The 56728-nt window shown below is 63.5% G+C and carries 52 protein-coding genes and 4 tRNA genes (1 of these 56 cut by a window edge); 32 read left to right on the top strand and 24 right to left on the bottom strand.

Features of this window, described 5'->3' with window-relative positions:
• Positions 1 to 114 precede the first annotated feature (114 nt).
• Positions 115 to 969 (top strand): PPK2 family polyphosphate kinase, encoded by an 855-nt coding sequence (locus HMPREF9153_RS09135; RefSeq protein ID WP_004811460.1) that lies wholly within the window; start codon positions 115 to 117, stop codon positions 967 to 969.
• A gap of 56 nt (positions 970 to 1025) precedes the next feature.
• Here HMPREF9153_RS09135 and HMPREF9153_RS09130 read toward each other — a convergent pair whose 3' ends face one another.
• The 4 genes from HMPREF9153_RS09130 to HMPREF9153_RS09115 all read right to left on the bottom strand — a co-directional run bounded on the left by HMPREF9153_RS09130 (position 1026) and on the right by HMPREF9153_RS09115 (position 2276).
• On the bottom strand, positions 1026 to 1784 hold the full coding sequence (locus HMPREF9153_RS09130) for a sirohydrochlorin chelatase (RefSeq protein WP_036979772.1): 759 nt from the start codon (positions 1782 to 1784) through the stop codon (positions 1026 to 1028).
• Between the two features lie 244 nt (positions 1785 to 2028).
• Positions 2029 to 2103 (bottom strand) — tRNA-Val (locus tag HMPREF9153_RS09125).
• A 1-nt stretch (position 2104) separates the two neighbouring features.
• Positions 2105 to 2175 (bottom strand) — tRNA-Cys (locus HMPREF9153_RS09120).
• Positions 2176 to 2203: 28 nt separating this feature from the next.
• Positions 2204 to 2276: transfer RNA gene (locus tag HMPREF9153_RS09115), tRNA-Gly, on the bottom strand.
• A gap of 499 nt (positions 2277 to 2775) precedes the next feature.
• On the opposite strand from HMPREF9153_RS09115, the gene HMPREF9153_RS09105 reads away from it, so the two are divergent.
• A tRNA-Val gene (locus HMPREF9153_RS09105) sits at positions 2776 to 2850 on the top strand.
• Positions 2851 to 3010: 160 nt separating this feature from the next.
• Positions 3011 to 4075: an NAD(P)-dependent alcohol dehydrogenase gene (locus tag HMPREF9153_RS09100; RefSeq protein ID WP_004811454.1), complete on the top strand. Its 1065-nt coding sequence runs from the start codon at positions 3011 to 3013 to the stop codon at positions 4073 to 4075.
• Here HMPREF9153_RS09100 and HMPREF9153_RS09095 read toward each other — a convergent pair.
• Both HMPREF9153_RS09095 and HMPREF9153_RS09090 read right to left on the bottom strand, forming a co-directional pair.
• Positions 4032 to 4820 carry an ABC transporter ATP-binding protein gene (locus HMPREF9153_RS09095; protein ID WP_004811452.1) on the bottom strand — a complete coding sequence of 263 codons (789 nt, stop codon included), beginning with the start codon at positions 4818 to 4820 and terminating at the stop codon, positions 4032 to 4034. The genes HMPREF9153_RS09100 and HMPREF9153_RS09095 overlap by 44 nt on opposite strands.
• A gap of 33 nt (positions 4821 to 4853) precedes the next feature.
• A complete protein-coding gene (locus HMPREF9153_RS09090; RefSeq protein WP_004811450.1) occupies positions 4854 to 5915 on the bottom strand; it encodes an FtsX-like permease family protein in 1062 nt (353 codons plus the stop codon).
• A gap of 221 nt (positions 5916 to 6136) precedes the next feature.
• Between HMPREF9153_RS09090 and HMPREF9153_RS09085 the strand changes: the two genes are divergently transcribed.
• From HMPREF9153_RS09085 to HMPREF9153_RS09010, 16 genes are all read left to right on the top strand, one after another.
• Complete coding sequence (locus tag HMPREF9153_RS09085) at positions 6137 to 7357, top strand: sensor histidine kinase (protein ID WP_036980142.1); 1221 nt, start codon at positions 6137 to 6139, stop codon at positions 7355 to 7357.
• Positions 7354 to 7986 carry a response regulator gene (locus HMPREF9153_RS09080; protein WP_004811445.1) on the top strand — a complete coding sequence of 211 codons (633 nt, stop codon included), beginning with the start codon at positions 7354 to 7356 and terminating at the stop codon, positions 7984 to 7986. The genes HMPREF9153_RS09085 and HMPREF9153_RS09080 overlap by 4 nt, the downstream gene beginning before the upstream one ends.
• A 73-nt stretch (positions 7987 to 8059) precedes the next feature.
• Positions 8060 to 10129, top strand: coding sequence for a threonine--tRNA ligase (gene thrS / locus HMPREF9153_RS09075; protein ID WP_004811443.1), 2070 nt, complete (start codon positions 8060 to 8062; stop codon positions 10127 to 10129).
• Positions 10122 to 10682: an HIT family protein gene (locus HMPREF9153_RS09070; RefSeq protein ID WP_004811441.1), complete on the top strand. Its 561-nt coding sequence runs from the start codon at positions 10122 to 10124 to the stop codon at positions 10680 to 10682. The genes thrS and HMPREF9153_RS09070 overlap by 8 nt, the downstream gene beginning before the upstream one ends.
• A complete protein-coding gene (pgsA, locus tag HMPREF9153_RS09065; protein ID WP_004811439.1) occupies positions 10675 to 11298 on the top strand; it encodes a phosphatidylinositol phosphate synthase in 624 nt (207 codons plus the stop codon). The genes HMPREF9153_RS09070 and pgsA overlap by 8 nt, the downstream gene beginning before the upstream one ends.
• A gap of 45 nt (positions 11299 to 11343) precedes the next feature.
• Entirely contained in the window at positions 11344 to 11997 is a 654-nt protein-coding gene (clsA, locus tag HMPREF9153_RS09060; protein WP_004811437.1) for a cardiolipin synthase ClsA, read from the top strand.
• Positions 11998 to 12017: 20 nt separating this feature from the next.
• The gene (locus tag HMPREF9153_RS09055) at positions 12018 to 12764 is read left to right on the top strand and encodes a DUF881 domain-containing protein (protein WP_036902417.1); all 747 of its coding nucleotides are present in this window, start codon (positions 12018 to 12020) and stop codon (positions 12762 to 12764) included.
• 42 nt (positions 12765 to 12806) lie between these two features.
• Positions 12807 to 13139, top strand: a complete 333-nt coding sequence (locus HMPREF9153_RS09050; RefSeq protein ID WP_002513635.1) for a small basic family protein — start codon at positions 12807 to 12809, stop codon at positions 13137 to 13139.
• Positions 13132 to 13884, top strand: coding sequence for a DUF881 domain-containing protein (locus tag HMPREF9153_RS09045; protein WP_004811413.1), 753 nt, complete (start codon positions 13132 to 13134; stop codon positions 13882 to 13884). The genes HMPREF9153_RS09050 and HMPREF9153_RS09045 overlap by 8 nt, the downstream gene beginning before the upstream one ends.
• Positions 13885 to 13948: 64 nt before the next feature.
• On the top strand, positions 13949 to 14341 hold the full coding sequence (locus HMPREF9153_RS09040) for a glycine cleavage system protein H (protein ID WP_171023465.1): 393 nt from the start codon (positions 13949 to 13951) through the stop codon (positions 14339 to 14341).
• Between the two features lie 8 nt (positions 14342 to 14349).
• Positions 14350 to 14931, top strand: coding sequence for a zinc-ribbon and FHA domain-containing protein (locus HMPREF9153_RS09035; protein ID WP_004811411.1), 582 nt, complete (start codon positions 14350 to 14352; stop codon positions 14929 to 14931).
• A complete protein-coding gene (gene ftsR / locus HMPREF9153_RS09030; RefSeq protein WP_004811410.1) occupies positions 14931 to 15641 on the top strand; it encodes a transcriptional regulator FtsR in 711 nt (236 codons plus the stop codon). Before HMPREF9153_RS09035 ends, ftsR begins: the two co-directional genes overlap by 1 nt.
• Positions 15642 to 15721: 80 nt before the next feature.
• Positions 15722 to 16201 (top strand): bifunctional nuclease family protein, encoded by a 480-nt coding sequence (locus HMPREF9153_RS09025; protein ID WP_004811409.1) that lies wholly within the window; start codon positions 15722 to 15724, stop codon positions 16199 to 16201.
• Positions 16202 to 16384: 183 nt separating this feature from the next.
• Positions 16385 to 16972: a MerR family transcriptional regulator gene (locus tag HMPREF9153_RS09020; protein WP_016667570.1), complete on the top strand. Its 588-nt coding sequence runs from the start codon at positions 16385 to 16387 to the stop codon at positions 16970 to 16972.
• 109 nt (positions 16973 to 17081) lie between these two features.
• Positions 17082 to 18302, top strand: coding sequence for a YhjD/YihY/BrkB family envelope integrity protein (locus HMPREF9153_RS09015; RefSeq protein ID WP_036980140.1), 1221 nt, complete (start codon positions 17082 to 17084; stop codon positions 18300 to 18302).
• A gap of 210 nt (positions 18303 to 18512) precedes the next feature.
• Positions 18513 to 19667: an MFS transporter gene (locus HMPREF9153_RS09010; protein WP_004811406.1), complete on the top strand. Its 1155-nt coding sequence runs from the start codon at positions 18513 to 18515 to the stop codon at positions 19665 to 19667.
• A 90-nt stretch (positions 19668 to 19757) separates the two neighbouring features.
• Here the strand turns inward: HMPREF9153_RS09010 and HMPREF9153_RS09005 are convergent, their stop codons facing one another.
• Positions 19758 to 20957 (bottom strand): pyrophosphate--fructose-6-phosphate 1-phosphotransferase, encoded by a 1200-nt coding sequence (locus tag HMPREF9153_RS09005; RefSeq protein WP_004811405.1) that lies wholly within the window; start codon positions 20955 to 20957, stop codon positions 19758 to 19760.
• Between the two features lie 261 nt (positions 20958 to 21218).
• Between HMPREF9153_RS09005 and HMPREF9153_RS09000 the strand changes: the two genes are divergently transcribed.
• The 3 genes from HMPREF9153_RS09000 to HMPREF9153_RS08990 are packed head-to-tail and all read left to right on the top strand — an operon-like array spanning position 21219 to position 22935.
• Entirely contained in the window at positions 21219 to 21539 is a 321-nt protein-coding gene (locus HMPREF9153_RS09000) for a hypothetical protein (protein ID WP_171023466.1), read from the top strand.
• A gap of 37 nt (positions 21540 to 21576) precedes the next feature.
• Positions 21577 to 22197, top strand: a complete 621-nt coding sequence (locus HMPREF9153_RS08995) for an L-threonylcarbamoyladenylate synthase (RefSeq protein ID WP_004811403.1) — start codon at positions 21577 to 21579, stop codon at positions 22195 to 22197.
• A 51-nt stretch (positions 22198 to 22248) separates the two neighbouring features.
• Positions 22249 to 22935: a 5'-methylthioadenosine/adenosylhomocysteine nucleosidase gene (locus HMPREF9153_RS08990; RefSeq protein ID WP_004811402.1), complete on the top strand. Its 687-nt coding sequence runs from the start codon at positions 22249 to 22251 to the stop codon at positions 22933 to 22935.
• A gap of 29 nt (positions 22936 to 22964) precedes the next feature.
• Here HMPREF9153_RS08990 and HMPREF9153_RS08985 read toward each other — a convergent pair whose 3' ends face one another.
• From HMPREF9153_RS08985 to HMPREF9153_RS08965, 5 genes are read right to left on the bottom strand one after another with little or no spacing between them, the layout of a single operon-like run.
• Positions 22965 to 23876 carry a diacylglycerol/lipid kinase family protein gene (locus HMPREF9153_RS08985; RefSeq protein WP_004811401.1) on the bottom strand — a complete coding sequence of 304 codons (912 nt, stop codon included), beginning with the start codon at positions 23874 to 23876 and terminating at the stop codon, positions 22965 to 22967.
• Between the two features lie 44 nt (positions 23877 to 23920).
• Entirely contained in the window at positions 23921 to 24571 is a 651-nt protein-coding gene (locus tag HMPREF9153_RS08980) for an IMPACT family protein (protein ID WP_004811400.1), read from the bottom strand.
• A complete protein-coding gene (locus tag HMPREF9153_RS08975) occupies positions 24568 to 26322 on the bottom strand; it encodes an FUSC family protein (protein WP_004811399.1) in 1755 nt (584 codons plus the stop codon). Before HMPREF9153_RS08975 ends, HMPREF9153_RS08980 begins: the two co-directional genes overlap by 4 nt.
• A complete protein-coding gene (locus HMPREF9153_RS08970) occupies positions 26319 to 27806 on the bottom strand; it encodes an Hsp70 family protein (protein ID WP_004811398.1) in 1488 nt (495 codons plus the stop codon). The genes HMPREF9153_RS08975 and HMPREF9153_RS08970 overlap by 4 nt, the downstream gene beginning before the upstream one ends.
• Positions 27807 to 27841: 35 nt before the next feature.
• Positions 27842 to 28861: a PAC2 family protein gene (locus HMPREF9153_RS08965; RefSeq protein WP_004811397.1), complete on the bottom strand. Its 1020-nt coding sequence runs from the start codon at positions 28859 to 28861 to the stop codon at positions 27842 to 27844.
• A gap of 387 nt (positions 28862 to 29248) precedes the next feature.
• Between HMPREF9153_RS08965 and HMPREF9153_RS08960 the strand changes: the two genes are divergently transcribed.
• A complete protein-coding gene (locus HMPREF9153_RS08960) occupies positions 29249 to 29752 on the top strand; it encodes a peptidylprolyl isomerase (RefSeq protein ID WP_036980136.1) in 504 nt (167 codons plus the stop codon).
• A gap of 9 nt (positions 29753 to 29761) precedes the next feature.
• Here the strand turns inward: HMPREF9153_RS08960 and HMPREF9153_RS08955 are convergent, their stop codons facing one another.
• Together HMPREF9153_RS08955 and HMPREF9153_RS12245 are read right to left on the bottom strand one after the other, a co-directional pair.
• Positions 29762 to 30574: an alpha/beta fold hydrolase gene (locus HMPREF9153_RS08955; RefSeq protein WP_023032674.1), complete on the bottom strand. Its 813-nt coding sequence runs from the start codon at positions 30572 to 30574 to the stop codon at positions 29762 to 29764.
• The gene (locus HMPREF9153_RS12245) at positions 30571 to 30852 is read right to left on the bottom strand and encodes an Rv1322 family protein (protein ID WP_036901816.1); all 282 of its coding nucleotides are present in this window, start codon (positions 30850 to 30852) and stop codon (positions 30571 to 30573) included. The genes HMPREF9153_RS08955 and HMPREF9153_RS12245 overlap by 4 nt, the downstream gene beginning before the upstream one ends.
• A 72-nt stretch (positions 30853 to 30924) precedes the next feature.
• Here HMPREF9153_RS12245 and nucS point away from each other — a divergent pair, with 72 nt between their 5' ends.
• A complete protein-coding gene (nucS, locus tag HMPREF9153_RS08950) occupies positions 30925 to 31683 on the top strand; it encodes an endonuclease NucS (protein WP_171023452.1) in 759 nt (252 codons plus the stop codon).
• 113 nt (positions 31684 to 31796) lie between these two features.
• Here the strand turns inward: nucS and HMPREF9153_RS08945 are convergent, their stop codons facing one another.
• Positions 31797 to 33140, bottom strand: coding sequence for a DivIVA domain-containing protein (locus HMPREF9153_RS08945; protein ID WP_004811393.1), 1344 nt, complete (start codon positions 33138 to 33140; stop codon positions 31797 to 31799).
• Positions 33141 to 33277: 137 nt separating this feature from the next.
• Positions 33278 to 33736 carry a methylmalonyl-CoA epimerase gene (gene mce, locus HMPREF9153_RS08940; protein WP_004811392.1) on the bottom strand — a complete coding sequence of 153 codons (459 nt, stop codon included), beginning with the start codon at positions 33734 to 33736 and terminating at the stop codon, positions 33278 to 33280.
• A gap of 251 nt (positions 33737 to 33987) precedes the next feature.
• On the opposite strand from mce, the gene HMPREF9153_RS12350 reads away from it, so the two are divergent.
• Both HMPREF9153_RS12350 and HMPREF9153_RS08935 read left to right on the top strand, forming a co-directional pair.
• Positions 33988 to 34140 carry a hypothetical protein gene (locus tag HMPREF9153_RS12350; protein WP_162495054.1) on the top strand — a complete coding sequence of 51 codons (153 nt, stop codon included), beginning with the start codon at positions 33988 to 33990 and terminating at the stop codon, positions 34138 to 34140.
• 2 nt (positions 34141 to 34142) lie between these two features.
• Positions 34143 to 34670 (top strand): PH domain-containing protein, encoded by a 528-nt coding sequence (locus HMPREF9153_RS08935; protein WP_004811390.1) that lies wholly within the window; start codon positions 34143 to 34145, stop codon positions 34668 to 34670.
• A gap of 89 nt (positions 34671 to 34759) precedes the next feature.
• Here HMPREF9153_RS08935 and pgm read toward each other — a convergent pair whose 3' ends face one another.
• Complete coding sequence (pgm, locus tag HMPREF9153_RS08930; protein WP_004811389.1) at positions 34760 to 36391, bottom strand: phosphoglucomutase (alpha-D-glucose-1,6-bisphosphate-dependent); 1632 nt, start codon at positions 36389 to 36391, stop codon at positions 34760 to 34762.
• A gap of 112 nt (positions 36392 to 36503) precedes the next feature.
• Between pgm and HMPREF9153_RS08925 the strand changes: the two genes are divergently transcribed.
• The 3 genes from HMPREF9153_RS08925 (at position 36504) to HMPREF9153_RS08915 (ending at position 40804) form a co-directional block, all read left to right on the top strand.
• A complete protein-coding gene (locus HMPREF9153_RS08925; protein WP_004811388.1) occupies positions 36504 to 37442 on the top strand; it encodes a tetratricopeptide repeat protein in 939 nt (312 codons plus the stop codon).
• A gap of 108 nt (positions 37443 to 37550) precedes the next feature.
• Positions 37551 to 38294 carry an HAD family hydrolase gene (locus HMPREF9153_RS08920; RefSeq protein ID WP_004811387.1) on the top strand — a complete coding sequence of 248 codons (744 nt, stop codon included), beginning with the start codon at positions 37551 to 37553 and terminating at the stop codon, positions 38292 to 38294.
• Positions 38291 to 40804, top strand: a complete 2514-nt coding sequence (locus tag HMPREF9153_RS08915; protein WP_004811386.1) for a glycoside hydrolase family 65 protein — start codon at positions 38291 to 38293, stop codon at positions 40802 to 40804. The genes HMPREF9153_RS08920 and HMPREF9153_RS08915 overlap by 4 nt, the downstream gene beginning before the upstream one ends.
• Positions 40805 to 40907: 103 nt before the next feature.
• Here HMPREF9153_RS08915 and HMPREF9153_RS08910 read toward each other — a convergent pair whose 3' ends face one another.
• The 7 genes from HMPREF9153_RS08910 to glgX all read right to left on the bottom strand — a co-directional run bounded on the left by HMPREF9153_RS08910 (position 40908) and on the right by glgX (position 53512).
• Entirely contained in the window at positions 40908 to 42989 is a 2082-nt protein-coding gene (locus tag HMPREF9153_RS08910; RefSeq protein ID WP_004811385.1) for a glucose PTS transporter subunit IIA, read from the bottom strand.
• 96 nt (positions 42990 to 43085) lie between these two features.
• Complete coding sequence (locus HMPREF9153_RS08905; protein WP_023032677.1) at positions 43086 to 43880, bottom strand: NUDIX hydrolase; 795 nt, start codon at positions 43878 to 43880, stop codon at positions 43086 to 43088.
• Positions 43881 to 43901: 21 nt separating this feature from the next.
• Positions 43902 to 45836: a 1,4-alpha-glucan branching protein GlgB gene (gene glgB, locus HMPREF9153_RS08900; RefSeq protein ID WP_004811383.1), complete on the bottom strand. Its 1935-nt coding sequence runs from the start codon at positions 45834 to 45836 to the stop codon at positions 43902 to 43904.
• An 81-nt stretch (positions 45837 to 45917) separates the two neighbouring features.
• The gene (locus tag HMPREF9153_RS08895; protein ID WP_004811382.1) at positions 45918 to 47216 is read right to left on the bottom strand and encodes a phosphotransferase; all 1299 of its coding nucleotides are present in this window, start codon (positions 47214 to 47216) and stop codon (positions 45918 to 45920) included.
• Positions 47213 to 48985 carry a maltose alpha-D-glucosyltransferase gene (treS, locus tag HMPREF9153_RS08890; RefSeq protein WP_004811381.1) on the bottom strand — a complete coding sequence of 591 codons (1773 nt, stop codon included), beginning with the start codon at positions 48983 to 48985 and terminating at the stop codon, positions 47213 to 47215. Before treS ends, HMPREF9153_RS08895 begins: the two co-directional genes overlap by 4 nt.
• A complete protein-coding gene (locus HMPREF9153_RS08885; protein ID WP_023032678.1) occupies positions 48982 to 51141 on the bottom strand; it encodes an alpha-1,4-glucan--maltose-1-phosphate maltosyltransferase in 2160 nt (719 codons plus the stop codon). The genes treS and HMPREF9153_RS08885 overlap by 4 nt, the downstream gene beginning before the upstream one ends.
• A gap of 280 nt (positions 51142 to 51421) precedes the next feature.
• Positions 51422 to 53512, bottom strand: coding sequence for a glycogen debranching protein GlgX (gene glgX / locus HMPREF9153_RS08880; RefSeq protein WP_004811379.1), 2091 nt, complete (start codon positions 53510 to 53512; stop codon positions 51422 to 51424).
• 156 nt (positions 53513 to 53668) lie between these two features.
• Here glgX and HMPREF9153_RS08875 point away from each other — a divergent pair, with 156 nt between their 5' ends.
• The 3 genes from HMPREF9153_RS08875 to HMPREF9153_RS08865 form a co-directional block, all read left to right on the top strand.
• Positions 53669 to 54814 carry a cysteine desulfurase family protein gene (locus HMPREF9153_RS08875; RefSeq protein WP_004811378.1) on the top strand — a complete coding sequence of 382 codons (1146 nt, stop codon included), beginning with the start codon at positions 53669 to 53671 and terminating at the stop codon, positions 54812 to 54814.
• A 91-nt stretch (positions 54815 to 54905) separates the two neighbouring features.
• Positions 54906 to 56006 carry a tRNA 2-thiouridine(34) synthase MnmA gene (gene mnmA, locus HMPREF9153_RS08870; protein WP_004811377.1) on the top strand — a complete coding sequence of 367 codons (1101 nt, stop codon included), beginning with the start codon at positions 54906 to 54908 and terminating at the stop codon, positions 56004 to 56006.
• A protein-coding gene (locus tag HMPREF9153_RS08865; RefSeq protein WP_004811376.1) for a methionine synthase crosses the window boundary here: on the top strand, positions 56003 to 56728 show its 5' portion. The gene runs 258 nt beyond the window's last position; 726 of the gene's 984 nt are visible here — the first part of the coding sequence; its start codon is at positions 56003 to 56005; the stop codon falls past the right edge of the window. Before mnmA ends, HMPREF9153_RS08865 begins: the two co-directional genes overlap by 4 nt.

Genomic DNA, 56728 nt, shown 5'->3' with positions numbered 1-56728 from the left:
ATCTCGCCGGTTCCGTGTTGAGTGAAACGGTAATTCGGATGTTGTCATTCCCGCGCCGAGTCCGCCGGGTCGCGGCAGGATGGAGGAGCAAGAACCGAGGAAGGACGAACTCCCATGGCCAAAGACTCCCTTCAGCTGTCCGATGTGCTGCGCTGCCCGCAGCCCCCGGTTGACATCAACAAGATCGACACCGGCGCGACTCCGGAGGCACCTGGGGACAAGGAAAGGACCCTCAAGGAGTTCGAGCCGATGGCCGAGGAACTCTCGGAGTTGCAGGAGACGCTGTTCGCCCGCGGCCGCAGCAACCCTGACGAGGCTCGCCGCGTGCTCGTCGTTCTCCAGGGGCTTGACACCGCTGGCAAGGGTGGAGTGGTCCGCCACGTCTTCGGACTGGTTGACCCGCAGGGAATTCACCACCACAGCTTCAAGGCTCCGACCGACGAGGAGCTTAAGCACGACTTCCTGTGGCGAGTGAGGAAGGCCTTGCCCGAGCCCGGAATGCTGGGCGTCTTCGATCGCTCCCACTATGAGGACGTCCTCGTGGCCAGGGTCGACAACCTCGTCGAGGAGAAGGTCTGGAAGGAGCGTTACGACCTCATCAACGAGTTCGAGCTCGGACTGGCGGCTGACGGCTGCAAGGTCGTCAAGTGCTTCCTGCACATTTCCCCGGACGCCCAGAAGGAGAGGCTGCAGGCTCGTCTTGATGACCCCGCCAAGTACTGGAAGTACAACCCCGGAGATCTCGACACCCGGTCGAAGTGGCCTGATTACATGGACGCCTACAACGACCTGCTCAGCAAGTGCAATCCGGACGTGGCTCCCTGGTACATCATCCCCTCGGATCGCAAGTGGTACCGCAACTGGGCGGTGGGACGCATCCTGCTGGAGACGATGCGTTCGATGAAGCTCACCTGGCCTCCCGCCGATTTCGACGTGGAAAAGGAGAAGGAACGCCTCAGCAACGCGTGACGAATGAGAGACCGGCCCGGACACTTGTCCGGGCCGGTGCTGAGTTGATGGGGGTACTACTCGGGGACGACCTCGTCGTCAGTCTGCCCGGAGACCAAACCCATGGCAGCCGAGCAGTACCGCTGAAAGGCGAGGGCTGCGAGGACCGGATCGTCCCCCAAAGGCGCGGAGACGACCTCGGCGCCAGCCTGAAGCGCCTTGTGAGTGTGGGCGCGGAAGGTCTCGTCGTCGCAGATCCACAGGCTTCCCACCGCAATGTGACGACGACCCTCTCGACGTAGGTGGGTGACGACCTCCTCGACGTCGGTGGTGCCGCCGCTGTTGGTGGCAATGTGAACCGGTAGGTGGTGGTGCTGGGACCACAGGCGCGTCATTTTGGAGAGCATGGCCGCGCCCCGCTGGTCTCCGCTGTCGGGGGCCGAGAGGATGAGTGCATCCAATTCCTGAGCGTGCACGCGATGGGCTGCCAGTCGCAGACGTGCATCGACGAGGTTGAGCAGAGCCGGGGCCGGGCCGGTGGGCCGGGCCACGCGGATGGCCAGGTCCGGATGATTCCGACGGATGTCCTCGGCGTGGCGAGTCAGCTGCGGTGGGCTGGAATGAAGGTGAGTGGCATTGACGGGGACCAGGACCAGCTCACTCCACGACGGCTTGATGCGAGGAGCTTTGCAACGGCCTTTCTCCGGCACGAAGCTGACCGTTGACTCGATGTGCGGGTGGAGGTGAGACATTCGCTGCCGCAATCTCTGGCCGATGAGATTCGCGGAGGCTTCGGACATCGCAGGGAGGACGAGGTCGAGTATCGGCGCAGCCATCTGAGCACTCCCTTCCCCAGCCATCAGGACAACAAGTCCGACACGTCGCGTTCACCCTATCGAAGTCGACCCGTCGAATTGGCGAAAATTTCCCTGTGAACCGGTGTGCATGCAGTCCGTCAAGATATGGGGCAAATGAACGGTGGCTGTGAGCGTTACGGATTTAAAGGGACAGATCTCTGAGGGAGGGGAGAAACGGTCGGTGTAGCAAAAAGGTCGACCGACTCATGTCGGCCGACCTTTTTGGTGGGCGATGCCAGGTTTGAACTGGCGACCTCTTCCGTGTCAGGGAAGCGCGCTACCACTGCGCCAACCGCCCGAGGTGGAGACGGGATTTGAACCCGTGTACACGGATTTGCAGTCCGTTGCCTCGCCTCTCGGCCACTCCACCATGTGGATAGGTCCGAAAGACCTCTCCGAGCGGACGACGGGACTCGAACCCGCGACCCTCACCTTGGCAAGGTGATGCTCTACCAACTGAGCCACGTCCGCATGCTTTCCAGCAGTTCTCTGAGGGGCTTTCGCTCCTTGTCGTTCCTGCCGGGCGACGAAAAAGAACTCTAGAGGATGTTTCAGCAGCGATGCAAATCGGGGCGGGATGCTCGCGCCAAAAACTTGTGATTCCCCTAGCCAGAATGGAGTTTCATTAATGTGATCCATTGGCGTGTCGCGATTCGGGATCGGTTGGACGTGCTCCACATCGGGCCCGGACGGATGTTGATCCAGGTCACGGTGTGGGGGGATCGGGCTGGGAGGGGCGTGCGACCGGGGGAAAGCGGTCGATGGGAATGGCGGTGATCGGGTTGCTGATCGAGTTCGCTGCCACCGTGCGTTGCACGATGAGGTGTCAGAACCGCGGTCACCAGACACGGGCGTGTCAGACGTCATCAGGTGGTTGGATGATCTTCGCGATCCCCGGCATTGGTGTCTGCGGATAGTGGCCCGTCGACCTGGACAAGCACCCCCGCTTCTGGCATAGTTTCTCCAGCGCGGGCGGTTGGCGCAGTGGTAGCGCACTTCGTTCACACCGAAGGGGTCGCGGGTTCGAACCCCGCATCGCCCACCACCAGGCATGGCTGCACAGGAGTCCACAGAAGACTGTGCAGCCATTGTCGTCTCCTTAAGCATCTGGTTGTGCTTCTGAGCCGCCTCACAGGCTGATTCGCAATACTCTGACAACGTCAGTGCCAGGGATCGGCACTGGGGATCACCGAGGAGGCACACTCATGCCCATCACCGTCAAGGCCCTTCAGAAGGAAGGCCCGGACAAGCCGTTCAAGGTCGTCGAGATCGAGAGGCGAGATCCTCGCCCGGACGACGTCGTCATTGCCATCAAGGCTGCAGGTATCTGTCACTCCGACATCCACACGATCCGCAACGAGTGGGGTCACGCGCATTTCCCGCTCACCGTCGGTCACGAGATCGCCGGTGTCGTCGAGGCTGTCGGTTCCGAGGTGACGAAGTACCAGCCCGGCGACCGGGTGGGTGTCGGGTGTTTGGTCAATTCCTGCGGCCACTGTGAGCAGTGCGCGGCAGGAGAGGAGCAGGCCTGTCTCAACGGGTCCGTGGGAACATACGACTCCCGTGACGTCGACGGCACCATCACCCAGGGCGGGTACAGCCAGAAGGTCGTCGTCAACGAGAGGTTCGTCTGTCGCATCCCCGACTCCTTGGGCTTCATGGCGGCAGCTCCGCTGCTGTGCGCCGGAATCACCACCTATTCGCCCATTGCCACCTGGGACGTGGGCCCTGGTGACGAGGTCGCCGTTCTGGGTCTTGGTGGCCTGGGACACATGGGCGTTCAGATCGCGGCGGCGAAGGGGGCTGAGGTCACCGTTCTGTCTCGCAGCCTGCGTAAGGCTGACCTTGCCGAGAAGCTCGGAGCCACGCGCACCCTGGCGACCAGCGACGAGAATTTCTTCCGTGACCATCGCGGTGAGTACGACTTCATCCTCAACACCATCAGCGCCCCGATCGACCTGAAGTCCTATCTCAAGTTGCTCAAGCCGCGCGGCGTGATGGCCTGTGTCGGACTGCCCCCGGAGGAGCTGGGCCTGCCGATTGGTTCCCTCATCAACGGTTCCAAGGTGCTCGCCGGATCCAACATCGGCGGTATCCCGCAGACCCAGGAGATGCTCGATTTCTGCGCGGAGCATCATCTGGGCGCCTGGGTGGAGAAGATCGGTGTCGACGAGGTCGATGCGGCCTATGACCGTGTCGTCGCCGGAGACGTGAGGTTCCGCTTCGTCATCGACACAGCGACCTTTGAGGATGCAGCCCCAGCTGAATGAGCCACGCGCCGATACGGCCACGAGCTGAGTCCGAACCGTTCCGCGACGGCGTCTCGTCGCGGGCTCCACGCGCCTGGGCGAGATGTCCATCGAGCATCTCCAGATGCTGGGAGCCGTGATCGATGAGCTCCTCGTCGTGGGTCACGAGCATCGTGGCGGTGTCATGCTCATGGGTCAGTTTGACCACGAGTTCGATGATGCGGGTGCCAGCCTGGGAATCCAGGGCACTGGTCGGCTCGTCGACGACCAATACGCTGGGGTCGTTCATGAGGGCCCGGGCGATGTTGACTCGCTGACGCTGTCCACCCGACATCTGCGCCGGCCTCTTGTGCATGTGGTTGGCCAGGTCGACGGCGTCGAGGAGTTCCTTGGCCTGCTCGCGGCGCTCGTCACGGGTGGAGCGATGCGCTCCGTCGAGTTCTCCCATCATGACGAGCTGGTCGACGGCGTCGAGGCTGGGGATGAGGTTCGACTGCTGAAAGACGATGCCGATCTTCTCCCGGCGCAGTTCGGTGGCACCGGCGTCGTCGAGTCCGGTGACGTCGATGCCGTCAATGAGGATGGTGCCGGTGTCGGGCCGGGCCAAGGTGGAAGCGACGGCCAAGAGGCTCGATTTTCCCGACCCGGACGGTCCGGTGATGACGGCGACGTGCCCGTTGTCGACGTGCATGCTGACGTTCTCCAAGGCGGTGACGCGACGGTTGCCGTCTGGACGGGTGAAGGTGACGTTGTCGAGGGTGATCATGCGAAGCTCCTGAAAACTGTGGGGACGGACAGGTCAGCGGGTCGAGCCGAGGGCCTGCTCGGGTTCTGCCCTCGACAGGGAGCGGATGGCCACAGCAGCTCCGGCAAGGCCCAGTAGACCGAGCAGGGTTCCTGGACCGAGTACCGTCCACCACGTCATGGCGAAGGGCATGGTCGAGCGGATGGCGAATCCGGTGATCGTCACGAGGACCAGGCCGGCACCGATACCGATGGCCAGCACCACACCTGCCTGTCCCAGGGCGTCACGACGCAAGGCTCGGGTCGTCGCTCCCAGCGCACGCAGCACACCGATGTCGTGCTGACGCTGGATGGTCCAGACGGTGAAGAATGCTCCGACGACGAGGGCCGAGATGCCCAGAAGGAGGCCGATGATGAGAGCCAGGGAGCCAATCTCAGGTCCGAAGGTCGGCAGCATCCGCACCGACTTCCAAGGAGAAGCCGACTCGGTTCCGGCGGCCTTGTCGACCGTCTTCCAATCGGGCTCTCCATGCACCAGCAGGGCGGTTGGCTCGGCCTTGGGCTGGCCCATGCGCGCCACGGTCGCCTGCCAGTCCGCGTAGCCCATGGCGACGACGGCCGAATGGCAGTACCAGGTGTCGTCACTGACGGACTCGACGGCGAACTTCTGGGACCCGATTTCCATCGTGTCCCCGGCTGCCAGGCTGAGGTCATCGGCGATGGTCCGGGAGATGATGACCTTTCCCCTCGCCGGGGTGCCGAGGGAGGTCGCCGCGACGTCGGACCCGAAGATGGCCACCGCGGATCCGGTGCCGTCCTTGCTGGCGCGAGTCTGGGTGACGCCCAGGGGAGTGACCTCGGACACCCCGTCAGCTGACTGCCAGGTCTTGAGTTGGTCCTCATGCACCCTGGAATCGGTCCACGTCGTCGTCGATCCCGTCTTGGCCAGCACGACCCGATCAGCCGGTACCTGCACCACCGCGACGACGCTGCGCTGGGCGAGGCCGCCTGCCAGACCGGTGAGGAAACCGACCAGTACGCAGATGAGGGCCACTACGACGGTCATGAGGGCAAACCGGCCCTTGGCGAAGGCCAGATCACGCCGGGCGAGGAACATGGGAACTCCTTGTCGTTGTCGTCGTAACCACCTTCCTGGTGAAAACCCTTGTCGGAATCAGCGCGTGGTGTGGTTGTGGGGCGACTCCAGGCGGAGGCGGACATCAACCTTTTGGATGACGCGGGGGGCCTGGCGGCACGGACATGTGGGTTGCGCACCTACACTTGGGGCCGATGAGAACGACCGCACTTGCTCGTGATGGGTTGCACCGGTGGCGCGACATGGACGCCGGTCACCGCGGACGCGCGGTGGTCATTGAGGTGGGCATGCAGATCGGCATCCAGGTGCTCTTTGCCGGTCTGGTCATCTTCACCGTCGTGATGGCCCTGGTGTTGTCCCCACCCCATTTGTGGCGAATCCTCACCTGGGAGATCCTGCTCATCCTCGTCCACACCGCCCTCATGACGACCCACGTCATGGATCGCACTCGGCGTGACAGGTGGCGGCCCGTCCTGGTGACGGTGATGGTCGCCGTCTCGATCCTGCTGGCCATCGACTTCCCTTATGCCGCCTACCTGACGATCCCGCTCTCCTTCGTCTACCTGGATCACTTGGCCCCTCTCCATGCCTGCATCGCAGTCCTCGTCGGGGCCGTGGCCATCGTCCTCGGCGTCGGACTGACGAGTGGCTGGAGCGTCGGGGGAGTCGTCGGGCCGGTAGCCGGTGCCGCAGTGGCCGTCGTCGTCGGTCTGTCCCTCAAGGCGATGCAGACTCAGGCGGCCGAGTTGGAACGCCTCAATGTCGACCTGCTCGCCGTGCAGGAGAGGCTGGCAGCCTCCCAGCGGGAAGCCGGGGTGCTGGAGGAACGTGCCAGGCTGGCACGAGAGATCCACGACACCGTCGCGCAATCCTTGTCGAGCATCGGTCTGCTGCTGTCGGCGGTTGAGCGCACGGCTCCTGCCCATCCGGCGATCGAGCAGATCCAGCTGGCCCACCGCACCTCGTCCGAGGCGTTGTCCGAGACCCGCGGGCTCATTGCGGAACTGGCTCCTCCCACCGTGGCCGATCAGGGGTTGCCGGCAGTTCTCAAGCGACTGGGTGCGACGACGTGGTCACTCGGCGGGCTCCACGTCAACGTCGACTGTCCTGACACCTCAGACCTGTCGATGGAGATCCAGACAGTCCTGCTCAGACTGTGCCAGGGAGCCATGTCCAACGTGGTCCGTCATGCCCGTGCCCGTCACGCAACGATCCGGATCTCGCGTACCGATGAATCCCACGTCCATCTGAGGGTGACCGATGACGGCGTCGGGATGGACCTCGACGCGCCAGTGCGAGACGGAGCTTTCGGGCTGCATGCCATCAGACAGCGGGTCGACGAGCTGTCTGGGGAGGTCTCACTGACCTCAGAACCGGGGGAGGGGACGATCATCGACGTCGATCTCCCGGTGCATTCCACCGCCGAGCAACCACGCCTCGTTCACCAAGGAGAACCGTCATGACCATGCGGGTCCTCATTGCCGACGATCATCCGGTGGTTCGAGCCGGAGTGACGGCCCTGCTCGGTACCGATCCGGACATCGAGATCGTCGCCACCGCATCGACCCCTGCCCAGGCCCTCGCCGCCGCAGCGACGACGGACCTCGATCTCATGCTGCTCGACCTGCAGTTCAGCAGCGATGCCAAGGCACCGTCCGGGGTGGAGGTCACCCGCAAGGTCCGGTCACAACCGAATCCCCCGGAAGTCCTCATCCTCACCAACTACGACACCGACGCCGACATTCTGGCAGCGGTCGAGGCGGGTGCCACCGGTTACCTCCTCAAGGACGCTCCCGCCGAGGAACTGCTGTCGGCGATCCATCGTGCCGCTCGCGGTGAGGGAGCTCTGGCGCCGGCCGTCGCCACTCGTCTCATGGCTCGGATGCGCTCCCCACAGACCTCCTTGACGGCCCGGGAGCTCGACGTCCTGGAAGCCTCGGCGGAGGGGCTCTCCAACGCACAGATCGCGGATTCCCTGTACGTCTCGGAGGCCACCGTCAAGACCCATCTGTCGCACATCTACACCAAGCTCGGAGTGACCTCTCGCAGCGCGGCAGTGGCTCGCGCCCGAGACATTGGTCTCATTCGCTGACCCGCAACTCGAAGCGACCCGACCCGGTACGGCATTATTGGACCATGTCCGGCATCCGTCGGGTTGCAATCGAGTGAGGAAGTCAATCGTGTCCATCAGCATCACCCTGCACCGTTCCGGTACCTCCAGGACCGAGCAGGTGGACACCACCACGACCGGTCTGGATCTCTTCGGCTCCGAGCGTGACGTCGTCGCCATGCGGGTCGACGGCATCCTTGTCGATCTGCAGCGCGAACTCCACGACGGCGCCGAGGTTGAGCCCGTCGAGGCGACGAGCGAGGACGGGCTCAACGTCATTCGGCACTCGTGCACTCACGTCATGGCACAGGCCGTCCAGCAGCTGTACCCCGAGGTGAACCTGGGTATCGGTCCGTTCATCACCGACGGTTTCTACTACGACTTCGGCAACATCGAGCCCGTCACCCCCGAGGTGCTCACCGAGCTCGAGAAGCGGATGAAGCGGATCGTCAAGGAGAACCAACGCTTCGTGCGTCGGGTCACCAGCGAGGAATCCGCCCGCGAGGAGCTGGCTGACCAGCCGTACAAGCTGGAACTCATCGGCACCAAGGGCAAGGGCGCCGATGGAGCCTCGGTCGAGGTCGGTGGCGCCGAGCTGACGATCTACGACAACGTGCGCCGCAATGGCGAGGTTGCCTGGAAGGACCTCTGCCGTGGCCCGCACGTGCCGTCAACCAAGTATCTGGCCAATGCCTTCGCCCTGACGAAGTTCTCGGCTGCCTACTGGAAGGGTGACCAGGCCAACGACCAGTTGCAGCGCATCTACGGCACCGCGTGGGCCAGCCGTGAGGATCTCGTTGCCTACCGGGAGCGGATCAAGGAGGCCGAGCGTCGGGACCATCGCAAGCTGGGAGCCGAGCTCGATCTGTTCTCCTTCCCCGAGGAGATCGGTCCGGGCCTGGTGGTCTTCCATCCCAGGGGGGCGATGCTGCGTCACCTCATCGAGGAACACGTCATCGCGCGCCACATGGAGGCGGGATTCTCCTTCGTGCATACCCCGGAGATCACCAAGGGTGGGCTGTTCCACACCTCGGGTCACCTGCCCTACTACGCCGACACCATGTTCCCGCCGATGCTCGTCGACGAGGAGCGTGACGAGGAGGGCAACGTCACCCGGGCTGGCCAGGAGTACTACCTCAAGGCCATGAACTGCCCGATGCACAACCTCATCTTCCGCTCGCGTGGTCGGTCCTACCGCGAACTGCCGTTGCGGTTCTTCGAGATGGGCCATGACTACCGCTACGAGAAGTCGGGCGTCGTGCACGGGCTGACCCGTATGCGCGGGTTTGCCCAGGATGACTCGCACACCTACTGCACCCGTGAGCAGGCCCCTGGCGAGATCGAGAAGCAGATCGAGTTCTTCCTGTCGATCCTGGCCGACTTCGGTCTGAATGACTTCTACCTCGAGCTGTCCACCCGCGAGGAGGACGGTGCGAAGAAGGAGAAGTTCATCGGCTCCGACGAGGACTGGCAGGCTGCCACCGACACCCTCGACCAGGTGTGCCGCAGCACTGGTCTGCAGTTGGTCCCCGATCCGGGCGGCGCCGCCTTCTACGGTCCGAAGGTCTCGGTCCAGGTCAAGGACGCCATTGGTCGTACCTGGCAGATGTCGACGATTCAATATGACTTCAACCAGCCTGAGCGCTTCGACCTCGAGTACGCGGCTGCTGACGGTACCCACCAGCGCCCGATCATGCTGCACTCGGCCAAGCTGGGCAGTGTTGAGAGGTTCATCGGCGTGCTCACCGAGCACTACGCCGGTGCCTTCCCGGTCTGGCTGGCCCCTGTTCAGGTGCGCCTGGTCCCGGTTGCTGAGGCCTTTGACGAGTACGTCACGACCTTTGCCGAGGTGCTGCGCTCCCGGGGCATCCGGGTCGAGATCGACCTGTCGTCCGACCGCTTTGGCAAGAAGATCCGCAATGCCTCCAAGGAGAAGGTCCCCTTCACCCTCATTGCGGGTGGGGAGGACGCCGAGGCCGGTGCGATCTCCTTCCGACTGCGTGATGGTTCCCAGGTCAACGGCATCGCCCAGGACGAGGCCGCGCGCATCATCGCAGGCTGGAACAGGGCCCGTCGCAACGACGACCCGACTGCTGAGACCTTGCGTGGAGCCGTCGATGACTGAGGACTACCGCCTCGAGTTCGCCGAGGATCTGGTCGGGGTCCCTGATCCCTTCCGAAGGTTCTGGACCCCGCACCGGATGGCGTACATCGGCGGTGAGAACAAGCCCCGGGGCGACCGCCCGGAGGACGGGTGCCCGTTCTGTGTCGCTCCGCAGCGCAGCGACGAGGACGCCCTCATCGTCCACCGTGGCGAGACCTGCTACGTCATCATGAACCTCTACCCCTACGGACCGGGGCACATGCTGGTATGCCCCTACCGTCACGTTGCCGGCTACGTCGACGCCACCGAGGTGGAGGTCGTCGAGATTGCCCACCTCACCCAGGCTGCGATCCGGACCCTTCAGGAGGTGTCCCACCCGCAGGGATTCAACGTCGGGATGAACCAGGGAGCCTCTGGTGGAGCCGGAGTGGCCGCCCATCTGCACCAGCACGTCATTCCACGCTGGACGGGAGACACGAATTTCCTTCCCATCGTGGCCGGTGTCCGTGCTGTTCCACAGCTGCTGGGAGATGGCCGTCAGATGTTGGCCGATGCGTGGGTGGCTCATGCTTGAGCATTTCCGGGCCGCCTGGGCCAAGGTCATGAACCCCATCGCCGACGCCCTGTTGCGGGCGCACGTCACCCCCGACATGGTCACCTGGGTCGGCACCGTCGGTGCCGTCGCCATGGCACTCATCTGCTTCCCACAAGGGTGGCTGTGGCAGGGGCCGTGGCTGGTCGCCCTGTTCATCTTCTCCGATTCGCTCGACGGCAACATGGCCCGCAAGATCGGGCGTCACTCCCAGTGGGGATCCTTCCTCGACTCCACCTTGGATCGATTTGGTGACGCCGCCATCTTCGCGGGGGTGGCGTTGTACTACGCCGGCCCGGGAAACAACCTGCTGTGGACCTCGATGTCCCTCGCAGCGCTGGTCTTCGGGATGACCACCTCCTATGTGCGTGCCAAGGCTGAGTCCTTGGGGCTGGAGGCCAAGGTCGGCATCGCCACCCGTGCGGATCGTCTGCTCGTCAGTTTGCTGGCCGTCGAGATCACGGGTCTGGCCAAGGCCGGGGGTTTCCCGCACTGGTGCCTGGCCGTCCTACCGATTGCGCTGTGTTACCTGACGGTGGCCGGAGCCATCACCGTGGTGCAGCGGATGGTGGCAGTGCGTCGGGCGTGTCAGTCGTGACGGGTTGGGGCACGGCGTGGGCAGGCTCTCGACTGAACGGGATGAATGGTTAGGGTGGAGGTTGTGACGCGCACCCTGCCGCCTGAGGAAGTGCCCGAGGCTAATCCGTGGGACACCGATCGATTCTGGACGGTTCCCAACATCCTGTCAGTGATCCGTCTCATCGGCGTACCTGTCTTCCTGTGGCTCGCTCTGGGCCCGCATGAGGATGGCTGGGCCGTTGCGGTGCTTGCTGTTGCCGGTATCACCGACTGGCTCGACGGCAAAATTGCCCGTTGCTGGCACCAGATCTCGCGCATCGGCCAGATGCTTGACCCCATCGCCGATCGTCTCTACATCTTCGCCACGGTCATCGCGCTGACCCTGCGCGACGTCATACCACTGTGGCTGGTCATTCTGCTCATTGCCCGGGACGTTTGCATGGCATGTCTGGTTCCGGCCCTGAGAACTCGCGGGTTCACCTCGTTGCCAGTGCACTTCGTCGGCAAGGCGGCCACCTTCTGCCTGCTGTATTCCTTCCCGTTGGTCCTGCTGGGGCATCTCGGAACAGGAGGCTGGACGGTCTGCCGGGTCCTCGGGTGGGCCTTCGCCATCTGGGGAACGGCGCTGTACTGGTGGGCCTACTTCCTCTACCTCGTCCAGACCGTTCAGATCGTTCACACCTTACCGCGGGTCGATCGCCGGGGTGAGCAGTCGTGAAGCAGCGTCCTGATGCATCGATGGACCTGCTTCGGGAGGTTCGCTCGCAAGCCTTGGACCAGGGGTATCAGGAGTACCACGACCGCAACCCCGGCAGCACAAAGCGACGTCCTGTTGGAGTTGCTGCCGTTGTCATCCTGCTCGTCACCGGGGTGCTCATCGGTATCGCGTGGCGCTCAACGGCTGCACGCGCGCCGCTGGACGCACGAGAACGCAGGAACCTGGTCGCCCACGTGCAATCGGCCCAAGCTCATGAATCAGCTCAGCATGCAGAATTGGCCAGGTTGCGCGCCTCCATGGATGCCATGAAAGGTGCCTCCGCGTCACCCATTGATGATGACGAGACAGGGCAGGACTCAGCGGTGATGCCACTGACGGGTCCAGGGGTGCGGATCTTCCTCGATGACGCCAATGCGGCGCCGGACGATGAACTTGGTGACGCTGACCTGCGCAAACTCGTTAACGCCCTGTGGCAGTCCGGAGCGGAGGCTGTGGCCGTCAATGGTCACCGAATCGGGCCCCGCACGGCGATCCGCTCGGCCGGATCGGCGATCACCGTCGACTACGTCTCGCTGTCTCGACCCTATGTCATCGAGGCGATCGGCTCCCCGCAGACGATCCCGGCGAAACTGGCTGACACACCGGGGGGTCGCTGGATGACCTACCTGAGCGACAATTCATCGATCACCTATACGGTGGCGACGAGGGATCGGGTCTCGGTGCCGGGATCGAGGGTGTCGGTGAGTCACGCGAGTCCTCACCGATGACAGTGAGACGATGAACGGCATCGGAGCACAGGAAGGACACCCATGATTGCGCTCATCGGCCTGGTGGTCGGGATCATCATCGGCATCGTGGTCAACCCGACGCTGCCACCTGGCCTTCAGCCCTACCTGCCGATCATGATTGTCGCTGCCCTTGACGCCATTTTCGGAGCGGTGCGTGCTTATCTGGCGCACACCTTCTCCGACCGTGTCTTCGTCGTCTCCTTCCTCTCCAACGTCGCCATCGCCGCCCTTATCGTCTGGGTGGGTGATCAGATCGGTGTGGGTTCGCAGTTGTCGACTGCCGTCGTCGTCGTGCTCGGCATCCGAATCTTCACCAACGCTGCCGCCATTCGGCGAGAGGTGCTCCATGCCTGAGCACCACGATCCGCGGGAGTGGACCGGAAACCACTGGCACAAGATCGGCAAGGACCTGACCTCGGTGTCGACCGGGCAGATCCTCGTCGCCATCATCTTGTGCCTGTGCTCCTTCATGATCGTGACTCAGGTGCATTCCCAGCACAATCAGGACGCCTATTCGACGATGAGCAGGGCAGATTTGGTGACGATGCTGGACACCCTCTCGGGATCCTCCCGTCAGCTGGATTCCGAGATCGCTGACCTGCGTGCCACGACGAGGGAGCTGCAGTCGGGGGCCAATTCGCGCAAGGTCGCTCAGCAGGAGGCCGAGGACCGACTGACCCGGATGAAGGTGTTGGCCGGCACCGTTCCGGTCCATGGACCGGGAATCAAGATCACCATCGACGACCCGGACGAGAAGGTGACCTCCGACATGATGCTCGACGCCGTCGAGGAGATGCGTGACGCCGGGGCTGAGGCCATGGTTCTCAACAACAAGGTCCGCATCGTTGCCGATACCTGGTTTGCCGCCAGCCCTGATGGTCTCGAGGCCAGCGGAACGACGATCAGCCGTCCCTACACCCTGGCTGTCATTGGTGAGCCCCATGCCCTCCGGGAGGGGGCACGGTTCCGTGGCGGCCTGGTCTCTCAGATGGAGTCCGACAAGGTGGGGGCCTCCGTCGAGATCACGACTTCTCAGGACCTCATCATTTCCGCGGTTGCCCATCCGCGTCCGATGACTCACGCCACACCGGTGAGATGACGCGGGCATCGAGGCGCTGAGCGCGGTAGTCTGCGAGTACGAGGATTTTTCCGTCGGCCGTGTCCTGGAGGTGGCGATGACCGAGATTCCCGATGATGTGTTGTGCACCTCGGATCACCTGTGGATCAGGCCCGGTAATGGTGACCGGGTGCGCGTCGGAGTCACGTCGGCCCTCCTTGACCAGTTCGGGCCGGTGGAGTCGTTGTCCCTTCCTGACGACGGGGAGGAGATCGTTGCGGGAGACACCTGCGGCGATCTAGAGTTCTCGTCTCGCAGCTGGGAGTTCGTTTCCCCGTTTGCCGGGGAGGTCGTCTCGGTCAATCAGTCGGTTGACACTGACCTGCTCGAGGCGGATCCATGGGGTGACGGATGGCTCTTTGACGTGAGACTGTCTGACCCTGAAGAGCTCAACGAACTGCTCGACCCGGACGAATACCTCGCGAGCATGGGGGAGTGACCCCTAAGATGACTGTTTCGGAGACCCCCGAGAGCGAGGACGCGAACATGAACAAGTGCACCATGTGCGGCCACGTCAATGAAGATGGCGCAAACTTCTGCTCCCGATGCGGGACCCGTCTCGGGGTGCCCATCGACACTCCCGGGGACAACACCGGCGTCATCCCGACCATCACCGAACCGGCGGTGGCCGAGGAAACCTCGCCCAATCTCGACCTTCCCGCCGACGTGTTGCAGGACATCGCCGGCTTGCCGGCCGAGAACGCCATGCTGGTGGTGCGACGCGGACCGAACCTCGGTGCGCAGTTCCTGCTCGATCAGGATGAGACGACGGCTGGACGTTCCACCCGATCTGACATCTTCCTCGACGACATCACGGTCTCTCGTCACCATGTGAAGTTCATCCGTCAGCCCGACGGTCGCATGATCATCGAGGACCAGGGCAGCCTCAACGGCACGTACGTCAACCGCACCCTGGTTGACGGTTCAGCCGTGCTGCGGGACGGTGACGAGGTGCAGATCGGCAAGTTCCGGATGACCTACCACACCGGTGGGATGGCATCTGGTGCCAGCGGGGCTGGTCGCGTCTGATGCCAGGATCTGTCCGCACCATCGGGCAGGTGATGAAGACTCTCAAACCGGATTTCCCCGATCTGAGTATTTCCAAAATCCGATTTCTAGAGTCTGAGGGCCTGCTGTCCCCTGAGAGGGCACCATCGGGATACCGCAAGTACTCCGACTCCGACGTCGAGAGATTGCGGTACATTCTGACGTGTCAGCGTGATCACTTTCAGCCGCTGCGTGTCATCCGAGACCATCTGGAGATGATGGACCGGGGCGAAGAGCCTCCGGTGGCTGAGGCACCGCCGCTGCCGTCCGAGAGTGAGGGGACTCCGGTCCCAAAGACTCCGGCAGGTCAGGGAATCGTCCAGACCCGTGGTCCCATCAGGATGAATCGGCGTGAGCTCATCAGGGCCTCGGGTATCACTGAGGCTTTACTCATGGAACTCGAGCGTCACCAGCTGGTGCGTCCCAAGAGAGGGGTTTCCTACTTCGGGCAGGAAGCTCTCGTCATCTGCGTCGCGGCTCGACGGCTTTCTGCCTATGGGATGGACTCGCGTCACATGCGCGCCATCCGTCAGGCAGCTGAGCACGAGGCCGGCCTCATTGAGCAGACTCTCATTCCGCACGCTCGTCATCCCGAGCAGGCGTCCAAGATTGCGGCCGAGACGACCAAGGTGATGATGCACGCCCATACGGCGATGGTCTACGACATGTTGGAACACTGGTCGGCCAACTGAGTTCGGCCAACTGGGCTGCCTTGCCAGGTGAACGCTGTCACGCCGAAGGATCGACTCCAAGGCCGCGCTAGGCTGGCAGCATGGTCTTGCTCGAGGTTGCCGAGATTCGGACCGAGCCGGTGTCCGGGGCAGCGGTGCTGCTGTTGCGCGAGGTCGATGGTCGTCGCCATCTTGCTTTGTGGATCGCAGAGCCGGAGAGATTGGCCATCACCGACGCCCTCAATGAGGAGGAGCCGATCCGGCCCTACACCCATGACCTGCTCGCACGCGTCGTCGCGGTGCTGTGCGAGGAAGAGCCGCAATGCGTCATCACCAAGGTCGAGGACGGCGTCTGGTTCGGCGAGTTGGTCCTGGGGGCCATGAGGATTGATGCTCGGCCCTCGGATCTGGTCGCCCTGGCACTGCGTCTTCCGGTACCGATCTGGTGTACCGAGGAGGTCATCTCCTCGGCCGGAATACTCCTCGATGCCGGCCCGGAGGACGCGGTGGAAGAGTTCCGGCAGTTCCTGGACCAGGTCAGTCCGGACGACTTCGGACCTGGACCCTCGACCTCTGGTTGACCTTGAGTCAACAGCAAAACACCTTGTCAAGCCTATATTCGCAACTGGGATGTGAGGACGGTGTGAAGCCATCGGCGTGGCTTCGACGGCGATCAGGACTGGCGCCGTAGCGTCGAGGGCGTTCGACGGGGCAGCCGTGCTCCGCCGTTGAGACGATGAACAGAACTGGTGAAGGGTGACGAGATGGCAACGACCGGTGAGCAGCCGAGTGTTGAAACTCCCCTCGACGGCCCCGCGCGTCGTGGCCAGGATGCCCTCTTCGAGGGTGACTTCGCTCCGATGCCCGAGGACATCGGATTCCGGGGGCCTGTCGCGTCCGGCGCAGCCGGCATCACCTACCGCCAGCTCGACTACTGGGCGCGAACCGGGTTGGTCCGTCCGGAGATCCGAGCTGCTCGCGGCTCCGGTAGCCAGCGTCTTTACTCCTTCCGCGACATCCTCATGCTCAAGGTCGTCAAGCGCCTGCTCAACGCTGGCGTCTCCCTGCAGCAGATCCGGGTTGCCATCGACCATTTGCGCAGCAATGGCGTCGAGGATCTCTCCCGGGTCACCCTCATGAGTGACGGGGTCTCCGTCTACGAGTGCACCAACGACAATGAGGTCATCGACCTGCTGCGCGGTGGCCAGGGAATGTTTGCCATCGCCTTGGGAGGAGTGTGGCGAGACGTTCAGGGAAGCCTTGCGGAACTGCCGAGTGAGCGTCTCAACCCGATTGACGAGGAAGAGCTCGACGAGTTCACTGCCAGAAGAATTGCCAAGCACGCCTCCTGAACTGGCGGTGAATTGACGGGAAATCGTCCCCGTCATTCCTGATGTGTATGCTCGTTGAGCGTGCGCCTGGGGTGTTCTCCATGCAATGATTCACGATGAGGAGGCCCCTGTGAAGGACACGATTGCCGCCATCATGAAGCGGCCAGGTATCGCCCATCTGCTGCGAGCCCACACCCGATTCACCCGACGTCTCGGCAACCATTTCGCCGCGTCCATCACCTACTTCACGGTGCTGGCGATCGTCCCGGTCATCGCATTCGCCTTTGCCGTGCTGGGATTGATTCTGAGCCGGTTGAGCCCCTACCTGCTCAATCAGGTGGTGGATTCGGTCGTGAGTCTGGCCACTCAGCAGGATGACAAGGAACAAATTCGCGGCATTATTGAGAATGCGATGAAGGTCGGCGGATCGGTCTGGGCGTTCATCGTCTCCATCCTCACCGCTTTTTGGGCCGGAATCGGCTGGGTCGGAAACATCCGCAAGGGAATCCAGGCGGAATGGGCCCCAGACTTTGACATGGTGGCCGACGACCGCGGATTCGTGCGCGCCAAGCTTTCCGACATGTTGGCATTCCTGGGATTGCTGCTGGTGAGCCTGCTGACGATTATCACCTCCCAGGTCGGCTCCTCGATGGCCGGGCTGTTGGCCAGGTGGACTGGCCTCGACACCGTTCCTGGCCATGGCCTGCTGCTGACCCTGGCCGGCCTGCTGGCCTCGGCGATTGCCGGTTGGTTGCTCTTCATCTTCCTGTACACCGTCATGCCGCGTGGCAAGCCGGTGTGGCGTCCGATCCTCAAGGGATCGCTGGCCGCAGGTTTTGCCCTGGCCCTCCTACAGGTGGGTGCTGGCTATCTTGTGCAGGCCTTCAGCTCCAACAAAGCTGTGCAGGCCTTTGGGTCTGTCATTATCATCATGCTGGTCTTCGATCTCATCGCTCGATTGAGTCTCTTCATCGCCTCATGGATCGCGACGGCGAACCAGCCGGCTGTCGACAAGGAGTGGAACGACTGCGACGAACCTCTGCTCGGTCGTGACGACTGCCGTACCGTTGACGGGCACTGGGAGGCCGCGTTAGCGGATCGCGCCCGCAAGCACTCGGACGAGGACGGAGCGGAAGTCGTCGGTGTCGCCTCACAGGCCAATGGGGGAGAGGAGGACGCCAGCCAGCAGGAGGCGGAAGACGCATCGGCCGACGCACCTGCTGCTTCTCGTGCCTTGCCTCCCGCGCACGCCGAGCCTCGTCGTTGGCCGGTTGTCGGAGCGAGTATCGTCAGTGCTGTCGGGGGCATGGCGGTTGGCGCCATACTCGGTCGACGCCGCGAGGACCAATGACCCACTGATGATGCTGCGTGGTGGCAGGTCAGTTCGAGACGGCGTGATTCAGCTGCGGGCTGGCGTTTGCCCCATATGTGATTGGCCCCGTGGCCATTGGGCCCTGACGGACCCAGAAAGGGAATCGCAATTCTGCAAGGGTCGTCGTCGCGGAGAGCTCATTGTGCCTTGGCTGCCAGTCTTCTGGGCACGCTGTTCCCCGGAGTCGTCATGTTCACGTTGCCTCCGCTGTTCACCTCGTGGTGGAGGAGCTCTACCAGAGCTTCAGATGCATCATTGGGCTGGGTGACGACGTGTGCGGTTCTTGCGTCGGGGCTGTTGACATACGTCGCCGGGATCGTTCGTCAACAGTTGGGCACTCGCTGGATGTATGTCGTGGCGACGGTCCTCATGATGGTGTCTTTGGCGGTCGTCGTGGTGGACTCACGGTCGCTACCGGTTGCTTACACGTGGGCGCTGTTGTCTGGAGCATCCTCGGCCTTCACGTATTCCCCCTCATTGACTGCGGTCCAAGAATGGTTTCCGCGACGGTTGGGGCTGGTTACCGGATTGGTCAACGCCAGTTTCGCCCTTCCCGCTGCCGCGGCGGCCCCTGTCGTCGCGGCAATGCTGAAACATTGGGGGTTCACAGACACGGTCTTGACGCTGATGATTGGCGTCGCCGTCACACAGGTCCTGGTGATTTTTCTTTCCACCCCGCACTGGCTCGAGGAGGAGCGTAGGGCAGGGTTAGCGGCATCGCGGGAAGAGATTTCAGCACCGTCTGCAACCACCGCGCAAGCCGTTCGGACGCCCGCGTTCTGGCAGGTATGGGCGATCTGGTTCGCTGGTGGTGGGGCAGCCATCACGATGATGACTTTCGCTGCCACCTATTCCGCGCATCTCAATGATATTGGGGTGCGAGTGAGCGCGGTGGCGGCGGTTACCGCGTTCGTCTCCGGAAATGGGCTGATACGAGTGATCAACGCGATGGTGCTCGATCGTGTCGGACCGACGGTCATCGGAGCCGTGACTTCCTTGACCCTTGCCATGGGGTACGTGCTGTTGGGTTTCGTCACCAGCGGTTGGGCACTCATCGTGGTGGCTTTCCTGGCAGGAGTCGCTTTGGGGACAATCTTCACGATCTCGCCCTTGTTACTGACACCCCTCTTCGGTCTCAAACACTTTGGGCCCATCTTTGGGCTGGCCTTCACCGCCTACGGTGTTTTTGGTGCCTTTGCTGGCCCTATGCTCAGCTCATATCTGGCTCAGCAACTGGGATATGCCCTGGTATTCATCTACCTTGCCGTGTTGATGGTCTGGGCTTTCTTGTCCGTACTCGCCGTCGATCGCTCAAAACGGAGAATGACAGCGCATTGGGTTTAACAGGGTTCCACGTACCACAATGGCCCCTCCGCTCTCAGTCAGTCCACCGGGACCGATTCGTGCGGAAGGGCCACTGGCGGGCCAGAACTGTCAGGCCTGCCCGATCTCGCTGAGCATGTCGGTGAACCACGGCTGTGTGACATCAAAGGGCTTGCCACCCTTGATGCGGTCGAAGGCGATGTTGGTCAGCTCGTCGCCGTTCTCCTCGTCCTGACCGATGACGCCAGCCCTGCCAGCGAGGGCGCAGTCGACGGCCAGATCGGTGCAGCGGCCGATGAGCTCGAGGTCGGCCTCGTTGGAGGCAGCCGAACGGGAGAAATAACCCGACTTCTGGACCATGACCTTCTCGGCTCCCAGCTTCTCGGCGAACTGCTTGCCGAACCAGGCGCCAGGGTTGACCTTGTCGAGCTTGACGTGGCCGAAGGGGTCGCGCGGGACTTCCTGACCGGCCTTCTCCATCTCCTCGATGATGGCGTCGAGGCCAGCGCCCTCGGACAGGAAGATGGTGACGTTGCCGATCTCGTCCATGACCTTGTTGAGGCGCTCGGCCTCGGCCTCGAGGTCGAGGTGGGCCTCCGGGACGTACACGGCGTGGACGTCCCAGGCCTCCTTGGACAGACCGATCTCGGGGACCCACTCCTGGGTGTCCAGCCATTCGCGGTACTTGGCGGCGGTGGCTGCGGTCAGCCAGCCACAGTTACGTCCCATGACCTCGTGGACGATGAGCATGCGGGATCCGGAGTTGTGCTCACCGACGATGTTCTGGGCGAAGCGGGAACCCTGCTCGGCAGCGGTCCAGGCGCCCAGCGACTGACGAATCGGGATGACGTCGTTGTCGATGGTCTTGGGCAGACCGACGACGGTCAGACCGTAGTCGTGCTCTGCCAGGTACGCGGCGAGGTCAGCGGCAGTGGTGTTGGTGTCGTCGCCACCGATGGTGTGCAGGACGTCGACCCCGTCGGCGACCAGACGGTCAGCAGCAACCTTGAGGGGATCGTCGCCCTCGGCGACCAGACCACGCTTGACGAGGTCGGCGGCATTGGTGAGCTTGACGCGGGAGTTGCCGATCGGGGAACCACCGAAACGCTTGAGGATCTCGGCGTTCTTGCGCACAGTGTCGGTGACCTCGATGAAGTCTCCCTTGAGCAGGCCCTCGTAGCCGTGTTTGTAGGCGATGATCTCGACCTCGGGGGCAACCTCGGTGTAGCGCTGGATCAGACCACTGATCGCCGTGGACAGGCAGGGCGCGAATCCACCGGCGGTGAGGAGAGCGACCTTCTTGACGGCCATGGGGAAACCTTTCGTTCGTCGTGCGATGACGCTATTAAGCCTATGGCACGAGTCGAAACGCCACACCGAGGGAGCAAATGTCAACCCTTTCCAGGACACTGGGGTTCGTGTTGGTGTGATGGTATGACGAGTAATGCGTTAATGCACCGACGTGTGGCCAGTGCGAGGAAGAGGGATCCATCCCAGCGACATGGCGATCGTGGCGTCAGTCTGTCCGTTGTCGTCACGGTGTTGCTTCCGGTCCTTCTCCTTGCCGCTGGGGTGGCCGTGGACGGGGCAGAACAGGCGAGGGCTGCTCGACTTGCCCACACCGTCGCTGCGGAGGCTGTTCGGGCTGGATGCGAGGAGGGATCAGCTGCTCAGCTGGTAGGACAGGACGGCTCCGGATCAGCTCGCAAGGCCGCGGAAAAGTCGGTTCGTGGAGCCGAGATCAAGGGAGTGAGTCAGCTGACCATTGACGTCGAGGGAGACGCCGTCAGCGTCGCTGTGCAGGTCACCAGACCAACTCATCTGCTCTCGCTCATCGGCGTGCTGGAGGTCCATGGTCAGGCGCGCGAAATGTGCACGTTGATGGCTCGCTGACCGCCATGGGAGTCCGCTGCGGCGATACGATGGCAAGGTGTCCAAGTACTTCCCGGTACACCCGGAGAACCCGCAGCAGCGTTCCCTCAACCAGGTCGTCGACATCCTGCGCGACGGTGGCCTGATCGCCTACCCGACCGACTCGGGTTACGCGTTCGGGGCACGGCTGGGGAACAAGGACGCCCTGGATCGGATTCGCAAGTTCCGTGAGCTGTCCGACAAGCACCACTTCACCTTGGTGATGAGCGAGTTCGCCCAGGTCGGACAGTACGTCCAGATGGACAACTGGGTCTTCCGGGCGGTCAAGGCGGCCGTCCCTGGACGATACACGTTCATCCTCAAGGCGACTCGTGACGTACCGAAGGTCATGCTCCATCCGCGCAAGAAGACCGTGGGTGTCAGGGTGCCTCAGCACGTGACGGCTCTGGCCCTGCTGGAGATCCTCGACGAGCCGATCGTCTCCTCGACCCTCATCATGCCCGGGCAGGAGACCCCGATGGTCGACGGTTGGCAGGTCCAGGACGAGATCGGTGATCGTCTGGACGCCGTCATCGATTCTGGAGACTGTGGCATCGAACCGACGACGGTGGTTGACTTCACCTCCGGGGAAGCAGTGATCACGCGCCGCGGTGCCGGTGATCCGTCCCCCTTCGAGTGAGACCATCTGTCCCTCGAATCGTGACGGCGACTGACGAAGGATGTTGACGACGTGCTTGGCCTGATGGGTGCAATGGAGGATGAGGTCCGTCTCATCCGCGAGGACCTTGACGAGGTCGTGGAGTTGGACGGTCCGTGCGAATTGCTGCGCGGCCGGTTGGACGGAACACCAGTGGTGCTGGCGAAGTGTGGCATCGGGAAGGTGAATGCGGCCTTGGCGGCCTCAGCCATGGTTCAGGCCGGCGCTACGAGCATCGTCTTCACTGGTGTCGCTGGTGCCGTGGCTCCTGGTCTGGGTATTGGCGACGTCGTCGTCGGGGACAAGTTCCGTCAGCACGACGCTGACGACACTGCCTTTGGCAACCCCATCGGCATCGTCCCCGGTGAGCCAGCATTCTGGGAGCCGGATCCGGATCTTTCCACCAAGGTACTGGGGGCGCTGCGGGCTCTCGAGGGGCCGCGCGGTCATCACGTCGTGGCCGGAACCATCGTCAGTGGCGACCAGTTCATCGCCCAGGCCGAGAAGGTTGCGTGGTTGCGCACCACCTTTGACGCCAGTGCGGTCGAGATGGAGGGCGCGGCTCTGGCACAGGCTGCCAGCCACCTCGGGGTGCCCTTCGCCGTCGTGCGAATCCTGTCGGACTCCGCCGATGGTGATGCCACCTCCGATTTCCCGGCCTTCCTCAACGACGCCGCTCGCCGCGGACGCGACCTGGCCCACGCCTTGGCTCAGGCCTGAGAAATCAGGTCCGAATCCATCCGGGGCACTCAGGCCCGTACCAGCAGGGCTCCGGGGGCCACCCGTGTTCTCATCGTCGTCACCTTGCCCACCAGATCACCATCAACCTCGGCGAGGATTGGCCCGGAACCAGACCTCACGAGCGCTGTTCGTGAGGAAGCGTGACGCACCAGTCGGTGCCCATGGCGATGCCGGGTGACGAAATGGTTGAGGACGGCTACCCAGCCGACGATCCCGTGGGGAGACAGGGTCAGGACGTCCAGGGTTCCGTCGTCGATACGGCCGTCCGGGACGAGATCGACCCCACCAGGCAGGACGGAGCAGTTGCACACCAGCACCATTCGAGCCCGCGTGACGACCGGTTTGCGACCATCGACGCTGGTGCGGGCCTGGAACCCGGGCTGGATGAGGGTCTGGGCACCTGATGCCACATAAGCCAGCCATCCGATCTTGTCCTTGAGACGATCCTGGGTGCCGGCCATCATCTGAGCATCCATGCCCATGCCAATGATGACGGTGAAGCAGATCTCCTCGGACTCGTCGAAACGGACGTAACCAAGATCGATGGCCCGCACTGGGCGGGTCAGCACGGCGTCGAGGGAGGCCGCCAGATCAGTGTGGGGCAGATTGAGGTTGCGGGCCAGAAGATTGCCCGTCCCCATGCCGAGAATCCCCATCGGGACTCCGGTACCTGCTAGACCAGCTGCGACCTGACGGATCGTTCCGTCGCCGCCCAAGGCCAGGACGAGGTCGGCACCATCATCGACAGCGCTCCTGGCCAGGCCGTGACCGAAGTCATCGTCGGTGGTGGGAAGGAAGGACGGGTTGACCCCCAAGTGCTCCTGGCATTTGCTCTCGATGAGAGTGCGCCACTGGGAGTTGGCGGCAGTCTTCACCGAATTATGGATGACTGCCACGGTGCGCGGCTGAGATGTGTGCACGTCGTGAGCCTAGGGCATCAGACCAACTTCGTGGCCGCTCCGTCTCAGTGCGTGAGGTCGACCCAACGCTGCGCCCTCGGCGTCAGATCGACGTCACGGCCCAGGAGTTCGGCCAATTCGACAGCCAGATGGTCGGCCTGACCCGCTCGGCAAGCCAAGGTGAGGAGGGCCCCGTCTGCGGTGTAGCCGACCGTAACGACCTCGTGTCCGGCAGCTCGGATGACACCTTCTTCATGACCAGCTTGTCGTAGGTCGAGTAGGGTCGTGAAGGTGTCCATGAGGACTCGACGATGCAGCGAGGCCGAGTCCAAGGCCTTGGTGACCGCGTTCCCGTAGGCGCGGGTCAGGCCGCCAGCTCCCAGCTTGATGCCACCGAACCACCGGCTCGTGGCGGCCACGACGTCCGACAGATGCGGCTGATCGTCAGAACTCGAGGCCGTCAGGGCGTTCAAAGTCGGCATTCCGGCTGTTCCAGCAGGCTCGCCGTCGTCGCTGCAGCGCTGGGCATGGCGATCAGGTCCGATGACGAAGGCGGAGACGTGGTGACGGGCATCGTGGCCATCTCGTCTCGCTCGGGCAATGACGTCACGAGCTTCTTCCTCGGTCTCGACGCGGACCAGTCTGGTTCGGAAGATCGAGCGTTTGATCTCCAATTCAGCCTCGACCGGGTCTGTCAGGACGATGTACTCGTTCACCTGACCCCCGGTAGGGAGGTGACCATGTCGAGGCGGATCTTCTCCATCTCATCGACGACGATGTGGGCATCGAGGTTCTGACTGGAAATCGGAGGCAGACCGGTGATGAAGACCGCGATGTCGGCCAACAGCCGACGTGCCCACGGCACGGGCTTGTCGATGGTGTGCCAACACACCGATAACAGATCGTAGCCGGTCTCGGTGACGGTGCGATCGACCTTGGACCAGTCCTGCAGAGCTTGTGGAGCGTCGGGGCGAGTAGCAGAGAGCAGGGCAGATCCGCGTATCAATTCATGGACCATCTGGTTGCGTTCCACCTGAGCCCGTGAGGTACTGGTGTGGCCTTCTGCCAGCGACCGCAGCACAGGCATCATCGAGCGCAAGGTGCGGCGGTACTGGCTGCGCACCAGAAGCACTGGAGCTCGCCGACCGACGACGTGGATCGTGATGATGCCGACGGCCAGACCGACGACCGTCTCAAGGATCCTGTCCTGGGCCAGCTGGTACATCTCACCGGGCTGGGTGAGTGGTGTCATGAGCAGTGCGAAACAGGTGATGAAGATGCAGGCGATGCCGTAATTGCGCGTCACCATGGCCTGCATGATCCACAGGAAGACGATGATGAGGCCGATCTGGACCCAACCTGACGGTCCGAAGGCTGCCACGGCCAGGTAGAGCCCCAGCCCGATGACCGTCCCGAGCACGCGGTGGATGGCCCGGATGGTCATATCGGAGCGGGTGGCGTCCATGTGCATCAAGATCAGCACGCTGAGGATGGCCCAGTAAGGATGGCCGAAGGGCAGCAGGATCATGAGCAAGGCGGCGAAGAAGACGCCGGTGGCTGCTCGAAGTGCCAGCATCGTCGGTCGGGAACCACGCTCCAGTGCTGTCCGGAGCAGATAACTTGCCTTGGGTCGCCCCAACGGGGTCCAGTCCAGATGGTCTGGAAGGGACACGTCGGCGGATGGGAAGGCTTCCAGCCTCAGCTCGTGCTCCAGGCGCATGTGGGCGGTGACGAGTCGGGCTCTCAGCTCGGAGAGCTCGGACATCTCCGACGGGTTGTCGGCCCCGGAGGCGTGACCGTCGTTGTAGGCCCACCACGCCTGATGGATGGCAGCGTGGGCTGCTGAGCGCAGCCGGGCAACCTCGTGGCTGTCGGCATCCTCGTCGGGCTCACAATAATTGTTGACCGCTGTCTCGGCCTTCTCGACGGCGAGCCGCACCGGTCGGTGCGGCGAGATGAAGCAGATGATCATCGACACCATGGCGGCGATGAGGAAGGAAGGGCCGGTCGAGGTGAAGACTGTTGCGATCGTCCACCCATGGCTGGCCATGTAGGCGCCGAAAGCCCCGGCGAAGAGGATGTTGAGAGGTCCCGGCGGACCCAACTGCAGAGCATGCCAGGTCCAAATGATGACGAGGCTCCACGCGGCCAGGATGAGCGGCATGATCCACTCCACCCGCATGGACAACAGGCCGAGACACTGGGAGAGGACCGTCGCGATGCCGACGCCGATGAGGATTCGAGCGCGCGACAGTGGGGCATTGCTGTTGCCCGCCAGTGCGCCCATGGCACCCATCATTCCCATGGCGGCATGGCTCGGGTCGGTGATGAGACCCATCGTCACCAAGGACACTGCCATCGGGATGATGAGGATGATCGCCTGCTTGTTGCGTCCCGGAGCCGGGCGAATGGTGATCAGTCTGTGCAGCAGGTGGCGCAGTGAGGATGGCTTGTCAGTCGGGCTCATCGATGCACCGTACCGGTGCTCGTCGTCGTGGGACGTCCCATGGTGACGGTGGTGGACCATCCAGTGTCGACGTCGATGATCGTCGTGGTGACCATACCTGTCTCGAGAATGGTGTAGGTCTCCTCGATGAGGTGACCGTTGTCGACCTCGTGGACGTCGACCTGGTCAGCGTCGAGGTCGGTGCCCGTATTCTGCAGAGTCTCGTCGAAGGGGAAGACGACAGTGGCAAAGGGAATGAGGTCACCCACCGGTTCGCCGTTGGCGTCAGTTCGCGAGAACTCCACGAAGCGGAAGACGCCGATGTTGTGACGGCAACGGTAGGTTCGCGTGATCGTCGTCGTCCCGGAAAGCCGCGTGCTCTGGTCGGTGAGGACGTCGAAGCCGATGCCTCGTCCGGACTCAGTCTCGCGGAACACACCGAAACCGCGGGAGAGGCGGTCACGGATTCCCAGGGTGTCCGCGTCAGCGGCGACGGCCAGACCGATTGCGGTGGCCGAGGTCGGGTTGGGAGAACGGTGCACTCGTCGCCCGAAGAGTTCGCGCAGCCGGCGGGGAACGATCGGCAGGGACGTGGCGCCACCGACGAGATGGATACCGGCGACGTCGGAGTCAGCGCTGTTGAGCAGGGAGGACAACGGATCCATGGTCTCAATGGTGCGATCGACCAGCGGCTGGCAGGCTTCGGCCACCTCGGCGACCGGAATGCGCAGAGTCGTCGAGTCGAGGTCCACGAGGAGGTTCCGAGACTGGGGACGCAGGGCTTCCTTGGCGATTCGGCACGCCTCGAGGAGCTCGTCACGATCGACAGGGGTGTCGCTGAGATGACGGGTGGCCAGAGCAGCCAGCACCTCGTCGAAGTCGTCGCCACCGAGGTCATTGAGACCGACGGAGTCGAGGACTTCCGGGCTCTGGCCGGACATGTTGACCAGGGATGCGTCGAAGGTGCCACCACCGAGGTCATAGATGATGACCCTGGTGCGCTTGGAATTGAGGTTCCGGGCCTGGCGGAGGGCGAATTCCAGCCCGGCCGCAGACGGCTCGTTGACGAGGCCGAGCACATCAATGCCGGCCTGACGTGCAGCATCCATCGTCACGAGGCGCTGCCCGGTGTGAGCGTGGGCAGGTACACCGAGGACGGCACGATGAGGTCCGGGGACGTCGATGCACGAGATGACATGACGCAGGAAGTCGGCCCACAGATCGACCAGCGGGATCTCCATCTCCCCGATGTGGACCAGGGTCGACGGGCCGGCTCCGGGGGCCGCCAGGAGGCGCTTCACCGAGCGGACGCCAGGGGCTCCACCGGCCATCGCCTGGCGGGCCTCAAAGCCGTGGACGAGGGACCCACCGACGACCGCGCTCACGCTGGGCAGCTGGTCGTGTGAGTCTCCTTCCGTGTCGAGGAAGGGAAGCAGGGGGTGGTTTCCGTTGTCAACAGCAGCAACCGCGGTGTAGGTGGTTCCCAAGTCGATTCCCAGATCCATGCTGGGCAGTCTATGTCTGGGTACAGACAATGCCCTTATCCGTCCGAATCGCCTCCGCGACGGGGACGGTAATCAGGGGTGTCGTCGTCGGCGTCACCGTCGTTGCCACGTCGCGGACCGGAAGGATTGTCGTCACTGCGGGAATCGTCCTCGTGGTCGTCACCGTCGTCGATGGAACGCAGGAAGTCCTCGACCTCGGCACCAATGTCCTCGGCGTCAGGGACCGTGACCTCGGTGGTGCCGAGCTCGCGCTGGGCAACTCGAGAGTCGTACTGCTCCTCGAGGGCATGGAGCATGGTCTTGAGCTCCTCAGAACCATTGACCTGGGTGTCGATCTCGGCACGAACGGTCTTAGCGGCCATTGCCAGAGCGTTGATGGGCAGGGCCAGGCCGGTTGCGCCGCGTAGTGCCTCGACGAGGGCGCGAGCCGACTCCGGGTAGTCCAGGTCAGCCAGGTAGTGGGGCACGTGGGACGCCAGGCCGATGACGGCGTGGTTGGTTTCCCCCAACCGCTGCCCGAGGACGACCGGGAAGGACGCCGGCACCTGAACGCGGCCAAACGGTGAGGTGGATCCCAGGATGAGTTCGGGACGCGACGCCCATCGGGTGACCATGGCGGGTCGGGTATGAGGGGTCGGTACGGGAATCGAATCAGTGATGACCGTCAGACGGATCCCCATGGAGTCCACGAGGTTTGTCAACGACGACACCAAGGTCTCCCAGCCCAGAGCCGGTTCCGGGCCGTCAAGGACGAGGAAGGCCTGTCCGAGTTGATCCGTGACCTCGTGAAGGACCAGACGAGGGCGTTCATAGCCCTCGAAATGGTCAGTGTCGAAGATGATGGGCTGACGGGAATCGCGGTGGTCCAGCAGGAAGTCGATGTCGAATTCACCGAGTTCGTGGTGGGGGAGTTCGGTGAAGATCGCGTCACGGACCCGTGCCTGTACCCGTCCGGTGTCGTTAAAGGACTGCACCAGGGTGATGAGGGCGGACACCTCCTGATCGGGACCCACGATTCCGGGGTGCCAGCGGAAGCGGTCGCTCTGCTGATCCATGGGTGTCCTCCTTCGAATAGGTCCAGGTTGATGCAACCCCGTGAGTCCTCACTCTATTCCGTCGGAACGGTGGGTAGCCTGACCGCGTTGCCAGATGACAGAAGGACGGACTACATGAGGATGACGTGCCGAGCAGCAACCGCGGTCGCCGTTGCGGGGTTCTCCCTGCTCGCCGGATGTTCACAGACTCGCGGAGAGGTGCCCGGGGTCAGCGATTCCCCTGATCGTTGGTGGACGGCTTCCCCCTCGACGACGAGCCAGCCAGCCAGCACCCATGAAGCCCAGCAGAGTCCCGCCCATGCCCCGGCACCGACGGCACCGACGCCAGCGGCGGCCAGCGGTTCGTGCGGTTACGCCGTGACAGGCAAAGCGGCTCGTCCTGTCGACATGCCTCGTTCCGACGAGATTGAGAGGACGGGATCGGCAACCGTCACCTTGACGATCAATGACGCGCTCGTGGTGCTGACGGTGGATCGTGCCACGGCCCCGTGCGCCGTCAACTCGTTCGTGTCCTTGGCTGAACAGGGTTTTTACAACGACGCGTCGTGCCACAAACTGTCGACCGGAGACGCGAAGTACCTTCAGTGCAGCGACCCGTCCGGCACTGGTAATGGCGGACCCGGGTACTCGTACCCGGTTGAGAAGGGAGCCAAGACCGGCGGATCAGTAGGTGCGGGCACCCTTGCTCTGGTGACAGATTCCCAGCACCGTCTGGGATCGCAATTCGCCTTGGTGTACGGGGACTCCAAGCTGCCGGACTCATTCGTAGTCATCGGGAGCATTGATCGGGAAGGTGTTGACAGCATCTCCGAAATCGCTGGCAAGGGGGTGGCCGAGGACGGGAGCTCCCCCAAAGTCAACACCCGTATCGGCTCGGTGGTGATGGGCTGAGCCTCAGTGTCAGGAGGGATCATCCTGGCAACGCGACAGGAAAGCTGCCAGAACCTGCACGAAAACTGCGGGCTGGTCCGAGTGCACCCAATGGCCCGAGTTCTTCACTCGAATTCGGCGCACCTGGGGGAAGAGCTCGTGCATGGCCTGGGAATGATCTGGGCCGACGTAATCAGACTCCTCGGCGGTGATCCACAGCACCGGTCCGTCCCAGGTCGTATTGACCGACGGCCAGGAACCAATGTCTGACAAGCCATTACCCAGCAGGTCAAGATTCATCTGCCAGTACCAGCGGTTGTTCTCACCGGTGTCATGCCGCAGGTTCTGCAGCAAGAACTGACGGATCGTCGCGGAAGGGATCTCATCGGACATCTGCTCCTCGGCCTCGCGTCGCGTGGTCAAGCCACTCAGATTCACTGACGTCATGGCATGGACGAGGGGAGCCAGGCGGGTGAGATGAGAATCCACCGGTGCCATGTCGACGACGGTGAGGCTGCGCGCGAGATCAGGATTGTCCAGAACTGTCCGCATGACGACCTTGCCACCCATGGAGTGGCCCAGGAGATGAACCGGGCGGTCCCCGCTGGTCGTCCTGATCGTCTCGGAGAGGGCCTTGGCCATGGCGGGGTAGGAGAAATCCTGTGTCCAGGGGGAACGGCCATGGTTCGGTAGGTCCACGAGGATGCAGCGGTAGGCGTCCGGACCGGTGGCGAGGAGGTCCTTGGCGACCCTGGTGAAGTTCTTTCCCTGCCCGAAGACCCCGTGGCACCAGTAGACGTCCTGACGACCGTCACCGAGGGTGATCAGGTGAAGCTCATTCATGGACGCGACCTCCAACACCCGGTGTGCCAGTGACGACGCTCCTCGACCGGGGACGTGGAGAACATCGATGGTTCATGCGGCCAGGCGACGACGTGCGGGGTTCCTGGCTGGATGGGATGGAGACACCCGGGACAGGTGTAGACCTTGAGCGCTCGGTCAGCAGGCACCATGCGTACGACGTGCTGACCGTCCCTCTTGTACTCAGAATGGGGATGGCTGGTCGCACTGAGGGGGCGGGCTCGACGCTGCCACTTGCGCGAACCATGATGACGACCCATGCGGCCCATTGTGCCGCACCTGATACCGGGGACGACAATGCTGAGGGGATGGGCCCATGCCGGCGCACCAGAATGGCGTTCGAGGTCGAGGCTGAGGTGCAGGTAAAGTCCGACTCCGTGCGTCTCGTCATTGCTCCCTGCCAGGTTGACTACACCGGTCGTCTCACGGCCCATCTGCCATGGGCGAAGCGGCTCATCGTCGTCAAGTCGGACAACTCGGTGAGTGTCCATGCCGACGACCGTGCATACAAGCCACTGAACTGGATGAGTTCCCCGTGCACCTTGACGACCCGTCCTTGTCTGCCTGACGAGCCGGCCGCCACGGCCGCCGTGGACGCTGAGGTCGAAGAGGTCTGGGAGGTTGATGCCCCGACAGGAGATCATCTGCAAATCCTGTTGGGCCCGAAGTTTCTCGACGTCACCGAGGAGCTGGGAGTCGACCCTGGTCTGCAGAAGGACGGGGTGGAGGCTCATCTTCAGGAGTTGCTCGCCGAGAATCCGGACACCTTCGGGGCAGGCTGGTCGCTGGTTCGGCGCGAGTACATGACGCCGATCGGTCCGGTGGACCTGCTGTGTCGCGATGCCGAGGGTGTCTATGTCGCTGTCGAGGTCAAGAGGCGAGGCGAGATCGACGGGGTCGAACAGCTCACCCGTTATCTGGAACTCATGAACCGCGACCACCTGTTGGGTGATCGGGTCAGGGGAGTCTTCGCGGCCCAGAAGATCAAGCCACAGGCGCGCACCTTGGCCACGGACCGTGGCATCGAATGCGTCACCGTCGACTACGACGCCCTGCGTGGCATGGATCACTCGGAAGATCGTCTCTTCTAGACGGTATGGGTGACCCCGTTCCGGGGTCACCCATACCGTCTAGTGCAGGCACCTGCTCAAAGATATGGCCCCTGACCTCATGGTCAGGGGCCACTCACGCTGTGGGGCGCACCTCACTTCTTGGGAGTGCGGTCTGCAGACAGTATCTGGGTCTTTTCGTTGTCGGACTCATCGTCCGGATCGCCTTGGGGCTCCGATTGCTGAGCTGGAGTGGCACCGTTCTGGGTGTCGCCCTTGACGCTTGGAAGCACCTGGGTGGCCTGATCCTCATGGGGGGCCGCTGCCTCAGATGGCTCGGCGTCGGTCTTGGGGCGGGTCTTCGGGTCGATGACGATGGTGGCGTCCTCGGAGCTGTCAGCCTCCGACTGCTCGGCGAACGGATCAGTGTCGGGGTAAGCGCTCTCGGCTTCTCCTGCCAGAGCCTTGAGGTTGCTGAGCTGGGCGAGGACGGCCTTCTTGCGCTGCAGCAGGGCAGCGGTCTCGCGTTCCAACTGTTCCTTGCGCCAGGCGTACTGCTCCTCGAGGCGTTCCTTCATCATGGCTGCCTGACGGTGAGCCGTGGCAATACGGTTCTCCGCGTCACGAGCAGCTTGGTTACGCGTGGATTCGGCCTCCTCGAGTGCGCTCTGACGGATGGTGTCGGCCTCTTCCGTGCGCTTGGTGACAGTGTCGCTGCTGGCCTGCTGATGGGCCTTGGCCTGTTCGAGCAACTCATTGATCTTGGCCATGGCCTGATCGTGGCTGGCTCGAGCCTCTGCAGTGACGGCAGCGGTTTCCTCTCGTGCCTTCTGGGTGATCTCGGCAGCATCGTGACGAGCGGACTCAGTGATCTCGGCGGCCTCGGAACGAGCTTTCTCGATGATCTGTGAGACCTGGGCTCGGGCGTTCTGATCGATGACCGACGCCTTGGTACGTGCCTCGGTGACGATGGCCTCGGCATGAGTTTCGGCCTGCTCGACGATGGTTCGGGCCTGCAGGCGGGCCTGCTCGACGGCGGTACGGGAATCCTTGGCAGCCTGGTCACGCAGCTCGCGCTGGTTCGCCAGCCCGGCGACACGGATGTCGTCGGACTCAGTCTGGGCGGCGGCGCGCATGTCAGCAACGACCCGACGGCCTTCCTCCTTGATGCGCTCGGCCTCGTTGCCAGCCATGGCGACGATGTCCTTGGCCTGGGCCTCCGCGGCGGTGAGGATTTCGGTGGCGTGAACTCCCAGACGCTTGAAATCGGTCTGGGTGACCTCGGCCTGGGCCTGAGAGACCTGCCCGCGTAGGTGCCGGGTGAGTTGTTTCAGGGTCGAGACCTGCTGCTCGATCTCCCGGACGTAGTTGTCGACGCTGGCACGGTCATAACCCCACATCGAATGGGTGAAACTACCGGCCGCGCTGGCGGTGTCGTCGAAGAGGTTGAGTCCGGTCTCCTCGTCGAACTGGCCGTCAGAGACGTCTTTCGTGCTCACCGATGGTCCCCTTTCATTAGGTGACTCCAACGGTACCAATCGGTACCGAATTACAACGGCGCAACTCACCGGGACGAGGCGGGCCCCGGGGACACTGTCCCCGGGGCCCGAAAACCTCTCACCTCAACGGTGTGACATCAGTCCTTGTAGGGCATGCCACCGGCCGGGGGCTCGGTGATCTCGACGAGAATGCCACCGGTGTGCTTCGGGTGAAGGAAGATGACGCGGGAGCCAGCAGTTCCGATGGAGGGCTCGCCGATGAAGACGGCGCCGCGCTCCTTCAGGGTGGCGATGGTCTTGTCCAGGTCGTAGGTGCGGTAGCACACCTGCTGGATCATGTTCTTGTTCTTGGAAATGTACTTTCCGATGGTGCTGTCCTCGCCGAGAGGAGCCAGCAGCTGGACGACGGTGCTCTCCTCGCCGCGCTTGCCGGTGGCGATCATCGCCTCCTCGACGCCGTGGCCCTCGTTCTTCTCGCGAAGGAGGACGTGAAAGCCGAGGACGTCGCAGTGGTACTTGATGGCCTCGTCCATGTTCTTGACGGCGAAACCAACGTGGTCGATGCACGCAAAGGGATCATTGTTGAAGTTCTCCATGCGTCAATCCTTGCACTGCCAGCCAAGCCGGAGTCAGTCGGGGTGGGTATTCGACACGACATTGACCGACCTTGTCCGGAGCATCCATGCGATGCGGTGCGATCTGCTGTCCACACCAGTGGACCTCATGACGATGTGCGTTCTGCTCGGCGTTGCGAGTGGTGCGGAAGGGATCGTTCGGTCAAGAATGACTTTGCAGTGTCCCCGAGCCCTTCCCCGGGCCACGTGCCGAGCAAGGAGCCTTAGTGAACGTGAAGAAGACCATCCACACGATCATCGTCGTGTTCCTCGTCGTGTTCTGCTTGTACTACGTCTTCACGGATCCGGCTGGCACTGCTCGCGTGATTCGTGGCTTCTTCAGTGGCCTCTTCGGGTTCATCAGGGCACTGGGCGGGCAGTCCTGACCTTGCCCGACGTCATCCGTCGTTTCATAGACCCCGATGTTGACCGACACCTGCTGGTCGGCGAGGGGGAGTACGTCATCGACGAGGTTTCCAAGCACTGGATCGTCCTGGTGGCCCCGACGATCGCCATGGTGTTGGCAACACTGCTGTTCATCTCAATGGTCTTTGCGCAGCGGTGGTGGGGCATCCCCCTCGTGATGGGAATCTCCCTGGCGACCTGGGGAGCACTGCGCTTTCACCTAGATCACATGGACCGTTTCGTCATCACCAACATGCGGGTTTTCCGCGTCCATGGCATCTTCGATCAGCACCTGGCGACGATGCCCATGACTCGTATTCTCGACATTTCGGTCGAGCAGCCCTTCCTCGGACGTCTGCTCGGTTATGGCCATTTCATCTTCGAGTCGGCGGCTCAGGACCAAGGCCTGCGTGAGATCGACTACGTCGGGTGCCCGGAGGATCGCGACCTGACGATCCAGCGCGTCATTCAGATGGCCGGCTTGCGGACAAACCTGGCCCATCCCAAGTGACCATGTTGCACTGACATCGTGATGGACATGACATCGCCCCGACCACATTCGGGCGGTCGGGGCGATGCAGCGCTCATGATGTCACTGTGTCAGCCTTGCAGGGCCTTGTCGACGATCTCGCGGGCCTCCGCCTGCACGGCAGCCAGGTGGGCGGCGTCGCGCAGGGACTCGGCGTAGATCTTGTACTTGTTCTCGGTGCCGGACGGACGGGCAGCGAACCAGGCATTCTCGGTGATGACCTTGATGCCACCGATGGGAGCACCATTGCCTGGCGCCGTGGTGAGAATCTGCTCGATCCTCTCGCCGGCGATGGCGTCGGCGGAGACGTCGTCGGGGGAGAGGGCCTTGAGGCGGGCCTTCTGCTCACGGTTGGCGTCGGCATCGATACGGGCATAGTAGGACTTGCCGAAGCGGTTCTCCAGATCGGCGTAGTGCTCAGAGGGAGAACGTCCGGTGACGGCTCTGATCTCGCTGGCGAGCAGGGCCAGGAGGATGCCGTCCTTGTCGGTGGTCCAGGTGTGGCCGTCTAGGTCGAGGAAGGAGGCACCAGCGGATTCCTCGCCACCGAATCCAAGATTGCCACGCGTCAGGCCGGGCACGAACCACTTGAAGCCAACCGGCACCTCGACGAGGCGACGACCGAGATCAGCGGCCACCCTGTCGATGAGGGAGGAGCTCACCAGGGTCTTGCCGATGCCGACGCCGAGGCCCCACCCGGGACGATGGGCGAAGAGGTAACCGATTGCCACCGCCAGGTAGGCATTGGGATTCATGAGACCGGCATCAGGGGTAACGATGCCGTGTCGGTCGGAGTCGGCGTCATTACCGGTGGCAATGTCATAAGCGTCCTTGTTGGCGATGAGGGAGGCCATCGCGGACGGGGAAGAGCAGTCCATCCGGATCTTGCCGTCGGTGTCGAGGGTCATGAACCGCCAGGTCGGATCGACCTCGGGGTTGACGACCGTCAGATCGATGCCGAGATGATCGGCGATGTACTCCCAGTACTGCACCGAGGCGCCACCCAGCGGATCAGCGCCGATGTGCACCCCGGCCTCGTCAATGGCGTCGAGGTCAATGACATTGCGCAGATCGTCGCAGTAGGCGCTGCGGTAGTCGTAACGGGAGACCTCGTCGCGCACCTGCGCGTACGGCTTGCGACGAATAGCCGACGGATCGGCGAGTAGCTCGTTGGCGCGGTCGGCGATCCAACCGGTGGCATCGGTGTCGGCCGGACCGCCGTGCGGCGGGTTGTACTTGAAGCCGCCGTCGCGAGGCGGGTTGTGCGAGGGTGTGACGACGATGCCGTCAGCCTGGCGTCCCTCGCTCAGGCGGTTGTGGACGATGATGGCTCGCGAGACCGCCGGGGTCGGGGTCCACTCGTCGTCATGCTCGGCAACGACTTCGACGTCGTTGGCACGCAGTACCTCGATGGCAGTGGTCCACGCGGGCATGGACAGGGCGTGGGTGTCCTTGCCGATGAACAACGGACCGTCGATGCCCTGGGAGGCACGGTACTCGACGATTGCCTGGGTCGTGGCGGCGATGTGGGCGTCATTGAAGGCGCCGTCCAAGGAGGAGCCGCGGTGACCCGAGGTGCCGAAGACAACCATCTGGTCCGGGTTGGAGGGATCGGGAGTGATGTCGTGGTAGGCCGACAGGACGGCATCGACATCGATGAGATCGGATTCCTGGGCAGGTTTCCCAGCACGTTCATGAGCCATGGGGCCATTCTCTCACCGGGCGGAGCACTGCGGCAGGTCCCCGTGAGGAATCAGGGCGTTCGGACCATCGATAGTCACCGATGCTGGGGCGGATTACGAGAGGTCTGGTTGAATGGACGACATGTCTTCTGACTCGATTCATCGTCATGATGCCGTCGATCTGTCGGGGCTGGCAGCCGCAGCCGGTTCCTCCGACTCTCCTGCCGGACCCGCCCCAGCTGGTTCGGGAACCACCAGGACCTGGGTGATCGAGGGTACCGAGGAGAATTTCAACTCGCTGCTCCAGAAGTCGGTGCAGCACCCGGTGCTGGTGGAGTTCACGACACCGAAGGCCCATGGTGCCCAACAGATGTCGCAGGTGCTGAGTCGAGTTACCGACGAGGCTGCCGGCAAGTGGCTGCTGGTGCACGTCGACATCGACGCCCAGCCTCAATTGGCCAAGAGCTTGGGCGTTCAGGCCGTTCCGATGCTCGTCGCCGTCATCGGTGGACAGCTGGCACCGCTGGCCCAGGGCACGATCGACGAGCAGCAGTTCCGTCAGATCACCGACCAGGTGACTCAGGCCGCGACGGCCGGTGGCATGGTCGGTCGCGCGGAGCCGGTGACGGTCCAGGCGAGCAGCGAGGAAGCCGTTGGCCCTGACCCGCGCACGGTCGAGGCCGAGAAGCTCATGGACGCCAAGAGGTTCGACGAGGCGGTCGCCGCCTATGACGCGCTGCTGGCCAAGGAGCCCAACGACCCCGTCCTCATCGCGGGACGTAACGGGGCAGCGCTGCTGGGACGGTTGGACGACAAGGATCCTGCTGCACTGCTCACCGCTGCCCAGCAGAATCCTCACGACGTCGAGGCCCAGCTGGCTGCTGCCGACGTCGAGCTCATGGGCGGACGGACCGCTGACGCGTTTAACCGGATCATCCAGGTGGTGCGCACCAACCACGACGAGGAGCGCGAAGCCGCTCGCACTCGCCTGCTGGAGCTCTTCGCCATGGTGGGACAGTCCGATCCTGAGGTGGCAGCCGCGCGACGTTCGCTGGCAGCAGCATTGTTCTGATCGTCGCCTCCAGACGTGTTCACGGCCCGGGAGTACGCTCCCGGGCCGTGAGCATGTGGGGACAAGTCTGACCCAATCCAGCTGGACGTGTCGTCATCGACCAATAGCATGGAGACCATGGACTCGACCCCGTTCGACGAGAAGTTCCATGCCGTTTTGTTCGACCTTGACGGCGTCCTCACCCCTACCGCGCTGATTCACATGCGTGCCTGGGAGGAGATGTTCAACGAGGAGTTGGCCCATCGCGAGGGCCAGGATCCTTACACCGACGAGGACTACTTCGCCTACGTGGACGGCAAACCTCGATACGACGGGGTACGTGACTTCCTTGCCAGCCGCGGCATCACTCTCCCGGAGGGGGATCCCTCCGATGTTCCCGATGCCGAGACGATCTGCGGGTTGGGAAATCGAAAGAATGACCTGTTCAACACGGTGCTGGCCCGAGACGGCATCCAGCCTTATCCGGGGTCTCGCCGTTGGGTGGATCTGCTCCACGAACGCGGTGTGGCGATGGCTGTGGTGTCCTCGTCGCGCAATGCCGCTGCGGTGCTCGATGCAGCCGGTATGAGCGAAGATTTCCCGGTGCTGGTCGATGGCAACCGGTCGAAGGCGGAGAACCTGTCTGGAAAGCCCGCGCCCGACACCTACCTCCGTGGAGCTGATCTGCTTGGTGTGTCTGCGGAGCAATGCGTTGTCGTCGAGGATGCGGTCTCGGGAGTGCGCGCCGGTGCGGCTGGTGGATTTGGAATGGTGCTCGGCGTCAATCGCGGCGTGGGTGCTGACCGGCTGCGTGAGGTGGGTGCTGACCGAGTGGTCGATGACCTGGACGAGATGGCTGAGGAGATGGCATGACGCGAACGGGCACCGACCCGATGGATCGATGGCGTTTTCCCGATGATCCGTGGGCGATCGTCGAGACGGCACCGAGTACCGATGATCTGGGGACGACCGAGACCCTGTTCTCGGTCGGTAACGGTTATCTCGGCATGCGCGGTAACCCGTCCGAGGGGCGTGACTCCTTCAGTCATGGCACCTACATCAACGGATTCCATGAGATCTGGGACATCCATCATGCCGAGAACGCTTACGGCTTTGCGCGCACCGGTCAGACGATCGTCAACGTCCCCGATGCCAAGCTCATGAAGCTCTACGTTGACGACGAGCCGTTGCTGCTCAGCGTCAACGAGATCCAGTCGTACAAGCGCTGGATCGACTTTCGCGAAGGAGTGCTCCGTCGCGAACTGGTGTGGCGGACCCCGGCGGGCAAGCTGTTGCGGGTGGCGACGTCACGGATGGTGTCCTTCACCCACCGTCACATGGCTCTCATGAGCATCGAGGTGACGATGCTCGAGGGGGACGCCCCCATCGTCATCAGCTCTCAGATCCTCAATCGTGAGGACGGCATGGACGAGTACCACGTTCGTCCTGAGGACTCGGGGAATGCCGACGATCCTCGTCAGGCTCGCAAGTTCGCCGACGAGGTGCTCGTCGCGGAGAAGGACTGGCACTCGGACCGGCGGATGATCCTGGGGTTCCACACGGCCAGGTCCGGGATGACCCTGGCGGTGGGCGCTGATCACGAGATCACCACCGACAACGAGTGCGTCTCCCTCATCGACACCGAGCCCGGGTGTGGCAAGCGGGTTTACCGCATCGAGGCCACCCAGGGTCGCCCCATCCGAGTGGACAAGGCCGTGGCCTACCACTCCTCGCGAGGGGTGCCGGTGCACGAACTGTTCGACCGTGTTCGTCGCAGCCTCGACCGAGTCCGCGAGCAGGGCCATCGGGTCTACTACGACGAGCAGCGAGAGTGGCTCGACGACTACTGGGCGACGGCTGACGTCGAGGTTGAAGGCGCGCCGGCCGGCATCCAACAGGCGGTGCGGTGGAACCTCTTCCAGATCGCCCAGGCCTCGGCCCGCGCCGACCAGCGTGGTATCCCTGCCAAAGGAGTGACCGGGTCCGGTTACGAAGGCCATTACTTCTGGGACACTGAGGTCTACGTCATCCCGATGCTGACCTACACTCACCCGCGAATCGCTGAGAATGCCTTGCGGTTCCGTGTCAACACCCTTCCGCAGGCCAGACGACGAGCTGAGGAATTGTCCGAACGGGGAGCCCTCTTCCCCTGGCGGACCATCACCGGCGAGGAAGCATCGGCCTATTACGCGGCAGGTACCGCCCAATACCACATCAATGCCGACATCGCTCACGCGATCATGAACCACGCTCGTGCGACGGGGGACAAGACCTTCCTCTTCCGCGATGCCGCTCCGGTCCTCGTCGAGACGGCGCGGATGTGGGCAGATCTGGGCTTCTGGCGGATCAACGGAGGCCGGGAATTCCACATCCATGGCGTGACCGGGCCCGACGAGTACACCACGGTCGTCAACAACAACCTCTACACCAATGTCATGGCGCGGGCGAACCTCATTGACGCTGCCAGCGTCATGAGGCGAATGAGGGACGAGGACCCGCTGTGGTACGAGCACCTGTGCTCCGAACTGGACCTCACCGAGGACGAGGTCGGTGGTTGGGAGGAGTGCGCCGCAGGAATGGTCATCCCCTTCGACGACACCTTCGGCATCCATCCTCAGGACGACCAATTCCTCTCGCGAGAACTGTGGGACCTCACGAACACCCCCGCCGACAGGCGTCCGCTGCTGCTGCATTACCACCCGCTGGTGATCTACCGGTTCCAGGTACTCAAACAGGCCGACGTCGTGCTGGCCCTGTTCCTGCAGGGGGACCAATTCACCCAGGCGGTCAAGCTCGCCGACTTCGAGTACTACGACCCCATCACGACCGGTGACTCGAGCCTCTCAGCAGTGGTGCAGTCAGTAATGGCAGCCGAGGTGGGCCATCAGGAGATGGCCATGGAGTACTTCCTGGACGCCCTCTACTGCGACCTGGCCGACACCCACCACAACGCCTCGGATGGTGTGCATGTTGCCTCGACCGGTGGTGTGTGGGGTTGTCTGGTCCATGGATTCGTGGGCATGCGCAATGACCGAGAGAACCTACGTTTCGATCCTCGGCTGCCGGCCCAGTGGACATCCATCAAGCATCACATGCTTATTGGCGACTCGCACATGCTGGTGAAGCTGGAACGTGACGCGATCACCTTCCAGATCTTGTCAGGTCATGACCGCGAGGTGACGGTACGCGGGGAGCTCCACCACATCGGCGTCGAGCCGGTTCGGATCCCGCTGGGCGACCAGGGCCCGCTGCGTCCCAGTCTGCGCGGAACGCACCCGATCTCGGGACTGCGACGTGCAGACGGTTCCCTCATCACAGCAGAGGTTCCCGGAAGCATCGCTGAGACGATCGTCTCCTCCCCAATACTGCCCTCGCGGGATTGACGAACTGATGAGAACAACGAACAGGAGGCCGGCACCGTCACGGTGCCGGCCTCCTCCATTCGTGGGGGGTAGGAGTGGCCGAGATGTCCCGGCCGCCCGCGACTCACTTCACCACGGTGATGACCGGGGTGCTGGTGGTGACGTCGTCGGCCGGAATGCCGGTGACGTTGGAGTAGTCGAACCCGTTGGTCACCAGGACCGGGGTGATCTTCGAGTAGCCCGCCTCGTCGATGACGGCGGGATCAAAGACGACCAGGGGCTGACCGGCGCTGACGTGGTCGCCAGCCTTGACCTTGACGTCGAATCCCTTGCCGCCCAGCTCGACGGTGTCGATACCGACATGCACGAGCAGCTCGACGCCCGAATCCAGCTTGAGCCCGAAGGCGTGACCGGAATCCGGAGCAGTGACGACGGTGGCGTCGGCGGGACAGACGACCGTGTTGTCACTGGGCTCGATGGCGATACCATCGCCGACGACGCCGGTGGAGAAGACCGGATCGGGGATCTGGGAGATCGAGACCGCACGCCCCTTGAGAGGGGAGGTGATGGTGACGGCCTCGGGAGCGACATCGGTAGTCGTCGGGGCCTCGCCCCCCTCGACCGTGGCGGTCCCGGACTCGGGGCTGGTGGCACCTGCGGTGGCAACGGCAGCCGGAGCAGCGGCGACAGCAGCCGGCTCGGCCATCGCACCCTGAGTGTCGGCAGCCCTGGCCTCGGCACAACGAGCCTTGGCAGCAGCCTTCTCGTCGTCGTCACGGTAATCGCGCACGATGACCAGGGCCATGGCGGTGAAGAAGGAGGCCGCGATGGCGACGGAATACAGACCGATGTTGTCAAAGGCTGGGATTGTCAGCAGGGAGGTGAAGACGAAGGCCGGGGTGTGCAGGCCGCCGCCGGCACCGATGATGATGCCACCGACGAGACAGCCGGCGAGCATGGACGGGTAGATCTTCTTGTACCGCAGATGGATGCCGTAGAGGCTGGGCTCGGAGATACCACCGAGCAGACCGGCCGCCAGGGCGCCGGTCGCCGTCTGGCGCATCGTCACGTCCTTGTCACGGATGGACAGGAAGAGGACGCCGGCGGTGGCGCCGAAGCAGGCGAAGTTCCAGGCACCCATCGGGCCTTGGATGTAGTCGTAGCCCAGGGTCTGGATGTTGAGCAGCATGACGGCGTTGAGCGGCCAGTGCAGGCCCAGCGGAACCATGAACGGGTAGAGCAGCGGGATGAGGACGGCGAAGATGAACGGGGAGACATCGTTGACCGCCTTGAGCCCGTTGGCCAGACCAGCGCCGGCGTAGACACCGATGGGGCCGATGAGGAAGGCCGTCAGCGGGATCATGATGAGCATGGTCAGGAAGGGCACGAAGATCATCTGGACATTGGGGGAGATGACCTTCTTGAGCCACTTGTACAACGGAGCCAGGATGGCCGCCATGATGAGGGGCGGGAAGACCTGGGAGCCGTAGTTGAAGATCGTCAGCGGCAGACCGAAGACGTCGACGACATTGACCTTGAATCCGCCCAGAGTCAGAGGGTGAGCGGCCTTGCCGAGCTCCGCGAACCCCGGGAGCATCACGACGGCCATGACGGAGAATCCAACCCACGGGTCGGCATTGAGCCGCTTGGTGGCGTTGTAGGCGACCAGCAGTGGCAAGAAGTAGAAAACACACTGCCAGGCCAGGTTCACGAACTGCCAGCTCGGAGGCAGGGAGACACGGGAGTCGGCCCAGTTGCCGATGACTCCCATGGAACCCATGAGGGCCATGAAGGTGATGAACAGTGAGGCGCCGAGCAGGGCGCCCATGATCGGACGGAAGGAGTCCGACAGATACTCGAACAGGTTGTCGAGCCACGAGAACTTGCCGCGCGGGCCCTTGGAACGATGTGCGGCCTTGACGTCCGCATCGGACTGCTCGCCGTCCCCGGAGCCGAGGTTCTGCATGTCCGGCAGGTTCATGATGTCGTTGTAGACGCCGTTGACGGCGCCGCCGATGACGACCTGATAACGGTTGCCCGACTGGGGCACAGCGCCCATGACGCCGGGGATCTTCTCCACCTCGGCCTTGTCGATGGACGAGGAATCACGAAGTTGGAACCGCAGGCGGGTTGCGCAGTGGGTCAAGCCGACGATGTTGTCGCGGCCGCCCACCACGTCCACGATCTGGGACGCAGTTGATGACATGTAGGTGGTCCTCCTGTGTGTTCAGTCATCCTTCTTCCAGGACAACGACGAAGAAGCATAACCACCAGGGCCGAACGTTCGTTCACCACCCCAGGGTTACAACGAAAACCCGTTCTCAGTGGCACGTGGGGTGGAGTCTGCCAGTATGGCCGCGATACGTCGGGCCGACAGCTCGGTGACGTGTGCAGGGACGTCAGCAGGATCCACCCAGTGCAGATGGCCGATCTCGCCGTCAGCAGGATTCATGATGGCAGCGAGGGACGGTTCGACCACACCGGCGTCATAGATGAACTCGATGGCGTCAGACCACCCCAGGGCAGGTGGCATCCAATCGATGAGGACGGGGGTGGCAGGGATGTCGATGGTCACGCCCAACTCCTCCCGGCACTCCCGAACCGCTCCGGCATGGGGCGATTCCACCGGCTCGACTACACCGCCGGGGAGCTCCCAGTCAGGCTTGTACGTCGTCTCGCACATGAGAACCCGCCCGACTCCGTCGTGGACCAGGACGTGGGAGATGACCCGTTTGGTGGGCAGCACCGAGTCGAGCATGCCGGTGTGACCGGTCCGGGTGTAGATCTCGTCGGTGGCCAGTCGGGAGTAGACGAATTCGTCCATCCAACCATCCCCTCGGCTGCCAGCTTGGCGCAGCCGCCCCTCACGCCGGTATCCGGCCCGGTGCAGGGCATGGATGACCTCTCCGTCGTCGACGGCCACCCGGGCCTCCAGACGACGCACCTTGTGACCGAGGATGGCGTCGTCGGAGGTCAAGGAAATGGCCCGCGTCAGACCCTCCGGATATGGCGGATCGTCGAGCAGCAGGCGACCACAGTCGCCCACCACCTCGACCTGAATCCGAAAGTCCTCGGGATCGGACTCGTCATCGACCACGAACAATCCTCCTTGCCAGAATCACTGCATTCCCGGATCGCCGGGCAGAGCAGCAGTCGCCGAGGGATCGTGGCGCAGCCACACCGAGCCCATCGGCGGGACGCACACGGTGGCGACGGCCGGGAAACGATCGGGAACCGGAAGCGGGGTGGCCACGACCTGGCCGAGGTTGCCGAACTCTCCCGTTCCGTCGTACTCCAAGGAATCGGTGTTGAGGATCTCGGTCCACACACCCTCCGCGGGTAGTCCGACGCGGTAGTCGGTCTGCGGGTTGGGGGAGAAGTTCGTGAAGCAGGCGATCGTCGAGCCGTCCTCGCTGCGGCGCAGCCAGGAGAACAGATTGTTGCCGGCGTCGTCGGCGTTGATCCATTCGAATCCACGCGGATCGCTGTCGAGCTGCCACAGGGCGGGGTTCTCCTTGTAGATCATGTTGAGATCGCGGAAGAGGCGCTTGAGACCACCGTGACCCCACAGATCAGCGACGAACCACTCGAGGCTGGCGGACTCGTCGAACTCGTGACGCTGGCCGAACTCCTGACCCATGAAGATGAGCTGCTTGCCCGGGAAGGACCACATGTAGGAGTAGAAGGCTCGCAGGGACGCGAACTGCTGCCAGTCGTCACCGGGGATCTTGTTGATCATGGATCCCTTGCCGTGCACGACCTCGTCATGGCTGATCGGCAGGATGAAGTTCTCCGAGTACTGGTACACCATGGCGAAGGTCATCTCGCCGTGGTGATACTGGCGATGGAACGGATTGAGCTCCATGTAGCGCAAGGAGTCGTTCATCCAACCCATGTTCCACTTGAACCCGAATCCCAGGCCGCCGTGATCGACCGGCTTGGTGATGCCGGGGAAGCTGGTCGACTCCTCGGCAATCATGAGGATGCCGGGGTGGCGCGAGTACAGGTGTGAGTTGACGTAGCGCAGGAAGTCGATGGCCTCCAGGTTCTCGCGTCCGCCGTACTTGTTGGGCACCCACTGACCCTCCTCGCGAGAGTAGTCCAGGTACAGCATCGAGGCGACGGCGTCGACGCGCAGACCGTCGACGTGGAACTCGCTGATCCAGTACAGCGCGTTGGAGACGAGGAAGGACTTCACCTCGTTGCGGCCGTAGTTGAAGATGTAGGTGCCCCAGTCCACGTGCTCGCCCTGGCGCGGATCGGCGTGCTCGTAGAGGGCGGTGCCGTCGAAGCGTCCCAGTGCCCAGTTGTCCTTGGGGAAGTGCCCCGGAACCCAGTCCATGATGACGCCGATGCCAGCCTGGTGGAGCTTGTCGATGAGGTAACGCAGGTCGTCGGGGGAGCCGTAACGGCTGGTCGGTGAGAAGTATCCGGTGACCTGGTAACCCCAGGACGGGGCGAAGGGATGCTCGGCCAGCGGCATGAACTCCACGTGGGTGTAGCCCTGCCACAGCACGTAGTCGACCAGTTCGTCAGCCAGCTGACGGTAGCTCAGTCCATGACGCCATCCGCCCAGGTGGACCTCGTAGACGCTCATCGGCTCGGCATGGGCGTGCGAGGCCTCACGGTGGGCGATCCACTCGTCGTCATTCCACTCGTAGTGGGTCTCGGTGACGATGGACGCGTTCTGCGGGGCCTGCTCGGAGTAGCGGGCCATCGGGTCAACCTTCTCGTGCCAGTTGCCCCACTGGTCCTGGATGCGGAACTTGTAGAGAGTGCCTTCGCCCACTCCCTCAATGAAGGTGCCCCAGACGCCAGATCCCGGGATGAGACGCATTGGGTCGCCGGTCCACCAGTTGAAGTCCGCGATCACCTCGACGGCCCGGGCGTTGGGGGCCCAGAGGGCAAAGCGGGTTCCGGTGATGGAGCCGCGCTCCTCGTCGGTAATGGTGACGACGTGGGAGCCGAGTCGCTTCCACACCTCCGTGTCCCCACCGGAATGGAACCCCTCGAGGTCCCAACCGGTGAGTCCTCCGAACTCATCGTGAGCCATGTCGTCCTCCTGGCATGTCGTTGGTGTGGATATCGCCGTCGGGTCGGTGACTCGACGGGGGTGCGTGGGGCGGGGACATCATCAATCCTGCACCATCGCCCGAATGGCCGACAACGGGATGTCAACCCAGGCCGGCCGGTTGAGGGTTTCATAGACGGTTTCGTATCCGGCCTTGTCGGCCTCGTAGGCGGCCAAGACGTCGCGTTCGGCGTCGTCCGGGCGACCATAGCCATCCAGGAAGGCATCGCGGGCTCGTTGTGCCCAGGCCAATGTCTCCGGCGCGGTGGGTTCGGCATGGGCCGAGGTGGCATAGGACAGTGAGCGCACCATTCCTGCCACGTCACGCCAGCGGGAGTCCGGCAGGCGACGTTCGGCCAGGGGCTTGAGGGGTTCGCCCTCGAAGTCGATGATCCGCCAGCCGTCGGGGGTCAGCAGGGTTTGTCCGAGGTGGAAGTCACCGTGCACCGCCTGAGCGGCTAGGCGGCGACCGCGCAGCTTCTCGAAACGTGTGGCGAGGAGGTCGCGGTGTGGCTCCAGCGCCGGGGCTGCCGTCACTGCAGCGTCGAGACGACGCACCATGTCGTCGGCAATCTGGTCCCCGTCCAACTCGGCCGTCCCAAAGGTCTGTTCCAACGCAGAGTGGATGGTTCGCAGGCATCGGCCCAGGTCGGCGACGAGATCGGTGATGTCCTCCAGATCGGCAGCTTTGTCGGTGATGAGTTCCCAGCCATCCTGGGGATGTGGAAGCCGCTCGATGATCATGGCCAGATCGGTCTGGATGTCCTCGTCAGCTGGGATCTGTCCGGAGATGTGACCGTAGAGCTTGGCCACCGAGGAGACGCCGGCGTCATTGAGGGCGCCGTGAATGGTGATGTCGAGATTGTCGCCGGGTTCGAGGCGGCGGAACATCTTGACGATGATGGCGTCGCCAACCATGATCGAGGTGTTCGACTGCTCACCGCCAAAGCGCTCGGCGGTCCGAACCGGTTCAGGTGCCTCCAAGCGGCGATGGAGCTGCCATGAGTCATCCGCGGCCTGAGGATCAGCCTCGAGGATCGTCCTGGCCCACACTGTCAGGGCCTCCTGGTCGGTGGTGGCGTCGCTGACCGTGACGGGCTCACCATCGACGTGAATCTGCGTCAGTCCCGCAGAACTGCCGGGGCGCAGGGCCAGTAGGAGCTGATAGTACTCCTCCGGGGCCTGCGGGTAACAGACCAGGGCAATGACGGGCACCACTTTGAGGTCGTGCTCGTCAACGACCGGAGCCAGCGGCAGCAACCTGGCCAGGGTGCCATCTCGGCCCTTGCCGGAGAACCATCGAGCGGTACTGATGTGGTCCCAGAGGCGGTCCCGGACGTCTGCGTCGTCCCAGTCGGTCATGGCTTCTCCTCTCCGGTCATCTGCAGCCATCGGTAGCCGTAGGGCGGCATCGGAACCGTCAGGGTTCCGTCGGCTTCCACCGGCTGGGCATCCTGGCCGTGAATGAGGGACGTTCCGGTCACACCTGCGAACTGCGGCAGGATGAGGGTGACGGTCCTATCGGTGTCCGACAGATTGGCCAGGCACAGGATCGTCTCGTCCTCGTCGTGGCGCAGGAAGGACATCACGGCCATGTCCTCCGCCTCCAGATCGGTGAACTCTCCGGTACCGAAAACGGGGTGCCGACGACGGATGCCCAACATGGCGCGGGTCCACACCAACAGGGAGGATGGGTCATCCATCTGACGGGCGACGTTGACGTGTTCCGGGCCGTGACCGAAGGTGCGGATGAGTGGGAGATGGAAGTCCTCCGGCAGCGCGGTCGAGAATCCGGCCGTCTCGGAATCATCCCACTGCATCGGGGTGCGCACGCCGTCGCGGTCAGGAAGCCAAGGGTCGTCGCCCATGCCGATCTCGTCGCCGTAATAGAGAACCGGGGAGCCGGGCAGGGACAGCAGCATGGCGTTGAGCAGACGAACCCTGGCCTCGTCGTTGTCGACCAGGGGGCTCAACCGGCGACGAATGCCCAGGTTGCATCGCCAGCGCGGCTCGGGAGCATATTCCTCCCACATGTACTGACGGTCTTCCTCGGTCACCATCTCGAGGGTGAGTTCGTCATGGTTGCGGAGGAAGGTTCCCCACTGACAACCTGCCGGGATGTCCGGTGTGGAGGCGAGGATCTCGCTGATGCACTCCCGTGATCCGCGGCGCAGCCCCATGTACAGGCGTGGCATGACGGGGAAGTGGAAGGCCATCTGGCACTCATCACCGTCACCGAAGTACTCGACGACGTCGTCAGGCCACTGATTGGCCTCGCACAGCAGGATGCGTCCCGGGTACTCCTCGTCGACCATTGCGCGCAGCTGTTTGAGGATCTTGTGGGTTCCCGGCAGGTTCTCGCAGCTCGTTCCCTCGGCCTCGATGAGGTAGGGGACGGCGTCGAGACGGAAACCGTCGATGCCCAGGTCCATCCAGAATCGGACGGCGTCGAGCATCTCCTCCATGACCCGGGGCTCCTCGAAGTTGAGGTCGGGCTGGTGGTGGAAGAAGCGGTGCCAGTAGAACTGCTTGCGCTCGGAGTCCCACGACCAGTTGGAGTCCTCGGTGTCGCAGAAGATGATGCGAGCGTCCGAATAGGCCTCGTCGGTGTCGGCCCAGACGTAGTAGTTGCCGTAGGGGCCGTCGGGATCGGCACGCGAGGACTGGAACCACGGGTGGGAGTCCGAGGTGTGGTTCATGACGAAGTCGATGATGACGCGCAGGCCACGGTCGTGAGCGGCGTCGAGGAAGACCTTGAAGTCCTCGATCGTTCCCAACTCCTCACGGATCCAGCGGTAGTCGCGGATGTCGTAACCGCCGTCGTGCAGGGGGGAGTCGTAGAAGGGCGGAAGCCACAGGCAGTCCACTCCCAGCCACTGCAGATAGTCGAGCTTCTCCGTCAGACCCTTGAAGTCGCCGATGCCGTCTCCGTTGGAGTCCTTGAAGGATCGCACCAGGACCTCGTAGAACACTGCGGTGCGGAACCACTCGGTCTCCGTCCGATCGATGGAACCGACCGGGTGGATCGCGTCGAGCCTGGCCTGCAACTGGGCCGAGGTGAGCCCGAGGGCCCCGGTCGGTGCCAGGGTCTCGGGAATCTCCTCGGCGGGAGTGTAGGAGGAATGGGTCATGAGGTGCTCTTTCGCACGTGCAGGATGTGGGCCGGCTGGGCGGGGTAGAGCTTGACGAAGGCCTGTTGTCCCCAGGTGAAGTCGGCACCCGTGAGCTCGTCGTGGACCTCGAAGGTGTCGTCGTTGCCAAGGCCAAGGGCAGCCATGTCCAGCATGATCTGGGACTCCACGCCCCACACCGGATCCAGCGAGATGACGATGATGACGACGTCATCCACCGCCTTCTTGGAGAAGACGAGGACATTGTCATGGGGAGCATGGTGAATGGTCGTGTCACGCAGCTGCTGCAAGGCCGGATGAGCGCGACGGATCTCATTGAGACGAGTCACGAGCAGTTTGATGTTCGGTTCGGAGTCGAAGTCGCGGGGACGGTACTCATACTTCTCGGAGTGTGCGTACTCCTCGCGTCCCGGCAGCGGCTCGTGCTCGCAGATCTCGAAGCCCGAGTACATGCCCCACGACGGGCTCATGGTCGCAGCCAGGATTGCGCGGATGGCGAATCCGGCCGGGTTGCCATCGTTGAGGTAGATCGGGTTGATGTCCGGGGTGTTGGTGAAGAAGTTCGGACGGTAGAAGTGCGAGGTCTGGTGGGAGACCTCGTCGAGGTACTCCTCCAACTCCCACTTGGCGGTGCGCCAGGTGAAGTAGGAGTAGCCCTGCTGGAAGCCGACCTTGCCAAGGGCAGCCATCATCTCGGGACGGGTGAAGGCCTCGGCCAGGAAGATGACCTCGGGATGACGACGATGCACCTGCTCCATGAGCCAGGCCCAGAAGTTGACCGGCTTGGTGTGCGGGTTGTCGACGCGGAAGATCGTCACCCCGTGAGAGATCCACAGCTCGAGCAGCCTCAGGCACTCGTCGTAGATTCCCTCCGGGGCGTTGTCGAAGTTGATCGGGTAGATGTCCTGGTACTTCTTCGGTGGGTTCTCCGCGTAGGCGATGGTGCCGTCGACGCGGGTGGTGAACCACTCCGGGTGCTCCTGCACCCACGGGTGGTCCGGGGATGCCTGCAGGGCGAAGTCCAGGGCTACCTCCATACCCAGGTCATGGGCGTGGGCGACGAAGCGGTCGAAGTCCGCGAAGGTGCCAAGATCTGGGTGGATGGCGTCATGGCCGCCAGCCGGGGAACCAATGGCCCATGGCGAACCGGGATCGTCGGGCCCGGGGGTCAGGGTGTTGTCCCTGCCCTTGCGGAAAGCAGTTCCGATGGGGTGGATCGGTGGCAGGTAGACGACGTCGAATCCCATCGCAGCAGCGGCGTCCAATCGCTCCCAGGAGGAGTCGAAGGTGCCGGAGACCCAGTGGCCGTCCTCGTCGATGTGAGCTCCCTGGGAGCGCGGGAAGAATTCGTACCAGGAGCCGTAGAGGGCGCGGCGCCTCTCGACCCGCAGCGGGGCCGGGGTGGTGGGAGAGGTCAATGGGCGCGGAGCGTGGACGCGCATCGCCTCGGAGAGGGCGACGGTGTTGACGACCTGGCGCAGTGAATCAGGTGCGTGGTCAGGGGTGAGGCTGGCATCGGCCTCGCGCAGGGCTACCACGGCGTCGGCGTCGCCGGCCTGCTCGGCGTGCTCGATGGCTTCACCGATGAGGGCGTGGCCCTCGGCACAGACGAGTTCGACGTCGATCCCGGCGGCCAGCTTGGCGTCGGCATTGTGGTGCCAGGTGCCCCAGGTGTCCGACCATCCCTCAACATGCATCGTCCAATCACCCTCGACACCCGCCGCGACGCGTGCTTTCCAGATGTCCAGGCCCCAGGGATCGACCTGGTGCATGTCGGTGACGTGACGGTTGCCATCCGGATCAGTGAGGATGACGCTGGCGCCGACGGCGTCATGGCCCTCGCGAAAGACATTGGCCGTGACCTCGAACTCCTCGTCAACGACGGAGTAGATCGGCAGCTGACCGCTCTCGACCTCGGGACAGACGTTGTGGACGGGGATGCGCCCGAAACCACGCAGCGGGGGACGACCGAGGACGTCGATGGCCACGGCTGTAGGATCCGGCTCACAGGCGGAGTCGGGGCTGGCCGGGAGCCCAGGTGAATCCGGGGACTCAGGCGATGGAGACGACTCCGGGGAGGGAGCCGACTTCGGCGAGTCAGCGGGGATGACAGGGGCCATCGGTTCGGGTGAGGGTTCCGGGGCAGGGGGCGTCATCTGCACGTCCTCGTCATCGGGGCCATTCTCGTCTTGACGGCGGTCTCGCCTGTTGATCCTCCACACGGACCACAGGCTACCGTGGCTGGTTCCGGGGCGTCATGATTAGGACCAGCGCCGCAGTGACAGTTTCGACCCGAATTCTCGGAGCAAGGCTTGGGAAGGTGCGCACTGACCACTGGCTTACGGCTCTAGCCCTGAAATGTGCTGACGAGAACGGCGGATGAACCTCTCGATCCATCCGCCTCAGGTGCGCTTGGCGCGTAACTGATGTCTGGAATCAGGCCTCATCTTTGGCCAATGAGGCCTGCATGACGACGACGCACCTGCTGGGCAGGGTGACCGACAGCCCGGCGGGGACCGGCTCGTCAGGGATCTCGCCCGGCAGGGTCGTGGCGGCAGCCACCTGCCAGGACTCACCCCAGCGGGGACTCGGCAGGGTGATCTCAGTCGGATGATCTCCGGCGTGGAACCAGATGAGAAAGGCTTCGTTGTCGTCGGAGGTGTACATGCCAAGGGTGCGACGACCCTCGTCATGCCAGTCATCGGTGACCATCTCGCCACCGTGACCGGAGAACCAGGCCAGGTCGGCCCGGCGCGGGCGCGCATCGGTCGAACGACCCACCGGGTCATGGTGACGGTAGATCGAGGGGCGGAGGACAGGGTGCTCGCGGCGCAGGGTGGTGATGGTGCGGACGAGATCAGTGACGTCGGACCAGTCCTCGGCGTCGTCCCAGTCCATCCACGAGATGGGGGAGTCCTGGCAGTAGGCGTTGTTGTTGCCCTGCTGGGTACGACCCATCTCGTCGCCGGCGGTGATCATCGGCACACCGGTGGCCAGCAGCAAGGTGGAAACGAGGTTGCGGACCTGACGATGACGCAGCATGACGATGGACTGGTCGGTCGTCTCACCCTCCCAGCCACAGTTCCAGGAGCGGTTGTCATTGGACCCGTCGTGGTTGTCCTCACCGTTGTCCTGGTTGTGCTTCATGTCATAGGTGACGAGATCACGCATGGTGAAGCCGTCATGGGCGGTGATGAAGTTGACGCTCGAGATTGGCTGACCGTAGAGGTCCGGGGATCCGCACAGCCGGGTGGCGAGTTCCTCGACCCCGCAGACGGCACCGCGCCAGAAATCGCGGATGTAGTTGCGGAAGCGGTCGTTCCACTCGCTCCAATGAGGGCCCCAAGCGCCTACCTGATAACCGTAGGGGCCCAGATCCCACGGTTCGGCGATGTGCTTGACCTTGTTGAGGACCGGATCGTCGACGAGGGCCTGCTTGAAGGGATGGTTCTGGTCGACCCCGTGGGACTTGTCACGGATGAGGGTGGTCGCCAGGTCGTAGCGGAAACCGTCAACACCCATCTCGGTGACCCAGTACCGCAGCGAGTCGAGAACCAGGCCGAGGACTTCCGGATGGGAGGTGTCGACCGAGTTGCCGCAGCCGGTGACGTCGTAGTCGTTGCGGTGATCATTGTTGAGTCGGTAGTAGGACTCGTGGTCGATACCGCGGAAGGACAGCGTCGGTCCCTCGTGACCACCTTCGCCGGTGTGGTTGTAGACGACGTCGAGGATGACCTCGATGTCGGCCTCGTGGAAGGCCGTCACCATCTCCTTGAACTCACGCACCTGGGCACCCGTGGAACCCACCGAGCAGTAAGCGGCGTGAGGAGCGAAGAACCCCAGGGTGTTGTATCCCCAGTAGTTCGACAGTCCCCGGCCCACGACGAAGGGTTCGGAGACGAACTGCTGGATGGGCAGCAACTCAATGGCAGTGACGCCGATGGCCTTGAGGTGCTCGATGACGGCCGGGTAGGCCAGACCGGCATAGGTGCCGCGCAGATGCTCGGGGACGAGGGGATGCAGCCGGGTGTAACCCTTGACGTGGGTCTCGTAGATGACCGACTCGCTGATGTCCCGGCGGTGTTCGATGGGCTTGGGAGGCTCGGAATCCTCGATCACCACGGCGAGCGGGACCGAGTTCGCGTCGTCGGTCGGATCCGGCTCGTAATTGGACTCCGGGGTGTGATCCATGATCGGTCCGTGGTAGTCGACACCTGCCGTGATGGCCTTGGCATATGGGTCGAGCAGCAGCTTGGCCGGGTTGAACCTCATACCGCGATCGGGATCCCACGGACCGTGAACTCGGTAGCCGTAGCGCTGGCCGGCCGTGACGCCAAGGACCTCGATCGTCCAGACCCCATGCTCGTCCATGGTCATGTCGTGGTTGACCTGTGACCTGTCATCTGCCACGAGTGCCAGCTCGACGCGCTCTGCGCGTGGTGCCCACAACCCGAAACGGCAACCGTCGTCAATGAGGGTGGAGCCAAGCGCACTGGTGTCGAATGACGCCGTGTTGGTGTCGGTCACAATAAGGGCCTTTCGTCGGGGATGTTGGCCGGAACAGCGGCGGACCGACGAATCATTTTAGTCTGAGTCGGCCGCGGCGTCCGCAGGAGCGAGAACGCGCAATTCCATACCCTGCCGATCGGCAGTAGCGTCAAGGAGTCGCCAGGAAGGACAGGTATGTCGCAATCGCAGCCCGACTCAGTACATCACTCTCGTGCCTATTTCGACCACGCGGCGACCTCCCCGCTGCGCCCGGAAGCCTTGGCCGCGATGGCCGAACCGGTGCCCGGAAACCCTGGGGCCATTCACGGTTCAGGCCGCGCGGCGAGGGCTTTGCTGGAGGATGCGCGAGAGGAGGTCGCCAGCCTGCTCGGAGCGGGTCCGTTGGAGATCGTGTTCACCAGCGGAGGAACGGAGGCCGACATGTTGGGCATTATGGGAGCGGCCCGTCATGGCCACGCACTGATCTCGGCAGTGGAGCATCCCGCCGTCGGTACGGTGACCTCGCCATGGCTGCTCGGCGAACGGGTTGGGGTGCTTCCGGTCGACGACATGGGAGTCGTGGACCCTGATTCGATTGCTGCGAGCCCACTGAGCAGCGACCTCGACGTCGTCTCGGTGATAGCCGTCAACAACGAGACCGGCGCACGCCAACCCGTTGACCAGATCACCGAACAGGCCCATCGGGCCGGAGCCCTCATGCACACCGACGCCGTCCAGGCCCTTGGCCATGTTCCGGTGGACCTCGACGAGTGGGGAGCGGACCTGGCGTCCTTCTCCGCACACAAGATCGGTGGACCCGTCGGAATCGGGGCACTCTGGGTCCGCAGGGGAGTCGAGGTGCATGCGGTCTCCCCGGGAGGTGGGCAGCAGTACGGGATTCGCTCCGGCACCCAGCCGGTCGCGCTGGCTCGAGGTTTCGCGGCTGCTCTGCGGGCCTGCGTCAATGAGTTCGACGAGAAGACGGCTCAATGGCAGGCATGGCGGGAACGGATCGTTGAGTCGTGCCGACAGATCCCTGGGGCCAGCGTGGATGATGCCGGCACGACGAGCCCCACGATCATCCACCTCAGCGTGGCCGGAGCACGCGGGACCGACGTCGTCATGCTCGCGGACCGGGACGGGGTCGACCTGTCGGCCGGATCGGCGTGCCATGCCGGGGTTTCCCGTCCCTCACCGACGCTGCTGGCCATGGGTCGTGACGACGAGGCAGCATCGTCGGGAGTGAGGATCTCGATGGGTTACAGCACCACCGAGGCCGAGGTTGATCGTCTGCTCACCGTCCTGCCTGCGGTCATCTCGCAGGCCAGCGGGGCGCGGTGAGTCGGCGTCAACCCCTATCATCGACATTCCCGCCGGGATCACGTTCCCACCATTGATCCGTATCCCTGCACGTTCACGGAGAGGAAGCACTGTGAAGGTTCTCGCTGCCATGTCGGGAGGAGTCGACTCCGCCGTCGCCGCTGCCCGTCTCGTCGCGGCAGGCCACGACGTCACCGGTGTGCATCTGGCGCTGTCACGCAACCCGCGTTCCCATCGGGAAGGGTCACGAGGATGCTGCTCCCTGGAGGACTCCTTTGACGCCCGGCGGGCCGCGGACAAGCTGGGGATCCCGTTCTACGTGTGGGATTTCTCCGACCGCTTCGCCGAGGAGGTCATCGACCCCTTCATCGCTGAGTACCAGGCCGGCCGCACCCCCAATCCCTGCCTGCGATGCAATGAGAGGATCAAGTTCGCGGCCCTGCTGGAACGCGGTCTCGACCTGGGATATGACGCCGTCGCCACCGGCCATTACGCCCGGACTGAGGTCGACGATGGAATGACGAAGCTGTACCGCTCGGTCGACCCGGGCAAGGACCAGTCCTATGTACTGGCTGTCCTCAACCAGGATCAGCTGTCCCATTCGTTGTTCCCGCTGGGGAATTCCTTCAAGACTGATGTGCGACGGGAAGCGGCGGATCTTGGTTTGTCGGTGGCTGACAAACCTGATTCCAACGACATCTGTTTCATCCCGGACGGGGACACGCCAGGTTGGCTCTCGGAGAAGATCGGCTCGGCCGCCGGAGAGATCCGCGATGAGTCCGGGGCTGTTGTCGGTCATCACGACGGGTACCACCATTTCACCATTGGCCAGCGGAGAGGTCTTCGGCTCGGAGTTCCGGCCCCGGATGGCAAGCCGCGATACGTCCTCGACATCGAACCGGTCAACAACACCGTGGTCGTCGGAGGAGCCGAAGGGCTGACCGTACGCCACGTCGAGGCCATCCGGCCGGTGTGGTGTTCTGGCGAGTCTGCCACGACCTGGCACGGTCAGGTTCAGGTGAGAGCCCATGGGGATCCGGTTGACGCCACGATCACCACGGTCGCCGGTGGGGTGGTGATGGACCTCGAGCAGACCCTGCGCGGAGTCGCTCCCGGTCAGGCGGCGGTCTTCTACGACGGGGACCTCGTCGTCGGATCCGCAACCATATGCGGGACGGATCGAGCTGGAATGACGGCGGAGCAGGCAGCATGATCGCCACCGGTATTGGGTCGCTGCCCGGCACCGACATGCGCGGCAGTGTGGCTGCGATGGCCGAGATCTTCGACGAGCTCATCCCGTTGCCAGAATTACCGGCCCGCGGAGTCAGTGGTCAAATGGTCGGGAGGGCGACGGCCCTCCTCGTCGATCTGCCGGTTGATCATGGCCCGGGCGGATGGCGGCTCGCGGACGCCACCGACCATGCCGCTCGCTCGGCACGATCCCTTCTGCGCAACGACCTCGATGACCTCGAGGAGGTGCTGGCCGACGAGGAGGCCACCGTCAAGATCACTGTGGCCGGTCCTCTCACCCTTGCCACTGGCCTGCACATGCGCGCCGGGGAGTCGATCCTCGCGGATTCCTCGGCCCTGAACGACGTCACGGCCAGCCTGGCGGAGGGGATCAGCCAGCTTCTGACCGAACTGCGACGCCGGATGCCACGCGTGACCTGGACGATGCAGATCGACGAGCCTGCTGCTCCTGCCGTTCTCGCGGGATCCATTCCGACCCAGTCGGGTCTTTATCGGCATCCGGCCATGGAGGCCACCACGGCGACGCGGCTCTGGCAGACGGTCGTCAGTAGCTGTGAGGAGGTCTCGGCGGGACTGCACTGTTGTGGCCATCCCATCCCATGGGCGCCGGCCGGCAAGGCCGGATTCACCACGATGTGGTGCGAGATCACAGACGCGGTGTCATTGGACTCCGCCGCGCAATGG

Source organism: Cutibacterium avidum ATCC 25577, from assembly GCF_000227295.1.
In the GTDB taxonomy this organism is placed as follows: Bacteria; Actinomycetota; Actinomycetes; order Propionibacteriales; family Propionibacteriaceae; genus Cutibacterium; species Cutibacterium avidum.
The sequence above is the reverse complement of the archived record's forward strand: the minus strand, read 5'-3'. Positions and strand labels throughout refer to the sequence as shown.

Bases quoted from the DNA above. Each gene is read 5' to 3' on its own strand.
- HMPREF9153_RS09100 (WP_004811454.1), top strand. From the start codon at position 3,011: ATGCCCATCACCGTCAAGGCCCTTCAGAAGGAAGGCCCGGACAAGCCG.
- HMPREF9153_RS08915 (WP_004811386.1), top strand. From the start codon at position 38,291: ATGACGCGAACGGGCACCGACCCGATGGATCGATGGCGTTTTCCCGAT.
- HMPREF9153_RS09005 (WP_004811405.1), bottom strand. From the start codon at position 20,957: ATGGCCGTCAAGAAGGTCGCTCTCCTCACCGCCGGTGGATTCGCGCCC.
- HMPREF9153_RS09055 (WP_036902417.1), top strand. From the start codon at position 12,018: ATGGACCTGCTTCGGGAGGTTCGCTCGCAAGCCTTGGACCAGGGGTAT.
- HMPREF9153_RS09135 (WP_004811460.1), top strand. From the start codon at position 115: ATGGCCAAAGACTCCCTTCAGCTGTCCGATGTGCTGCGCTGCCCGCAG.
- HMPREF9153_RS12245 (WP_036901816.1), bottom strand. From the start codon at position 30,852: ATGGGTCGTCATCATGGTTCGCGCAAGTGGCAGCGTCGAGCCCGCCCC.
- HMPREF9153_RS09090 (WP_004811450.1), bottom strand. From the start codon at position 5,915: ATGTTCCTCGCCCGGCGTGATCTGGCCTTCGCCAAGGGCCGGTTTGCC.
- HMPREF9153_RS09050 (WP_002513635.1), top strand. From the start codon at position 12,807: ATGATTGCGCTCATCGGCCTGGTGGTCGGGATCATCATCGGCATCGTG.
- HMPREF9153_RS09085 (WP_036980142.1), top strand. From the start codon at position 6,137: ATGGACGCCGGTCACCGCGGACGCGCGGTGGTCATTGAGGTGGGCATG.
- HMPREF9153_RS08920 (WP_004811387.1), top strand. From the start codon at position 37,551: ATGGAGACCATGGACTCGACCCCGTTCGACGAGAAGTTCCATGCCGTT.
- clsA (WP_004811437.1), top strand. From the start codon at position 11,344: ATGGTTAGGGTGGAGGTTGTGACGCGCACCCTGCCGCCTGAGGAAGTG.
- mce (WP_004811392.1), bottom strand. From the start codon at position 33,736: ATGGAGAACTTCAACAATGATCCCTTTGCGTGCATCGACCACGTTGGT.
- HMPREF9153_RS08955 (WP_023032674.1), bottom strand. From the start codon at position 30,574: ATGAATGAGCTTCACCTGATCACCCTCGGTGACGGTCGTCAGGACGTC.
- HMPREF9153_RS08895 (WP_004811382.1), bottom strand. From the start codon at position 47,216: ATGACCGACTGGGACGACGCAGACGTCCGGGACCGCCTCTGGGACCAC.
- HMPREF9153_RS08960 (WP_036980136.1), top strand. From the start codon at position 29,249: ATGCCTCGTTCCGACGAGATTGAGAGGACGGGATCGGCAACCGTCACC.
- glgB (WP_004811383.1), bottom strand. From the start codon at position 45,836: ATGGCTCACGATGAGTTCGGAGGACTCACCGGTTGGGACCTCGAGGGG.
- HMPREF9153_RS09070 (WP_004811441.1), top strand. From the start codon at position 10,122: ATGACTGAGGACTACCGCCTCGAGTTCGCCGAGGATCTGGTCGGGGTC.
- HMPREF9153_RS09130 (WP_036979772.1), bottom strand. From the start codon at position 1,784: ATGGCTGCGCCGATACTCGACCTCGTCCTCCCTGCGATGTCCGAAGCC.
- HMPREF9153_RS08885 (WP_023032678.1), bottom strand. From the start codon at position 51,141: ATGACGCCCCCTGCCCCGGAACCCTCACCCGAACCGATGGCCCCTGTC.
- ftsR (WP_004811410.1), top strand. From the start codon at position 14,931: ATGCCAGGATCTGTCCGCACCATCGGGCAGGTGATGAAGACTCTCAAA.
- HMPREF9153_RS09045 (WP_004811413.1), top strand. From the start codon at position 13,132: ATGCCTGAGCACCACGATCCGCGGGAGTGGACCGGAAACCACTGGCAC.
- HMPREF9153_RS09025 (WP_004811409.1), top strand. From the start codon at position 15,722: ATGGTCTTGCTCGAGGTTGCCGAGATTCGGACCGAGCCGGTGTCCGGG.
- HMPREF9153_RS09010 (WP_004811406.1), top strand. From the start codon at position 18,513: ATGTTCACGTTGCCTCCGCTGTTCACCTCGTGGTGGAGGAGCTCTACC.
- HMPREF9153_RS08925 (WP_004811388.1), top strand. From the start codon at position 36,504: ATGGACGACATGTCTTCTGACTCGATTCATCGTCATGATGCCGTCGAT.
- pgm (WP_004811389.1), bottom strand. From the start codon at position 36,391: ATGGCTCATGAACGTGCTGGGAAACCTGCCCAGGAATCCGATCTCATC.
- HMPREF9153_RS09080 (WP_004811445.1), top strand. From the start codon at position 7,354: ATGACCATGCGGGTCCTCATTGCCGACGATCATCCGGTGGTTCGAGCC.
- HMPREF9153_RS09035 (WP_004811411.1), top strand. From the start codon at position 14,350: ATGACTGTTTCGGAGACCCCCGAGAGCGAGGACGCGAACATGAACAAG.
- HMPREF9153_RS08975 (WP_004811399.1), bottom strand. From the start codon at position 26,322: ATGAGCCCGACTGACAAGCCATCCTCACTGCGCCACCTGCTGCACAGA.
- HMPREF9153_RS09095 (WP_004811452.1), bottom strand. From the start codon at position 4,820: ATGATCACCCTCGACAACGTCACCTTCACCCGTCCAGACGGCAACCGT.
- nucS (WP_171023452.1), top strand. From the start codon at position 30,925: ATGGCGTTCGAGGTCGAGGCTGAGGTGCAGGTAAAGTCCGACTCCGTG.
- HMPREF9153_RS09020 (WP_016667570.1), top strand. From the start codon at position 16,385: ATGGCAACGACCGGTGAGCAGCCGAGTGTTGAAACTCCCCTCGACGGC.
- HMPREF9153_RS08965 (WP_004811397.1), bottom strand. From the start codon at position 28,861: ATGGATCAGCAGAGCGACCGCTTCCGCTGGCACCCCGGAATCGTGGGT.
- HMPREF9153_RS08875 (WP_004811378.1), top strand. From the start codon at position 53,669: ATGTCGCAATCGCAGCCCGACTCAGTACATCACTCTCGTGCCTATTTC.
- HMPREF9153_RS08910 (WP_004811385.1), bottom strand. From the start codon at position 42,989: ATGTCATCAACTGCGTCCCAGATCGTGGACGTGGTGGGCGGCCGCGAC.
- HMPREF9153_RS08970 (WP_004811398.1), bottom strand. From the start codon at position 27,806: ATGGATCTGGGAATCGACTTGGGAACCACCTACACCGCGGTTGCTGCT.
- pgsA (WP_004811439.1), top strand. From the start codon at position 10,675: ATGCTTGAGCATTTCCGGGCCGCCTGGGCCAAGGTCATGAACCCCATC.
- treS (WP_004811381.1), bottom strand. From the start codon at position 48,985: ATGACCCATTCCTCCTACACTCCCGCCGAGGAGATTCCCGAGACCCTG.